This window comes from Yinghuangia sp. YIM S09857, assembly GCF_051388915.1.
GTDB lineage: Bacteria > Actinomycetota > Actinomycetes > Streptomycetales > Streptomycetaceae > Yinghuangia.
This window is the reverse complement of the sequence record NZ_JBPKBH010000001.1, coordinates 1-40,499: the sequence shown is the minus strand read 5'-3', so window position 1 is coordinate 40,499 and position 40,499 is coordinate 1. Positions and strand designations below refer to the sequence as shown.

37 protein-coding genes and 2 pseudogenes are annotated in these 40,499 nt (G+C 71.8%); 16 read left to right on the top strand and 23 right to left on the bottom strand.

What is annotated here, in order from left to right; genetic code table 11:
* The coding region (locus ACRX5S_RS00195; protein WP_436770589.1) for a hypothetical protein at positions 1–924 on the top strand (924 nt) is incomplete at its 5' end.
* A gap of 6 nt (positions 925–930) precedes the next feature.
* On the opposite strand, the gene ACRX5S_RS00190 is transcribed toward ACRX5S_RS00195, so the two are convergent.
* Positions 931–2,328 carry a cryptochrome/photolyase family protein gene (locus tag ACRX5S_RS00190; protein ID WP_436770588.1) on the bottom strand — a complete coding sequence of 466 codons (1,398 nt, stop codon included), beginning with the start codon at positions 2,326–2,328 and terminating at the stop codon, positions 931–933.
* A gap of 82 nt (positions 2,329–2,410) precedes the next feature.
* Between ACRX5S_RS00190 and ACRX5S_RS00185 the strand changes: the two genes are divergently transcribed.
* Complete coding sequence (locus ACRX5S_RS00185; protein ID WP_436770587.1) at positions 2,411–2,938, top strand: MarR family winged helix-turn-helix transcriptional regulator; 528 nt, start codon at positions 2,411–2,413, stop codon at positions 2,936–2,938.
* A gap of 64 nt (positions 2,939–3,002) precedes the next feature.
* Here ACRX5S_RS00185 and ACRX5S_RS00180 read toward each other — a convergent pair whose 3' ends face one another.
* Together ACRX5S_RS00180 and ACRX5S_RS00175 are read right to left on the bottom strand one after the other, a co-directional pair.
* Positions 3,003–3,449: an LppU/SCO3897 family protein gene (locus tag ACRX5S_RS00180; RefSeq protein ID WP_436770586.1), complete on the bottom strand. Its 447-nt coding sequence runs from the start codon at positions 3,447–3,449 to the stop codon at positions 3,003–3,005.
* Between the two features lie 201 nt (positions 3,450–3,650).
* Positions 3,651–4,259, bottom strand: a complete 609-nt coding sequence (locus ACRX5S_RS00175) for a TetR/AcrR family transcriptional regulator (protein ID WP_436770585.1) — start codon at positions 4,257–4,259, stop codon at positions 3,651–3,653.
* A 76-nt stretch (positions 4,260–4,335) separates the two neighbouring features.
* Here ACRX5S_RS00175 and ACRX5S_RS00170 point away from each other — a divergent pair, with 76 nt between their 5' ends.
* Positions 4,336–5,175 carry a class I SAM-dependent methyltransferase gene (locus tag ACRX5S_RS00170; RefSeq protein WP_436770584.1) on the top strand — a complete coding sequence of 280 codons (840 nt, stop codon included), beginning with the start codon at positions 4,336–4,338 and terminating at the stop codon, positions 5,173–5,175.
* A 109-nt stretch (positions 5,176–5,284) separates the two neighbouring features.
* Here ACRX5S_RS00170 and ACRX5S_RS00165 read toward each other — a convergent pair whose 3' ends face one another.
* Positions 5,285–5,803 (bottom strand): GNAT family N-acetyltransferase, encoded by a 519-nt coding sequence (locus tag ACRX5S_RS00165; RefSeq protein ID WP_436770583.1) that lies wholly within the window; start codon positions 5,801–5,803, stop codon positions 5,285–5,287.
* Positions 5,804–6,323: 520 nt separating this feature from the next.
* On the opposite strand from ACRX5S_RS00165, the gene ACRX5S_RS00160 reads away from it, so the two are divergent.
* Positions 6,324–6,515: a hypothetical protein gene (locus ACRX5S_RS00160; RefSeq protein WP_436770582.1), complete on the top strand. Its 192-nt coding sequence runs from the start codon at positions 6,324–6,326 to the stop codon at positions 6,513–6,515.
* Between the two features lie 373 nt (positions 6,516–6,888).
* Here ACRX5S_RS00160 and ACRX5S_RS00155 read toward each other — a convergent pair whose 3' ends face one another.
* A complete protein-coding gene (locus ACRX5S_RS00155) occupies positions 6,889–7,920 on the bottom strand; it encodes a rod shape-determining protein (protein ID WP_436770581.1) in 1,032 nt (343 codons plus the stop codon).
* A 503-nt stretch (positions 7,921–8,423) separates the two neighbouring features.
* Here ACRX5S_RS00155 and ACRX5S_RS00150 point away from each other — a divergent pair.
* Positions 8,424–9,995, top strand: a complete 1,572-nt coding sequence (locus ACRX5S_RS00150; protein ID WP_436770580.1) for a PP2C family protein-serine/threonine phosphatase — start codon at positions 8,424–8,426, stop codon at positions 9,993–9,995.
* A gap of 131 nt (positions 9,996–10,126) precedes the next feature.
* On the opposite strand, the gene ACRX5S_RS00145 is transcribed toward ACRX5S_RS00150, so the two are convergent.
* On the bottom strand, positions 10,127–11,590 hold the full coding sequence (locus ACRX5S_RS00145) for a DNA-binding protein NsdB (RefSeq protein WP_436770579.1): 1,464 nt from the start codon (positions 11,588–11,590) through the stop codon (positions 10,127–10,129).
* A gap of 791 nt (positions 11,591–12,381) precedes the next feature.
* Between ACRX5S_RS00145 and ACRX5S_RS00140 the strand changes: the two genes are divergently transcribed.
* A complete protein-coding gene (locus ACRX5S_RS00140) occupies positions 12,382–13,383 on the top strand; it encodes an aminoglycoside phosphotransferase family protein (protein ID WP_436771122.1) in 1,002 nt (333 codons plus the stop codon).
* Between the two features lie 240 nt (positions 13,384–13,623).
* Here ACRX5S_RS00140 and ACRX5S_RS00135 read toward each other — a convergent pair whose 3' ends face one another.
* Both ACRX5S_RS00135 and ACRX5S_RS00130 read right to left on the bottom strand, forming a co-directional pair.
* Positions 13,624–14,346, bottom strand: a complete 723-nt coding sequence (locus ACRX5S_RS00135; RefSeq protein WP_436770578.1) for a PspA/IM30 family protein — start codon at positions 14,344–14,346, stop codon at positions 13,624–13,626.
* Between the two features lie 130 nt (positions 14,347–14,476).
* The gene (locus ACRX5S_RS00130) at positions 14,477–16,564 is read right to left on the bottom strand and encodes a TPM domain-containing protein (RefSeq protein WP_436771121.1); all 2,088 of its coding nucleotides are present in this window, start codon (positions 16,562–16,564) and stop codon (positions 14,477–14,479) included.
* A gap of 206 nt (positions 16,565–16,770) precedes the next feature.
* Between ACRX5S_RS00130 and ACRX5S_RS00125 the strand changes: the two genes are divergently transcribed.
* Entirely contained in the window at positions 16,771–17,016 is a 246-nt protein-coding gene (locus ACRX5S_RS00125) for a hypothetical protein (protein WP_436770577.1), read from the top strand.
* Positions 17,017–17,251: 235 nt separating this feature from the next.
* On the opposite strand, the gene ACRX5S_RS00120 is transcribed toward ACRX5S_RS00125, so the two are convergent.
* Positions 17,252–17,734, bottom strand: a complete 483-nt coding sequence (locus tag ACRX5S_RS00120) for a hypothetical protein (protein ID WP_436770576.1) — start codon at positions 17,732–17,734, stop codon at positions 17,252–17,254.
* A 152-nt stretch (positions 17,735–17,886) separates the two neighbouring features.
* On the opposite strand from ACRX5S_RS00120, the gene ACRX5S_RS00115 reads away from it, so the two are divergent.
* Together ACRX5S_RS00115 and ACRX5S_RS00110 are read left to right on the top strand one after the other, a co-directional pair.
* Complete coding sequence (locus ACRX5S_RS00115; protein ID WP_436770575.1) at positions 17,887–18,996, top strand: NAD-dependent epimerase/dehydratase family protein; 1,110 nt, start codon at positions 17,887–17,889, stop codon at positions 18,994–18,996.
* A 38-nt stretch (positions 18,997–19,034) separates the two neighbouring features.
* Positions 19,035–20,240, top strand: coding sequence for a CaiB/BaiF CoA transferase family protein (locus tag ACRX5S_RS00110; protein WP_436770574.1), 1,206 nt, complete (start codon positions 19,035–19,037; stop codon positions 20,238–20,240).
* A 323-nt stretch (positions 20,241–20,563) separates the two neighbouring features.
* Here the strand turns inward: ACRX5S_RS00110 and ACRX5S_RS00105 are convergent, their stop codons facing one another.
* Together ACRX5S_RS00105 and ACRX5S_RS00100 are read right to left on the bottom strand one after the other, a co-directional pair.
* Complete coding sequence (locus tag ACRX5S_RS00105; protein ID WP_358360953.1) at positions 20,564–20,767, bottom strand: cold-shock protein; 204 nt, start codon at positions 20,765–20,767, stop codon at positions 20,564–20,566.
* Between the two features lie 324 nt (positions 20,768–21,091).
* Entirely contained in the window at positions 21,092–22,132 is a 1,041-nt protein-coding gene (locus tag ACRX5S_RS00100; protein ID WP_436770573.1) for a carboxymuconolactone decarboxylase family protein, read from the bottom strand.
* Between the two features lie 378 nt (positions 22,133–22,510).
* On the opposite strand from ACRX5S_RS00100, the gene ACRX5S_RS00095 reads away from it, so the two are divergent.
* Positions 22,511–23,008: a hypothetical protein gene (locus ACRX5S_RS00095; RefSeq protein WP_436770572.1), complete on the top strand. Its 498-nt coding sequence runs from the start codon at positions 22,511–22,513 to the stop codon at positions 23,006–23,008.
* Positions 23,009–23,107: 99 nt separating this feature from the next.
* Entirely contained in the window at positions 23,108–24,478 is a 1,371-nt protein-coding gene (locus tag ACRX5S_RS00090; RefSeq protein ID WP_436770571.1) for a hypothetical protein, read from the top strand.
* Positions 24,479–24,482: 4 nt separating this feature from the next.
* Here the strand turns inward: ACRX5S_RS00090 and ACRX5S_RS00085 are convergent, their stop codons facing one another.
* Positions 24,483–25,313 (bottom strand): helix-turn-helix domain-containing protein, encoded by an 831-nt coding sequence (locus ACRX5S_RS00085; RefSeq protein WP_436770570.1) that lies wholly within the window; start codon positions 25,311–25,313, stop codon positions 24,483–24,485.
* A 147-nt stretch (positions 25,314–25,460) separates the two neighbouring features.
* Between ACRX5S_RS00085 and ACRX5S_RS00080 the strand changes: the two genes are divergently transcribed.
* Positions 25,461–27,023, top strand: a complete 1,563-nt coding sequence (locus ACRX5S_RS00080) for an MFS transporter (protein ID WP_436771120.1) — start codon at positions 25,461–25,463, stop codon at positions 27,021–27,023.
* Between the two features lie 12 nt (positions 27,024–27,035).
* Here ACRX5S_RS00080 and ACRX5S_RS00075 read toward each other — a convergent pair whose 3' ends face one another.
* Positions 27,036–27,230: a hypothetical protein gene (locus ACRX5S_RS00075; RefSeq protein ID WP_436770569.1), complete on the bottom strand. Its 195-nt coding sequence runs from the start codon at positions 27,228–27,230 to the stop codon at positions 27,036–27,038.
* Between the two features lie 175 nt (positions 27,231–27,405).
* Positions 27,406–28,215, bottom strand: coding sequence for a crotonase/enoyl-CoA hydratase family protein (locus tag ACRX5S_RS00070; RefSeq protein ID WP_436770568.1), 810 nt, complete (start codon positions 28,213–28,215; stop codon positions 27,406–27,408).
* A 157-nt stretch (positions 28,216–28,372) separates the two neighbouring features.
* Between ACRX5S_RS00070 and ACRX5S_RS00065 the strand changes: the two genes are divergently transcribed.
* Positions 28,373–29,983: an acyl-CoA synthetase gene (locus tag ACRX5S_RS00065; protein ID WP_436770567.1), complete on the top strand. Its 1,611-nt coding sequence runs from the start codon at positions 28,373–28,375 to the stop codon at positions 29,981–29,983.
* Between the two features lie 319 nt (positions 29,984–30,302).
* Here the strand turns inward: ACRX5S_RS00065 and ACRX5S_RS00060 are convergent, their stop codons facing one another.
* Complete coding sequence (locus ACRX5S_RS00060) at positions 30,303–31,844, bottom strand: acyl-CoA synthetase (protein ID WP_436770566.1); 1,542 nt, start codon at positions 31,842–31,844, stop codon at positions 30,303–30,305.
* 163 nt (positions 31,845–32,007) lie between these two features.
* Here ACRX5S_RS00060 and ACRX5S_RS00055 point away from each other — a divergent pair, with 163 nt between their 5' ends.
* Complete coding sequence (locus ACRX5S_RS00055; protein WP_436770565.1) at positions 32,008–32,877, top strand: TetR/AcrR family transcriptional regulator; 870 nt, start codon at positions 32,008–32,010, stop codon at positions 32,875–32,877.
* A gap of 317 nt (positions 32,878–33,194) precedes the next feature.
* On the opposite strand, the gene ACRX5S_RS00050 is transcribed toward ACRX5S_RS00055, so the two are convergent.
* The gene (locus ACRX5S_RS00050; RefSeq protein ID WP_436770564.1) at positions 33,195–34,286 is read right to left on the bottom strand and encodes a DUF5937 family protein; all 1,092 of its coding nucleotides are present in this window, start codon (positions 34,284–34,286) and stop codon (positions 33,195–33,197) included.
* Positions 34,287–34,345: 59 nt separating this feature from the next.
* Between ACRX5S_RS00050 and ACRX5S_RS00045 the strand changes: the two genes are divergently transcribed.
* A complete protein-coding gene (locus ACRX5S_RS00045) occupies positions 34,346–35,563 on the top strand; it encodes an MFS transporter (protein ID WP_436770563.1) in 1,218 nt (405 codons plus the stop codon).
* Positions 35,564–35,634: 71 nt separating this feature from the next.
* Here the strand turns inward: ACRX5S_RS00045 and ACRX5S_RS00040 are convergent, their stop codons facing one another.
* The 6 genes and pseudogenes from ACRX5S_RS00040 to ACRX5S_RS00015 form a co-directional block, all read right to left on the bottom strand.
* Positions 35,635–36,381, bottom strand: a complete 747-nt coding sequence (locus ACRX5S_RS00040) for a glycosyltransferase (protein WP_436770562.1) — start codon at positions 36,379–36,381, stop codon at positions 35,635–35,637.
* A gap of 249 nt (positions 36,382–36,630) precedes the next feature.
* On the bottom strand, positions 36,631–37,005 hold the full coding sequence (locus ACRX5S_RS00035) for an oxygenase MpaB family protein (RefSeq protein ID WP_436771119.1): 375 nt from the start codon (positions 37,003–37,005) through the stop codon (positions 36,631–36,633).
* A 50-nt stretch (positions 37,006–37,055) separates the two neighbouring features.
* Positions 37,056–37,538 (bottom strand): annotated as a pseudogene (locus ACRX5S_RS00030) (oxygenase MpaB family protein); the annotation flags it as partial.
* A 198-nt stretch (positions 37,539–37,736) separates the two neighbouring features.
* Positions 37,737–37,943 carry a DUF397 domain-containing protein gene (locus ACRX5S_RS00025; protein ID WP_436770561.1) on the bottom strand — a complete coding sequence of 69 codons (207 nt, stop codon included), beginning with the start codon at positions 37,941–37,943 and terminating at the stop codon, positions 37,737–37,739.
* Positions 37,944–38,064: 121 nt separating this feature from the next.
* Positions 38,065–38,175, bottom strand: a pseudogene (locus ACRX5S_RS00020) (DUF397 domain-containing protein); the annotation flags it as partial.
* The gene (locus tag ACRX5S_RS00015) at positions 38,147–39,055 is read right to left on the bottom strand and encodes a helix-turn-helix domain-containing protein (RefSeq protein WP_436771118.1); all 909 of its coding nucleotides are present in this window, start codon (positions 39,053–39,055) and stop codon (positions 38,147–38,149) included. The gene ACRX5S_RS00015 and the pseudogene ACRX5S_RS00020, both read right to left, overlap by 29 nt.
* A gap of 171 nt (positions 39,056–39,226) precedes the next feature.
* On the opposite strand from ACRX5S_RS00015, the gene ACRX5S_RS00010 reads away from it, so the two are divergent.
* Positions 39,227–39,607 carry a hypothetical protein gene (locus ACRX5S_RS00010; RefSeq protein WP_436770560.1) on the top strand — a complete coding sequence of 127 codons (381 nt, stop codon included), beginning with the start codon at positions 39,227–39,229 and terminating at the stop codon, positions 39,605–39,607.
* Positions 39,608–39,621: 14 nt separating this feature from the next.
* On the opposite strand, the gene ACRX5S_RS00005 is transcribed toward ACRX5S_RS00010, so the two are convergent.
* A complete protein-coding gene (locus ACRX5S_RS00005) occupies positions 39,622–40,239 on the bottom strand; it encodes a hypothetical protein (RefSeq protein ID WP_436770559.1) in 618 nt (205 codons plus the stop codon).
* Between the last annotated feature and the right edge of the window lie 260 nt (positions 40,240–40,499).

Genomic DNA, 40,499 nt, shown 5'->3' with positions numbered 1-40,499 from the left:
CCCCCCCCCGGGCCCGTACTGCGGGCCGTCCCGCTTCCGTACCCGATCACCGACCCGGGCGACCTGCGGGCACGCATCTTCACCGACATGCAGGAGATGTTCTACCGGCTGAGTCGGACGGCCGAGAAGTGCGCGGACCCGGAGGTCGCCACGCCGCCCTTGACCGTGCGACTGGCGAACGCCCGTCGCTGGGAGAGTTCGCTGGGCCGCCTGGGGTGCCGCGCCCTGCGCGCCGCGCTCTCCCCCTCGGAGCCGGATCGGCGCAGCACCGACCTGGGGGCGGACCACGTACGCTCCTGGGGCGGTCCGCCGCTGTGCGACCCGGGCGGCCGCTGGCGGACGTTGACGCTGCGCACGGACGGGGGCGCCGTTCCCCAGGAAGGCCAGGTGTGCCGGACCGCCCGCGGCTGCCTGATCGTGCTTCAGGGGTCACTGGGCAACTCGCCCGACATCGCGGCGATCGAGTACGCGGCGGACGGCGTCTTCGGCGAACCGCCTTTCGGTGTCGTCGAGTCGGAGCGCGTGTGCGCGGGCTGGGGTGGCGCGGCGCGCGTCGCGGCGTTCCTGCGACTGTTGGAGACGCGGGGGCCCGCGCCGTGGCCCGAGGCGTCGATCCGGGCGTTCGGCGAGGCCGCCGGGCTGTCCGTGGAGGAGGCGTCGCTGCTGGCCGTCGGGTTCGACCCCTACGACGCGTACCTGATCGGCCGCGGCGCACACGGCATGCCGAAGACCCTGGTCGAACTCAGCCGCCTGGACGAGGTGCGCCTCCAGGAGGCGGGCCGCTACCTCGCGCGCGTCGCCACGGTCGACCAGCGCCTGGAAATCCCGGAGTTGCTGATGCCGGACGACCCGGCCGGCCTGTGGGACGACCGCCTGGGCGTCGAGCGGGCGGCGGCGTGGTGGAAGGCGAACGTAGCCGGCTGACGGACGTCACCTGCCCTCGCGCATCGCCGCGTAGCGTGCCAAGGCGACTTCGCGCTCCTCGGCGTGGTCGACGATCCGCTCCGGATACCCCTTCGGCAGGCCGTCCTTGAGCTTCCACGGCTCATGGACGGCCGCCCCGGCGATGCCGCGCAGCTCGGGGACGTACTTGCGCACGTAATCCCCGTCAGGGTCGAACTTGCGTCCCTGCGTCACGGGGTTGAACACGCGGAAGTACGGTGCGGCGTCCGTACCGCAGCCCGCGACCCACTGCCATCCGTGGCTGTTGGACGCGAGGTCGCCGTCCGCGAGCCGGTGCATGAAGTGCGCGGCGCCGCGCGTCCATTCCTGGTGCAGGTCCTTCACCAGGAACGATGCGACGACCATGCGCACCCGGTTGTGCATCCAACCCTCGGCCAGGAGCTGCCGCATGCCCGCATCGACAAACGGAAAGCCGGTGCGTCCCTCCTGCCACGCCTCGAACTCCTCTTCCGCGCCGAGTCCTTCGTCGTACGGCATCGCCTTGAAGCGCGCGTCGAGGTAGTCCCGCCCGCTTTCCGGCCGATGCCACAGCACATCCGCGTAGAACTCGCGCCAGGCAAGCTCGGCCCGGAACTTGGCGGCCCCGGTCGCCTGTGCGTCGATCTCGGCGAGGATCGTCCGCGGGTGGATCTCGCCGAACTTGAGGTGCACGGACAGGCGCGAGGAGCCCGGCAGATCGGGTCGGTCCCGGCGTTCGGCGTAGTCCGCCAACCCGTCGCCGTCGCGGAAATCCGCCCATTGCCCGTACGCGGCCCTCTCACCCGCCGCGGGCAAATGCGGTACGCCCGAAGCCGGTTCGTCCGGCAGCGCCGCTCCCCTTCCGCCAGTCCATTCGACGCCGTCGGGCGCGGGCAGTGGCCGCCGCCAGCCGTGGTCCGCCCAGGCGCCGAGGAAGGGGGTGAAGACCCGGTAGGGCGTACCGTCGCCCTTGACAACGCCCCCGGGCGCGACCGCGTACGGCGATCCGGTGCGCACGAACGGCACTCTGCCCAGGGCCTGTTCCACCGCGTCATCGCGCTTCCGGCCGTACGGCCCGAAGTCTGCTGCCACGTGCACCTGTTCGACGCCGACCTCAGCCGCAAGCCGGGGGATCTCGGCAGCCGGATCCCCGTACCGCACCACAAGTCCCTGCTTCCCCCCGCCCTTCCGCACGTCGGCGTCGAGCGCGCGCAGCGACCGCGCCAGATGGGCCCGCCGAGCCGGTCCCGCCGCTCCCCACAGCACCGGATCGACGACGAAGACCGGCAGAACCGTGCCGGCCTCCCCGCCTCCTATCCCGGGCGCCCCCGTCCCCGCCGCGGCGTGGAGGGCCGGGTTGTCCCCGAGCCGGAGGTCACGACGGAACCACAGCAGACGTACACCCATGCCGCGACGCTAGCTTGACTTAAACTTGACTTCAACTTCTATGTTGATCAGGTCATCCGGATCAGCCGAAGGAGGCATCGCGATGACCGTCAAGGACTATCCGGCCGAGCAACTGGCCCACCAGCCGATCGGCTATTGGGCGGGCGTCGCCCACCAGGCGATTGTCGCGTACACGGTGGCGACCCTGCGCAAGGAACAACTCACCCAGCCGCAGTGGTGGGTCGTCAACCTGATCGGCGAATCCCCCGGCACCTGGACGCGCGCGTCCGTCGCCGACCAACTCGGCATGTTCGCCGAGCCCGGACTGTCCTTCGACCCCATCTACGCGCAACTCTTCTCGCGCGGCTGGATCGACGAGTCCCCCGACGGCATGCTGCACCTGACACCCGCCGGTCAGCTCGGTCTCGCGCGCACCCACGCGCGCGTCGTACGGGCGAACGCGCGCATCCACGAGGGCATCTCGGAGCAGGACTTCCTCGGCGCGCTGGCGGTGCTCCGCCGCATGATCGACAACACCGGCGGAGACAGCGACGTCCCGTGGTGGGCATCGGCGCTGGACCTGGTCGGTCAGGCGTCCCCGTACACCATGGGCGAGCCCGAAGACGGCTGAAGGCCCGCCGGGTGACCCGCCGCGCACACTCTCGCGGTCGCACCCACCCGGCCGGCCCCGCCTTTCACCCAGCTTCCCCCGCCGGGTCCGGTTGCCCGCCGGTGGCGGCCAGCAGGCGTGTCTTCATCTCCTCGAAGTCGGCGTGATTGAAGTTGAACGGCATCGTGCCGATCGCCTCGTAGTCCTTGAACGTCGTGAACGGCGTCACCGTCAGGCACAGCACCTCACCGTCCGACGACCGCCACTCCATCCCCGTCTCGTACCCCTTGTCGGCCGGGAGATCACGGCACGGCGCCGGACCGGCGGGAGCGTCGAACCGCTCCGTGACCCGCCAACGCGCCTCGGGCGAGAGGCAGTCCACCGAACTCGGCAGCCGCCCGCCCACCATCGACCCCTCGAACGCCATCAGGCACAACCCACCCTGCTCGCTCTGGGCGTCCACCTCGTCGAGCGGCATCGCGAACCGGTACACCGGGTAGGCGGCGACGGCGGCAACCGCAACGGCCCACACGGCGACCCACCCCAGCCCGGACCGCTTCCGCGGCCCCGACCGACGGCCGTGCCCACGCGAGGAATCGGGCGGCTGGGGGCTTTCGGCGTACGGACTTCCCTGAACCGGAATCGCCATGCGCGGCACCATATACACGGCACCCCACCCAAGGGAATGGTCCAGACCAAATTGGTATGGACCTCTTTGGCCGGACGCCGCCGCCTACGCCGATCGACGCTGCACGACGTCCGCAACGACCGCTGCCACAAGCCTGTGCACCACTGCCGCGTCCGGCGGAGTGGAGTCGCGGTCCCGGTCCGCGAACAGCAGGTGCCCGCCGCCGACCAGGGAAAGAGTCAGTGAGTCGATGTCGGCATCGGCGGCGATACGCCCCACGTCGCGTTCGTCGGCGAGATAGGCCGAGATCTCGCTCGTGGCCTGCCCGAGGATCGCGATGCCACCCCCGGGCGCGGCCTGGCGCAGGCGCGCCCGGAGCTCGTCCCGAAACGTGATGAGCGGGATGATCGCCACCGCAACCGGGCCGAAGAGCGCGGTCAGCGCGGCGGTGAGGTTGTCGGCCACCGTCCCGGTGCCGACCGACCCGCGCAACGCGCGCGCCCGCGCCTCCAGTTGCGCGGCCCGGTCGAGCACGAGCTCGGCGAGGAACCCGTCGAAGTCGCTGAAGTGCCGGTGCAGAACACCCTTGGCGCAGCCCGCCTCGTCGGTGACCGCCCGGCTGGTCAGCGCGTTCGGCCCGTCCCGCAGCAGCACGCGTTCGGCGGCGTCGAAGAGCTGCTGCCGCGCGTCGCGAAGGTGCACTCCGGTGGGCAAGTCAGGGGTCCTCTCGTATGTCGGCCGCCTCATCCTCCCCCATTGACGGTGGGCACGCGCCCACTAAAGTGGGCACATGCCCACTCAGTCGCGCGACCAACCCGATCAACCCCCCGCCCGACCGCACAACGCCCGGCACATGGCCGAGTCGTTCGGCGCGGACGCGCAACGCTACGACGCGGCCCGCCCCCGCTACCCTGACGCGCTCGTGGCCCGCATCGTCTCCTCGGCTCCCGGCGCCACACCCCACCTGCTCGACATCGGATGCGGCACCGGCATCGCCTCCCGCCAGTTCCAGGCAGCCGGCTGCACCGTGCTCGGGGTCGAGCCCGACCCGCGGATGGCCGACTTCGCCCGCGGCCTCGGCCTGGACGTCGAGGTCGCGACCTTCGAGGACTGGCGACATGACGGCCGTACGTTCGACATCGTCACCGCCGCGCAGTCGTGGCACTGGGTCGACCCGTCCGTCGGCGCCGCGAAGGCGGCACGCGTACTACGCCCGGGCGGACGACTGGCGATCTTCGGGCACGTGTACGAACCGCCCGCCGAGGTAGCCGAAGCCTTCGCCGAGGCCCACCGGCAAGCGGCGCCCGACTCCCCGCTCAACGCACTACCGGCCCGCCGCCCACTCGGCCTGTACCAGGCCGGGTACGCCGAATTCGCCGAACGCATCCGCGAAACCGGCCAGTTCGACGAACCCGAGCAGTGGCAGTTCGACTGGCGGCGAACCTACACACGCGACCAATGGCTGAACCTGCTGCCGACAACCGGCGGCCTGACCCAACTCCCTCCCGCCCCACGAGCCAAGGTCCTGAACGCGGTAGGCGACACCATCGACTCCCTGGGCGGCCACTTCACGATGCTCCACACCACCCTCGCCACCATCGCCACGCGCCGCCGCGACACGCAGCGGTAGAAGTGCGTCGCCATCCGTCCAGATCCCGCCTCTCCGATCGCGCCGTGGCTCGGGAACACGGGGATCGCGGTGGGGTCCTGGAGGGGGGTGCCTCCAGGACCCCTTGCGATCAGCGCGGGTCGCGGGTCGGGGTCGTGGTTCTGAACTTGGCCACGGTCTCGTCGGTCTCCCAAAGGCGGAAGCCCGCCTTTTCGAGGACTCTGGCCGAGGCCGGGTTCGAGAGTTCGACGTCGGCGCTCACGGTGTGGACTTCCGGCGCGGCGAGGGCGAATTCGGTGAGGGCGCGGGTGGCCTCGGGGGCGTACCCTCGGCCGCGCCGGGAGGCCACGATGCCGTAGCCGATTTCGAGGACCCCGTCGGTGGGCGGCCAGAAAAGGCCGATGGAGCCGACCACCAGGCCGCTGTCGCGCTCGACGACAAGACGGTGGCCATGGGCGCCGAGCCAGTCGGGGCACCGGTCGAGAAGGCCCGCGATGACGCAATCCCCTTCGGCGGGAAAGTCGTCCGCCCATTGCGGGGACCGGGTGCCGTCGAGGACCGCGGTGGCCTCGCCCACGGTCCACGACCGCAGGACGAGGCGTTCGGTGACCAGGTCGGCGTGACCGGGTGAAGAGGTAGGGGAAGACATGTGTCTCTCCTGGTCGTTGCAACGACCGGCCGTGCGCTGTCAGCGCACGGGCCGGATGAGGGCACGCTGATGACGGCTGACGGCAGCCATACTCATCAACCTCCTCATCCCGAGAGCACGCGTCTGTCGCGCTCGCGTGAGCGTAGTGACCCCGCCCGGCCGAGACAACCCACCTCCGCGGGCAGCAGGTTCAGTCCGGCACGGAGCGCCCGAGCGCGACGCGGCATCGGAGCGGTGGTCGTCGGGGACCGGGGCGCTCCGATGCCGCGCGATCTGCCCGCACCCCCGTGGCGGGCCGATTGTGCAGGGCTACAATAGAACAGGTTCTACCGTAGTGAAAACCATCCGGTTATTGTGCCATCAACGGCCGCTGACTGTGTGTCAGCTGAACTCGACCGGGTGACGGTGGTGTTCGGACACCGCACGGGGCAGGGCGGGCGGCCTGTCGGGTGGTTGCTCGAACGGGCCCGGATCCGCGCGCCGTCCGGGTCTGCGGATGAGCCGGTGCGATCATCGGGCCATGAGCGAGGACCAGTACTACTACTGCATCAAGCACGGCGCCGTCGAGCAGGGTGCCGGGTGCCGGGCGAACGACCGGCTCGGTCCGTACCCGACGCGCGAAGCGGCCGCCCACGCCTTGGAGTCGGCGGCCGAGCGGACACGCGAGGAGGACCGGAAGGACGAGGACTGGGACGACCCCGGCGCGCGCTGACAACCCGAGGCGCCGACAACTCAAGGCGCTGACGGCCCGGGCCCGTCGCGACCCGCGTCGCGGGCGGCCCGCCCCTGCCGTCGGAGACCGACGACACGACCGCGCAAAAGCGGTCGTCGGGCGGGCCGCCCCATCCCGGCCGCCTGTTCCGGGGCGGATGCCACGGGGCCGCACGCTGCCGTGGCGCACCCCGGAGGGCAGCCGTTCGAGGGACGTCCGGCACCGGGGAGGTCCGGTGCCGGCGGCGTCCGGTCGAGGGGCCGAACCGAGCGCGGGAACGTCCGGTCCGGAGGGCGGAACGTCCGGTCGAAATGCGGGAGTGCTCGCCGGTGCGGGATCCGGCAGCCCCCGTCACCCTGGCAGGGCCAAGGCGTCAGGCGACCGGGACGAACGCCTCCGCGTCCGTGGCCGGCTCTTCCTCGGCCGGGGTCTCGGCGTGCACCGGTTGGCGCGGCGGCTTCGTCGAGCGGCCGTCGATGAGCCGGGCCAGGCCGTCGATCACCTTGCTCTGCGGGTCGGAGGCCACATGCACGGGCATGCCCGTCGCGGCGCGGATCATGGCGTCCAGGCCCGGGATGTGGGCCCCTCCCCCGGCGACCGTGATGCCGCGGTCGGCAAGGTCGACCACGAGGTCCGGCGGGGAGCGGCGCAGGACGCAGGTGATGCCGTCCAGAAGCGAAGCCAGCGGCGCGCAGATGATGTCGCGTACGCCGGCCGCCTCGACGGCGAGCGTGCGGGCCAGCCCGGTGGCGACGTCCTTGCCGACCACGGTGATGACCTCGTCGGTGTCGAGCCGGTGGTAGATCTCGCGGATCGCGCCGGTCGGCGTGACGACGCCGTGCCGCGCGCGCAGGTGTTCGGAGATGGCGTGGTCGATCGCGTCGCCGCCCACCGGGAGGATCGACGCGGCGACCACCGCCCCCAGCGACAGCACCGCGATCTGCGTGGTGGCCGCGCCGCAGACGACGACCATGGCCGCCTCGGGCAGGTCCACCGGAAGGCCGCAGCCGACGGCCGCCGCCACCGGGATGTCGACCAGTTCGACGCGCCGCACCCCGAGCCCGGCCAGCGACGAGACGGCCGCCTTGCGGATCAGCGGGCCGCTGTCGTGCGGTACGCCGACCAACGCCCGCACGCCAGCCGGTCTACGCCACAGCGGCGCGACGCGGCGGTCCACCATCTGGCGGAGCATCGACTGCGCGAGTTCCTCGTCGACCACGGTGCCGTTCAGGATGGGTCGCCCGACGCGGATGTGGTCGGGGGACCGACCGACCATCCGGGCTGCGACCGAACCGACGGCGACCAGCCCGCCGTTGCGGGTGTCCACCGCGGCGAGACTGGGCTCGTCGACGACCAGACCGTGGTTCTTGAGGTAGACGCGGGTCCGGGACGCCCCCAGGTCCACGGCCACATAACAACGCCGCAAGGCGGCAGGATCGACTCCCACTACATCCTCCGATTCGTCCGGGCGTGTTCGACGGAGCCGAAACCTCGCTTGGACTGCGGAACGGGCTCCATCGTGTGCCGATCGGGCGGCGGTCCGCGCGCCTACTGGGCCGGTCGGGTGACGACACGCCGTGCGCGGGGCATTCGACCGACGGTGGGCGCGGGGTCGCCGGGCAACCGGCCGACCATCGGTGAGCAGGGTCGGAACCGCGCCGCACAGCGGCCGCGACGACCCGGCGGGACGACGCCACTGCGACCGCCCGGACGGGACGTGATCGCAAGTGATCGTCCGGACGCGGCATCCCGGGACCGCGGCGATCGGCTCCGGTCATCGGGAGCCCCGATTCGGTGCGGAACCGTCAACCCGTCATCACCCTCCACCAATGTGGTGAAATCACCCCCACCGGGAACGCCGTTGTGCGAGAGTCGGTGGGGCCACACGGAAGCGGCGTAGGCGGGTGGATGCACGAGCGGCCGGAGTTCGACGCGGCGGATCTGTCGGCGATGATGACGAGGGTGGCCCGGCTGAGGTCCGAGGTCGACGACCTGCTCACGACGTATACCGCGCAGGAGTCCTCGCGCCGGGCGCACGTGTGCGAGCTGCTGTCGTCCAGCCTCGAACAGTCGCTGAACCACCTCGCGCAACTGTGCGCACCGGTACGCGAGGACGCGGCCCCGCGCGACCACGACGCACGCCGGTCCGAGCCGTACCGCCACGGCGCGCACGCGCTCCCGGCGGTGCCCGAGATGTTCCGGTCGCAGCGCTACCTGCGGCCCCGCCTGGTGGACACGGTCGTCGGCGACACACTGGTGCCGTCGCGCCCGGCGGCCCCGCGCGATCTGCTGCTGCCGCCCGACGAGCCGGTGCGCGGACGCGGGCACGAGGACCTGGTGCCGCCGGCCCTCCCCGGACCGCGGGCGCACGCCGGGCTCATCGCGAGTGCGGAATGGCATCTGGACACGGATGAGATCCGCTGGTCCGACGAGATGTACCTGCTCTTCGACCGCGATCCGGTGGCCGGCCCGGTGCGGCTGGACGACCTGCCGCACCACGTACTGCCCGGCGATCTCCCCGAGGTCGAGACGCTGGTCGCCGGGCTCCTCCACGAACTCGTCCCGGCCGAGGCCGAGTTCCGTGTCCTGCGGACGGACGGAACGACGCGTTCCGTCCACCTCGTCGGCGAGCCGGTGCTGGACGCCGACGGAACCCCCCGCAGCGTATGGGCCATTCTCCGCGACGTCAGCGAACTGCGCTGGACCCAGGCCGCGTTGAGCGAGGCCCGCGAACAACTCCTCGTACAGCGCCAACTCGCCCGCGCCGAGCACCGCATCGCCGCCGAGTTGCAGCGCGCCGTCATGCCGCGCTGGACCCGCGCCATCGCCCTGCCCGGACTGGACGTCGCCACACGCTACTTCCCCGCCGAGGCGGTCTCCCGCGTGGGCGGCGACTGGTACGACGGCATGGCGCTCCCGGACCGCACTGTGCTGGTCAGCCTGGGCGACATGGCCGGGCACGGGCTGGCGGCCGCGGCCGGGATGACGACGCTGCGCAGCGCGCTCGAAGGGTACGCGATCACCGGCGCCCGGCCCGGCGAAATGCTGTACTGGCTCAACCGCCTGGTCCTGCACACCATGCCCACCGAGGCGATCGCGACCGCGGTCTGTGGGCGGTACGACCCGGACCGCCGCGTCCTGACCCTGGCCCGGGCCGGGCATCCGCCGCTGCTGCTGTTCCGCAACGGCAGCGGCTCGATCCCGGACATGCCGGGCGGCATCCTGCTCGGTGTGCACGACGAACCGTGCTACGAGGAACTGCGCCTCGAACTACGGGCCGGGGACCTGCTGTTGCTGTTCACCGACGGGCTCGTGGAGCGCCGCGGGCTGGACATCGACGAGTCGATCGGGGCGCTGCTGTCCCTGGGACCGCTGCTCGCCGGCGCCGACGCACGTGCGTGCGTGGACCTCGTGGTGAGTCGGCTGGGGCACACGGACTATGAGGACGACGCGTGTGTCATGGCACTGCGGGTGACGTGAGCCGACCGTGATCCGAGACGTCACCTGACGCGGCGTTGCGCGGTACGGGACGGGACCACGGCCGGGAGTTCGCCGCCACGCGGCGGGCCGCCACCAGGCGTCCGGGAACCGAACCGGGGCCGACTCCGGCGTCACGCCGTCGTCGGCCCCGTCGGCCCCCCACCGTCGGAGATCTCCTCATGGAGGCTCTTGATCTCCGCCACGTCCTTGTAGCGTCCCGTCAGCTTCTGCATCTCCCCGAGCCGGTCCCACGTGCGGTGCGAGGAGACGTCGCGCGTGGAGCTGATCGCGAGGCGCGCGTATTGCGCACCCGCGTCCGGCTGGCCGTCGAGGAGGTACGCGGACGCCAGCGAGATCAGGTCGAACGTCTGCGACCGCTGGTGCCCCTGTGCCCGCAACTCCATGGCCTTTTGGGCGTGTTCCTGGGCGGGGCGGACCGCCGAGGGGTCGGTGTCGGCCAGCGTCCGGTACACCAGCGCCTGCATGCCGTGCAGGTCCGCGCTGTCGAAGAAGCCGATCCAGTCCGGGTCTTCCTGCGGCTGGGCACGTGTGAACTCGCGTTCGGCGAGCCCGAGCGTACGCCTGCACTCGACGGACTGCCCGAGTGCCGCCTGCGCCCACGCCTCGACCGTGTGGAACATCGCCCGAGTGGTCGGCGTCGCGCGCTCCCCCGCCGTCCGCTGGGCCAGGTCGATGAGCGAAAGCGCGTCGCGGGCCCGCCCGAGGTGCACCATCTGCCGGGCCGCGCGCGACAACGCCTCGGCGGCGCGCGGGAGATCGCCCGCCTCGCGGGCCGCGTGGGCGCCGATGACGAAGTAGTTCTGCGCGGTGGGGTTGAGACCGACGTCGTGCGACATCCAGCCGGCCAGGACCGACAGGTTCGCGGCGACCGCCCACAGGCGCTGCCGGACGGGCCCGGGGTTGTCCGCGGTCAACAGGTTGCCGACCTCGTTGAGTTGGCCGACGACGGCCTTGCGCTGGAGGCCGCCGCCGCGGTTCGCGTCCCAGGCGCGGAAGACGGTGACCGCGTGTTCGAGCGCGGCGACCTCCTCCGAACCCACGGGGCCGGCGTCGATCGGGGCGTACGCCGCACGTGTGCCGAACGTACTGGCGCGCGGGGCCGAGGAGTTGGCGGTGCCCGGCGCGGACTTGCCCGTGCCGAGCCAGCGGTCGAAATTGGTGACGAGGACGGGGCCCGCGACCAGCGCGAATCCCGTTCCGACGAAGCCACGCCGATTGAGCATGAGGTCCATTCCCGTGAACTCGGTCAAGGCGTCCACGGTGCGCTTGGTGCTCCACGGCAGTTCCTCGGGAACGGCTGGTACGTGGTGCCTGGGGCGCCCGGTGAGGCCAAGATCCTCGGAGGTGACAACACGTCCGAGTCGCTCGGTGAACAGCGCCGCGAGCACCCGCGGGACGGGGTCGCGCGGGCATTCGCCGTCCTCCAGCCAACGCCGCACCCGCGAGGTGTCGGTGGCCAGTTGCGGGTGCCCCATGCCGGCCGCACGCCGGTTGACCAGCCGGGCCAGTTCGCCCTTCGACCAACCGGTCAGCGCGAAGAGGTCCACCAGTTTGGTGTTGCGCCCGCGCCGCATCTCGGCCCGCCCTTCGTTTCGCCGTTCACGTTCGAGCCCCCAGGTTGCTCGGTGCTTCGAGGCTAGTGCGGAGTGGGGCACCTGCCGCCGATTCGCCACAGTTCGCCAGGGTCCGCCACGTGGATCACCACCCGCACGAGGGAGTCTCGTGGATGGTGGATACGGAACGCGGGGCTCCCACCCGCCGCGCGGCCGGATCCGCCGGCCCCGGGTCCGCGATCGGATCCGGCCGGACTCGGCCGAACCCGGCCGGTGGCGACAGGACGTGACCGGAGGCGATCGACGACAGTCGGCCGCCCCCGGGACGTCGGCAAGTGCATCGGTCTCAGTACATCGATCAGTACGTCGGTCGGTACGCCCGTCAGTACGTCGGCAAGCGCATCGGTAAGTGCATCGGTAAGTGCAGTCGAAATCCCGTCGAAGTCCCGCCGAAGTCCGGTCGGCTGACCGGAGACCCGCCGGGGGTGGCCCCCAGGACGCCCCCGGTTCGGCCCCAGGGCGAGGACGACCGCCCCCCGGTCGGCCCCGCGGCCCCCGGCGGCACCGCCCGGATCCCCGGAGCAGGAAGGCCCTCGATGTCACCCTCCCCGTCACCCCTGGCCCGCGGTTCGTCGGGCCCCGCGGCGCGCGGCAGCTCGCCGCGGCCCGCGGCGTACGGCCCTGCTACCTCGCCCCCCACGCGCCGCCCCGCCCCGCCTGGTCCCGCCGGCGGCCGGGCGAACAGCCAGAGCGGGCCGCGTCCGCCGGGGTCGCCGGGGGCCGACCCGGGGCGGCAGCGCTCCGGCGGCGGCGTGCCGGGGACGTACGGTCCGGCCGGACGCGAGACGGACTCGGCGGGACGGCGCATTCCGGCGCCGGGTCAGGGCGGTCCGCGTGACCGCACGGGGCGGGGGCCGGAGGGCGGACCGCAACAGCCGCCCGTGACACCGTCGGTGGTGGCCGCGGCGGCGGCGAAGGTGTGCCCGGGCTTCGTCGCGGGCGCGGTGATGCGGCGCACGCAGAAGTCGGTGCTGATGTCCGGCTCGGTGGGGCGAAATCCCGTGGTGGTGAAGTACCTTGCCGACGACTCGTCGCACTGGATGCAGCGGTTCCGGCACGAGATATCGGCGTACCGCACCTTCACGCGGCAGCGGCCGCCGGTGCGTGTGCCGCGCCTGTTCGGCGCCGATCCGGACCGGCGCGTGCTGGTCCTGGAACACGTGCCGGGACGGCCGGTCGCAGTGGAACGGCATCCGGGAACGGCCCTGGCCCGCGGTGACATCCGCTCGGTGATCCAGGCGTTCGGCGCGTTGAACACCTGGAAGCCGCCGACGGGTTCGTTCCAGGCGGCGTTCGACTACCTGCCGCGCGTGCAGCGGTACCACGCGCTGGGGCTGCTGACCGACCGCGACGCGGGCGACCTGGCACAGCTCATGCGCGGCCTGTCTCGGCTGCCGCTGCAACTGTGCCACGGGGACGCGATGTTCTCGAACGTCCTGCTCACGTCGCACGGACCGGCCCTGGTGGACTGGGAGTTCGTCGGCTACCACCTGCCGGGATACGACCTGGCCGTGCTGTGGTCGCTGCTCGCCCGGGACCCGTTGACGCGACGTCAGATCGTCCAAGTTGCCCAGCAGAGCGGCTCCTTCGCGCGCGATGCCTTCCTCGTCAACCTCATGCTCGTGCTGGTCCGGGAGATCCGGATCCACGACCAGGCTTCGGCGGGCGAGGACGAACGCCGTCTGCTCCGCCGCCTGCACGACGACTGCACCACAGTGCGCCGGGCGGTGCGCGCCGCGGTCGGAACGCACTGACGCTCCAACCGACGTAGGCGGGCACCGGCCCGGAGGACCGCATCGGCTCCGCGGGACACGGAAGGGAGGTCGAGGCCCCTGGGGCGGACGCACTCGGGACGAACGGCACAGGAGGCCGGCGGGAGTCCTCCGCTCCCGCCGGCCTCGTGTGCCGCCTCGTGTCCGGGCTCGTGTCGGGTCGGACCCGGATCTGACCTGGGTCGGGCAAGTGTGGTGACTGCGCAGTCCCGCGGTCCCCGGTCAGGCGGGCGCCTTCGACTTCAGCGCGGCGAGGCGCGCGGCAACCTCGGCGTCGTCGGCGACGTCGTCCAGCGACTCGAACTGCGCGTCCAGGGAGGATGCCGCCAGCTCCTCGGCGCCGCGCACACGGGCCTCCTCGCGCCGGACCTTCTCCTCGAAGCGGGACACCTCGCTGGTCGGGTCCATCACGTCGATGCTCTTGAGCGCGTCGTGCACCTGGGTCTGCGCCTGAGCGGCTTTTGCTCGGGCCACCAACTCGTCGCGCTTCCTGCGGAGTTCGTCGAGCTTGTCGCGCATCTTCGCAAGGCCGTCCTTGAGCTTGTCGACCGACTGCTGCTGCGCCGCAATGGTCGGCTCGGCGGTCTCGGCCTCCTTCTCGTAGTCCAGTTGCCGCCCGAGAGCGACCTTGGCGAGGTTGTCGAACTTGTCGGCGTCGGCGGTGTCCCCCGCCGCGCGCAGGGCGTCTGCCTTCTGGCTGGCCGCGAGGGCCTTGCGGCCCCACTCGGCGGCGGACTCGACGTCCTCGCGGTGGTCGTCCTCCATGAGCCGCAAATTGCCGATGGTCTGGGCGATCGCGGCCTCGGCCTCGCCGATGTTCTCGGTGTAGTCGCGGACCAGTTGGTCCAGCATCTTCTGCGGGTCCTCGGCCTGGTCGAGGAGGGCGTGGATGTTGGCCTTGGCCAGTTGGGTGACGCGGCCGAGGATCGTCTGTTTGCTGCTCATGGTGCGCCTTGCCTTCCCTGCGATGGTTCGTGCGTCGTAGCCGGTCTTGCGCCGTCGAGGGCGAACTGTGCCGTCGGTGCGGTCCGGTGGTGCGGTGACTTGCGTTGCGTGCGCGGGTGGTCAGGATGCGTCAGAACCGGCCGCCGCCTCCTCTGCGCCCGCGCGTCCCGCTGCCGCCGAAGCTGCCGGGCCCCGGGCCGCCGCCGCGCGAACCGCCGCCCCAGCCGCCGCCCCTCCCGCCGCTCCGCCCACCGCCCAGTCCGCCATTGATGAGGATGCCGCCGAGCACGACCCCGGCCAGGTTGCCGAACCCTCCCCCGCCGCCCCCGAATCCGCCGCCTCCGTATCCCTGGCCCGGGCCGCCGCCGTAGCCGCCGCGGAAGCGCCGTACGTCCTCCTGTGCGAGCCCGATCGCCTCGCCCGCCAGCGCGGCGGAGCGCTGCGCGGCGGCGAGGGCGGCCACGGGTTCGGCCGACGCGTCGGCGTGGGCCAGGTCCAAGTGCCGCTGCGCCTCGCCGAGTCGGGTACGTGCGGTGCCGCCGACCGCGCCGCGGTTGGTGGTGACGAAGTCGGACGCCGCCGCCACCTCGGCCCGCGCCGCCGCGAGGGCCTGGTCCAGCCCGGCACGGGCCCGCCTGACCCGCTCCTGTTCGTCGCGTACGTCGGCAAGTGCCTTGTCCAGCGCGGCATCCGCCTCCTCGACGCGCCGCGCCGCGGCGATCGGATCGGGACGCCGGTCCGTACCGGACTCGGCCGCCACGGCCGCGAGTTCACCGCGTGCCCGGGCGACGAGCCCCGCGAGGGCCGGATCGTCGTGGCCCGCCGCGACGAGGGCGTCCGCCTCGGCCACGTCTGCTTGGGTCTCCGCGACCAGGCCGTGCAACGACGCTGCGGCCGCGTCGAGTTCAGCGGCGCGGTGGTGCACGGCGTCGAGGAGTTGCCGGGCCTGTCCGACCGCCGCCTCGGCCGCCTGCACGGAAACCGCGGCGGGTCCGATACGCCCGGCGGTGTGCTCCCGGTCCGCGTCGGTCAGGGCCTCCTGCACGAACGTAAGGCGCTCGGCGGCCTGGTCGGCGTTCTCGGCGACCGGGACGAGCGCGGAGTCCGCGTAGCGTTCGGCCAGTTGGACGAGCGTGGTCCGGGCCGGGTCGACCGCCTGGGACAGCATCGCCGCGTCGCGGGCGACCTGCGCGGCCACCTGCGGGGCGTTGGCCTCCAGGTCGCGGAGCCGGTCGAACGCGTCCGACTGCTCGTCCAGGCGCCGGTTGGCCTCGGCGCAGCGGGCGGTGATCTCGGCGAGCATGGCGCGCTTGGCGGCGTCGTCCTCGGGGACGTCGTCGTCGAGGCGCTGCCGGATCCGGAACGCGGCGCTGAGCTCGGAGCGGGCGAAGTCGAGTGCGGCAGCGAAGGGGACGACCGCCTGCTCCCCGAACTCGGCCGTGGCGAAGCCGAGTTCCTGTTCACTCGTGCGCACGGCGTCGTCGGTCTCGACCAACAGGCGGCTCGCGGACTTGTCCAGGTCCGCGAGCGGGACGCCTCCGGCGGAGGACGCCGCATCGGGCACGTCCCGTCCGGCGGCTCGGCGGTGCCGGACGAACAAGTAGCCGCCGGCCACCGCGACACCGCCGATCGCGACGGCGGGGATCCAGCCGGGTACGCCTCCGCCTCCGCCGTCCCCGCCCGGGTCGGCGTCGCCGGGGACGACGGGGCCGGTCACGACGGGGGCACCGGACAACGCGGCGGAGTAGCCGTCGGCTGCGCCGATCGCGGCTCCGGCCCAGTCGTTCCGCCGCAGGTGGGGTTCGATCGCGACGCGCGAGACCTCGTCAATCTGCGGGTCGGTGAGGCGGGCGGCGCTGTCGACGGAGACGTAGTACTGCCGGGCGCCGGTGGCGACCGCGAGCAGGATGTCGTCGCGGCCGAGCCCGTTGCGGGCTGCGGTGGCGTCGGCCCATGCGGCGGGACTCTGGCCGGAGAAGTCGCGCACGTACACGACGAAGAGTTGCAGCCGCTGCGACTGGTCCAACCGGGCGAGCGCGGTCTCGACCTCGCCCTTGCGGCTGCCGAGCGCGCCGACCTTGTCGGTGACCTGCCCGGCGGAGAGCGTCACGGGGCTCTCGGCGCGGGCGGCGGGTGTGCCGGGGTGCCCGGGAACGGCAGGCAGCACCGCGATTGCGACAACAGCGGCGGCCACCGACACCCGTCCCAGCCGCCGCATGCGCTCCCAGCCCTCCGCCGATCCCCGACGGTGCGCCGGGGGTGTCCTGTGCACGCACGCTAACCCGACATTTCGGGCATGGCGAGCGGAGGTGGGACGGGTACGGAGGCGAAAGGAAGGTGGCGGCGCCGGGGTGTGCGGTGGGGCGGCGCAGCGGTGCCGGTGGGGGCAGAGGGGAGCGCCGGGGCTCGCGTAGATTGTCGGGCATGCCGGAAGACGCCCGCGGACGCCTCGTCAGCGACCCCTTCGACTACCGCGTGACCAAGGACCGCAAGGTGCTGGTGTCGCGCGGCGGACGCCTCGTCGTGACGGTGTCGGGCGCGGCCGCCGAACGCCTCGTCGCCGGCCTTGAGGCGGCCGAGGCCGCGGACGACGCGACGGCCGTACAGCACCTCCTGGCCCGCGCGACCGGCAACTACCGCCGCGGCAACGAAAAGCGCCCCACGCGCTGAGGCCGACGGGCCCGACGGACACGCCTGGCCGCGACCGGTCGGCCCCCTGCCACCCACCGCGCCGGAGTGAGCGCGGTCGGCCCGAGGGTGCGGCCGTTCGCGAAGGCGGCGCGTGCGGACCTTGGCTGCATGCCTCGTCCGTCAAGGGTGATTGACCGTGCCGGGGTGAGCGCGGTCGGGGCGAGGGTGTGGGGCAGGGCGGACACGCGTGAGGGCCGCTCGTCCGGCCCCGGCGTCATGCTTTGAAGGACTCCGCCGGGATCGGCTTCAGCAGGGCGAAGATGTCGTCGGTGATGGGGCGGTCCCAGGAGACGACCCGAACCTGCACGTCGTCGCTGCGGTCGAATTCGACGCAGGCCAGGCGGCCCTCGGCGTACTTGACGCGGCGGACGACCAAGAGGCCGTCGTCCTGCATCACCGGGTGCTCCTCGACGCCCAGCTCCTCCGGCATCTCCTCGTGGCCCAGGGCCGCGACCAACTGCTGGGCCTCGATGCGGCCGACGCCCTCCTCCCGGGCGGGGGAACCAGCCGGGAGGTTGCCGATCAGCATGGCGGGGCCGCGGCCCGCGAGCAGGTCGTAGCGGACGAAGATCCCCTGGCAGGTGCCGTCCGCCCCGGGCAGGATGTGCACCACCACCGACCCCGGCCAGTCGGTGAAGGGGATGGCGAGAACGTCGAAGTCCGGCCCGGCGGGCGGGCGGCGGCGCAGGAAACCCATGGGTCCATGCTACGGCGTGCACCGGCGCGTGATTGCCGCGAGGGCCGCCGCGGGATCGCCCTTGTACCCGTGCCGACCTGCGGATACGGTCGCCCCGTCGTGGTAGCTGACTACGTCAAGCATCTGACGGTCCCGCGGGAGGGCGGCAGCACATGGGCGAACGGATCCTCGTAGTCGGCGGCACCGGCCCGACCGGCGTCCCGCTCGTGCGCGGGCTGGTGGCCCGCGGCCACGAGGTGAGCATCCTGCACCGCGGGACCCACGAGACGCCCGAGACCCCCGGCGAGGTGCGCCACGTGCACCTCGACCCGTACGACGAGGACGCGTTGCGGGAGGCCGCGGCGGGTCCGGCGTATGACACGGTGATCGCGATGTACGGGCGGCTGCGCCGCATCGCCGAGGCGTTCGCGGGCCGCACCGGGCGGTTCCTGTCGGTCGGCGGTGTCCCCGCGTACCGCGGCTGGATGAACCCGGACGTCGCGGGCCCCGCCGGGCTGCCGGTGCCGGTCGGCGAGGACGCGCCGCTGGTGCGCGACGTGGCGGAGGATGCCAAGGGATACCGCATCGTGCGCACCGAGGAAGCGGTCTTCGCCCACCACCCGCAGGCGACGCACGTGCGCTACCCGTACGTGTACGGACCGCGCCAGCTCGCGCCGCGCGAATGGTGCGTCGTACGCCGGGTGTTGGACGGGCGGCGGCGCATCGTGCTGGCCGACGACGGCCTGACGCTGCACCACCACGGCTACACCGAAAACCTCGCGCACGCCCTGCTGTTGGCCGTCGACCACCCCGACCGCAGCGCCGGGCGCATCTACAACGCCGCCGACGACGAGATCCTGACGGTCCGCCAGGTCGTCGAGATCGTCGCCGCGGCACTCGACCACACCTTCGAGATCGTCTCGATGCCCTTCGAACTCGCCGTTCCTGCCAGGCCGTTGCTGATGCAACCGTCACCTGCGCACCGCGTGCTCGACCTGTCCCGGCTGCGCGCCGACCTCGGCTACCGCGACGCGGTGGCGCCGCGCACCGCACTGGAGCACACCGCACGCTGGCTCGCCGAGAACCGCCCGGCGCCCGGTGGCACCGAAGAGCAGGTGCTGACCGACCCGTTCGACTACGCCGCGGAGGACCGGCTCATGGAGGCGTGGTCCGACCTCCGTGACAGCCTTCCCGATCCGGGCTTCGCGACGGTGCCCGGGTACGGGCTGGCGTACAGCGGTCCCGGCGGACGCCCGCGCAGCAAGCCGGAGTTCATCGCCTGAAGCACGCACGGCACGACCCGCCACACAAGGGAGAGCTCATGAGTGAGACCGGCCCGCTTCGGGGCATCCGCATCCTCGACCTGTCGATCGCGGCCACCGGGCCGTACGCCGTGGCCCTCCTGGCCGACCAGGGCGCCGAGGTCATCAAGGTGGAGCGCCCCGGGATCGGCGACATCGCGCGCTGGGTCGGCGTCGCGGTCGGCGGCACCAGCGCGCTGTTCGCGTCCTGCAACCGGGGCAAGCGGTCGATCGTGGTGGACGTACACACCACGGAGGGCCGCGACGTGGTGCGGGCGATCGCCGCGACGTGCGACGTCGTGGTGCAGAACTTCCGCCCCGGCGTGGTGGACCGGCTCGGCATCGGCTACGCGGACCTGTCGGCGGGGCGCGACGACCTCGTCTACGTGTCGCTGTCCGGATTCGGCCCGGAGGGGCCGTACGCGGGCAAGTCGGCGTACGACCCGGTCATCCAGGCGTACGCCGGACTCGCCGTCAACCAGGCCGACGTGCCCGCCCCCGGGGAGCCCGAACAGCCGGTGTTCCTGCGGCAGTCCGCCGCCGACAAGGTGACCGCGCTGACCGCGTCGCAGGCCGTCACGGCGGCGCTGTTCGCGCGCGAGCGCGGCCAGGGCGGGCAGCACGTCGAACTGTCCATGCTGGACGCCGTCACGTCGTTCCTGTGGGTCGACGCGACCGGCAACGAGGTGCTGTTGGACAGCGACGGGACGCAGAACTCCAGCTTCAACAAGACGCTCAAGCCGATCCGCTTCAAGGACGGCTGGGCGGTGGTCGCGCCGACGTCCGACGCCGATTTCGCCGGCATGTGCCGGGCGTTCGGGGTCGAGGGGCACGACGACCCGCGGGTGGCGACCATCGGCGAGCGCGTGAGGAACCGCGAGCTCACCTCGGAGTTCGTGCAGCGCTGCTACACCGCCGCGCTGTCGATGGAGGTCGGCGCCGGGATGGCACTGCTTGAGGAACAGCGGGTGCCCTGCGGGCGCGTGCTGGCACCGGCCGAACTCCCCGACGATCCGCACGCGTTGGCCATCGGGCTGTTCGAGGAGAGCACGCACGCGAAGGCGGGGCGCGTCCGTCTGCCGCGGCACCCCGCGCAGTTCGCCGGCACACCTGCGGCACTCGGCGCGCCGTCGCCCGTGCTCGGCGAGCACACCGACGAGGTGCTGGCCGAAATCGGGCTGGCGGACCGGGTGACCGCTCTGCGGGAGGCCGGCGTGGTGGCCTGACGCGGCGTCAACCGCCGTACGGCATCGCATGGTTCGCGGTGCCGGACGGCGACCGCCGGGTGCCGGGCAAGCGCCCGGCGCCCGCACGCGGACTGCGCGGCGAAGTGGTGCCGCGCCCCGAATGCCACCAAACTCCCGCACGCGCACACGTGGATGACGCGCGTCCGCGCGTACGGAAGTCCCCGTCCACGCAACGTTTATGGAACGAGAGGGCCCGCCTCGGGCAGGAGGCGGACCCTCTCGTCGAAAAATCAGCTCGCGCTACACCGAGTCGCGCAAAACCGAAGTCACAGCCGACCGGCCGAGGGCCGGGGCGCGGGCCGTCAGAGCGGGCGGACCTGCTCGGCCTGCGGGCCCTTCTGACCCTGCGTGACCTCGAACTCGACGCGCTGGTTCTCCTCCAGCGTGCGGTAGCCGCTCGTCTGGATCGCCGAGAAGTGCACGAAAACGTCGGCCTGGCCGTCATCCTGCTGAATGAAGCCGTAGCCCTTGTCCGCGTTGAACCACTTGACCGTACCGGTGGCCATGTCTTCTTCCTTCATGAAAACCTCAGCCGCCGCACTGCGCGACGTCCGGGTCGCTTACGTCGAGTGGTCCCACTCCCCGCGAAGTACTCCGGGATGGAAAAACGCCTACGGCAGTCGAGTCCGCAGGCGTCGGTCTTGCGAGGGAACTACTTCTACTGCTTGCAACCGCGGGCAACGTTACACAAGAAGATCGGGGCGCAACAGACCTTCGCGCACCGAATCGTACGGTTCGTCGGCGGCGGGTCCGCGGGGATTTCGCGGGCCCGCCGCCGTTCACGCGCGTGTCATCCGAGGGTCACCACGACGACGCGCCCGCCTGCGGATTCACCCGCCGGGGGTGGGTATCACCATGGTCGGAAAATCGGCCGGCACACTGCCGAGGGTCACCGCGATCTTGGCGAATCCCATGAACAGCGCGAGGGCCGCGGCCAGCTCCACGGTGCCGTCCGGACCGAACGCGGCGAGCAGGTCGGCGCGCAGGTCCGCGGCCCGGTCGGTGGCCATGCCGTGCGGGTCGCCGAGGAAGAAGTCGGTGAACCTGATGACCACCTTGTGCCGCTCCTCCAGGGCGCTTTCCTCGAACCCGTCCGCGATGAGCTCGACCAGGTCCTCGCTCAGGCCGTCCTCGCGCGCCTGCGCGAACCGGACGTTGCGGCAGTAGCGGCAGCCGGTGACGCGGGCGTTGCGCAGCCGGGCGACCTCCTTGGTGGGGTGGTCGACGACGCCGTCCCACCACAGCGTCCCGTACATGCGCAGGAAGGACGCCAGCAGGTCGGGCTGGAGGGCGAGGGGGCTCCCGGCGATGGCGTCGTCCGGCTCGGACACGCGCAGTTCGGCCGGCGCGTCGGGATCCAGGCCCGGCGGGTGCACCAGGACCGGGTACGGCAGGTCCGGGTCGGTGTCCTGGGTGCCCAGCACGACCTGGAAGCGGTCGAAGCCGTCGTACACCGCGCAGGCCATCGCGAGGCCGACAAGGCCCTTCTCGCCGATCAGCCCGATGAGCACCTTGCGGTCGTCGTCGGTGACCGACTCGGGGGCCAGCACGAACTGCTCCGCGAAGAGGAGGCAGGCCGACTCGACGGGCGAGAAGGCGGGGTCCCCCGAGCCGAAGGCGAGGCGGGCGATGCGCGACTCGTCGAGTCCGGCGTGCACCGCGGCGCGGGTGCGGGCTGCCTCCTCGACGGAGCACTCGTGCAGTCCGGCGATGCGCAAGCGGACGAGTTCGGTGAGTACGGGGTCGAGCACATCGGGCGACCACAGGCGGGCCACGTAGTCCCGATAGCGGATGTGAAGCGCAGGGCACAGGCCGAACGCACCGTCGAGCTCGGTCGCACCCTCGGCGCTCTCCGGGAGCCAACTGGGCACAGCGGCACCCCTCCTTCCGACACGTCGTCTCCGCGCGTCTCCGCAGGTTGCGGACGCGCCTACAGGCGATCCGGGGGCATAAGTAACAGATGTTCCGTGCAGCCGGAAGAGGCGCGACACCCCCGACGTCACCGGGCCAAAAAACGCCCGGTTTGCCCCTTACGCCGGGCAGCGCAAACCTCCAATCCCGGGCATTTTTGTATTTTTAGGTGTGACATAGGTCATCTTTCTTCGCGTTTGACGCCAAGATGGCCGCATCCTGTCAGTGCTGTGGATGAGATGGTTTGCCGGTTCCCGGCGAAGCTGCTCGGTCGCAGCACATGGCGGATTCGTCCCAAGGCCGCCACACCGTCCGTCCGAGGAGCCAGGGAGCCGGACATGGATCTCGACCGCAAGGATCTGACCCCCGAATGCGCCGCCGCCGCGCGCAAGCTGGCCGGCACCGTCATCGCGCAGCGTTCGGGGTCCGCAGTACGCCACCCCGCCTTCCCCGGCTGGGCCGGCATCGTGGCAGGCCAGGCCGACGACCTCGCCGCCGCGGCTCCTCCCTTCCCGCGGGCCAGCCTGTGCTACCTGGCCCGGTCCCTGCGGGAGGCCGCGGACGCGCACGGCGCCCGCGACCACGAGGCCGCCTCGGCCTCGTTCGCCACCGCCCTGCGCTTCGCCCGCAGCCTGCTGCGCACGCTGGACCGCTACGCGCCGATCGCCGCCCCCGTGCTGTGCGACGCGTGCGGTGAGCCGTACGTCGCCTCGCTGGCCCGCGTACCGCGCCAACTCCCGGCCGCCGGTGCCGAGGAGGGCCCCACGCACCTGGTCACCAGCCACGGCGCGCCGTACCGCGCCGAGCCGCACACCCCCTGCGCAGCCGCGGCCTGACCCTCCGGCGGGACCGGCGCGCCGCACGTTCACCCGTGCTTCGCCTCGGCGCAATCTCGCCTTGAGTTGCGTGTCCAGGCGGCCACCTAGCGTGCGTTCATGACAGCACCCGTGGCCGCCCCGGCGGCCCCGAGCACCCGGGCCATATCCCGGCCCACGCGCCCGGCGCCCGGATCGGCCCCCCGCCCGGCGGTACGTCCCGACGCACCCGCACCCCGGCGCCGCGCGTCGGTCCCGACCCGGCTCCGCGCCGCCACCGCCGTCGTCCTGGTCCTCGTCGCGGGCCTCCTCGCGGCGCTCGTCGCCGGCGTCTCCGCGGCCCGCGACAACCTCCACACCATCGGCAGCGGAACCGCCCCGCGGGCGGCCACCGCCACCGACCTCTACTACGCGCTCGCCGACATGGACGCGCAGGTCGCGAACGTCCTGCTGATCGGCCACGACGAGCAGATCGGCAACAAGCAGTCGGCGCTGCGGCAACTGCGCCGGGACCGCGCCGCGGTCAGCGCGGCACTCCAGACACTCCTCGACCGGGGCCTGGACGCGGCCGGCGAGGAGACCGCGCGCCGGATGCTCGCCGACCTCGCCGCGTACGACGCCCTCACCGCACAGGCCCGCCTCGCCGACGACCAGGTGCTGGAACGCCCCGTCGCGCGCCCGCCCGCGAACGCCACGGGCTTCTACCTGTCGGCCACCGCGCTGATGCACCAGGACCTGCTGCCGGCCGCGGACCTGCTCGGCCGCACCGCCGAACACGGGCTCGCCGACTCGACGGACGACGGCCGGAGCACCGCGCGCACGGCGGCACTGGCGGTGCTGGGTCTCGGGATCGCGGCGGTGCTGGCGCTGCTGCTCCTGCAAATCCGGCTCACGCGGCGCTTCCGACGCGTGTTCAACCCGTTCCTGGTCGCCGCCACCGTGCTCATCACGGTGCTCACCGGGCTCGGGGCGAGCCTGCTGTTCGAGCACGGCGACCGGGTGCGCGACGCGAAGGCCGAGGCGTTCGACCCGTTCAGCGCGCTGGCCCGCACACGGGCGGTGGCGTCGGACGCGAACGCCGACGAGAGCCGTTACCTGATGCTGCCGGAGCGGGCGGAGTACTACCGGGGGCAGTTCGCCGACAAGGCGGCGCTGCTCGGGCCCATGTCGGCCGATCCGGGGCTGGCCGAACGGCTCGCGGCCTTCCGGCGCGACGACGAGGCGTTGGTCGCCGCCGTCAACAGCGGGCGCCGGGACACGGCCGTCGGCATGGCGACGAATGTCGGGCGCGGCAACCTGGCCTTCGAGTTCTACGACTACCAGAGCGTGCTGGACTCGACCGCGCAGACCCACCACGACGACTTCACCGACCGCATCCGCCAGGGCCGCGACGCGCTCGCGGGCTGGGGCTGGGCGCCGCCGCTGGTGCTCGGCGCGGGCGTGCTGCTGGTGCTGGCGGGCGTGCGGCCGAGGCTGCGCGAGTACCGCTGACCGGTCAGGCCGCCGCCGCGAGGCGGCGCAGCGCGCACTCGGACGCGGACCCCGCCTCGGCGGCGAACAGGTCGAGACCGCTGTACTCGGGGTCTCCCGGCAGCGTCACCAGCTCGCCGTACAGCTCCAGTTCGCCGGCCACGGGGTGCGTCAGCCGGTAGACCCGGTGGCCTGCCCGGGCCACCGGATGCGCCGCCCACATGCGCGCGAAGTCGGTGCTGTCCGCGCGCAGGCGCTCGATGTGCGCGGTCAGGAGCCGGTCGCCGCGGTAGCACGCCGACAACACCCGCAGGTGCGCGACGTGTTCGAGGGCGGTGCGCTCCCAGCCCTCGCCGTGCAGGTCGCGGATGTGCGCGCGGCGGAAGATCAGGTCGGAGATGCTGCGCTCGCCGTCCGGCATCGCCGCGAAGTCGCCGAACAGCGCGGCCGCGACGGGGTTCCAGGCGACGATCTCGGTGTGCCGCCCGACCAGGATCGCCGGAGTGCCGCCGAACGACGCCACCAGGTGCCGCAGCCCCGGGCGCGGCGGGACGGCCGTCACCGGGCACGTGCGGGCGTCCGGCCGGGCGAGCTGGCCCAGGTACGTCCGCTCGTCGTCGTCCAGGCGCAGCGCGGTGGCGATGGCCGCCAGCACCTCCGCCGAGACGCTGTCCGACCGACCCTGCTCCAGCCGCGTGTAGTGCGCGACGCTGACCCCGGCGAGGCCCGCCAGCTCCTCGCGCCGCAGGCCCGCGACGCGGCGGCGGTTGCCGTACGGCTTCAGCCCGACGTCCTCCGGGGTGAGACGGGCCCGGCGGGACTTCAGGAACTCGCTCAGTTCGACGCGTGCGTCCACACCGCGACGATAACCGGAGCGGACGCGAGGGTGATCACGCGGTGCGTAGGCAAAACCCGGGCCTGGGTGCGGGGCGGCCGCCCGCGGAGGCTGGTGGGCGTCCGAACCGACCGCCTCTCCGGAGGCGTCCTTCCGCCGGAGGCCGCCGTGCCGTCCCAGCCCTCGCCCTCCTCGCCGCCGCGCGTCGCGCGGCCCGCGTGGACGCTCGCCCTGCTCGCGCTCGCGGGCCTGATCACCGCCCTGGACTTCACGATCGTGTACGTCGCGCTGCCCGAGATCGCCGCGGACGTCGGCTTCTCCGACCACTCGCTGCAATGGGTCGTCAGCTCGTACGCCGTCGTCTACGGCGGGCTCCTGCTCCTCGGTGGCCGCCTCGCCGATCTGCTGGGCAGGCGCCGGATGTTCGTGTTCGGCATGGTGCTGTACGGCGCCGGCTCGCTGCTCGGCGGCCTCGCGACCGCGCCCGGCACCCTGATCGGTGCGCGCGCCGTGCAGGGTGTCGGCGGGGCGGTGCTCTTCCCGGCGACCCTTTCGCTCGTCAACACGGCGTTCGCGGAGGGACGTTCGCGCACCCGGGCGCTGACGGTGTGGGCGGTTTCGGGGGCCGGCGGGCTCAGCCTGGGGGCGCTGCTCGGCGGCGTGCTGACCAGCGCGCTGGGGTGGCAGGCGGTGTTCTACGTGAACGTCCCGCTGGTGGTGGTCGCGGGCGTCGCGGCGTTCGGGCTGCTGCCGCGGGACGCGGGGGCCTCGGTGCCGACGGCTGCCTCGGTGCCGGCGGCCGCTGCCTCGGTGCCAGTTGCCGCCTCGGTGCCGACGGCTGCCTCGGTTTCCGGGCCGGCCAGGCGCAAGGGCTTCGACTTCCCCGGAGCGCTGACCGGCACGGTCGGCCTGACCCTGCTGGTGTTCGCGATCGCGCAGGGCCCGGAGTGGGGCTGGGGCGACGTCCGGGTGCTGGGCTCCGCGGCCGTCGCGGTGCTGCTGCTCGCCGGATTCGCGGCGGTCGAGGCGCGCACGCCCGATCCGCTGCTGCCGCTGCGCCTGTTCCGGCAGCGGAGCCTGACCGCGGCGGCCGCCGTGATTCTGGTGTTCGGGCTGACGCTGCAAGCGGTGCCGTTCTTCCTGACGCTGTGGTTCCAGCAGGAGATGGGCTACTCGGCACTGCGCACAGGCGTCGCTTTCCTCGGGCCGACGCTCTCGATCACCGTCGGCAACCTGGTCGGCGAGCGCCTGGCCGGAGGGCTCGGGGTGCGCCGCACGCTGATGGCGGGCTTCGGCGTCGCCGCGGGCGGGGCCGCGCTGCTGGCGGCGGGGATGACGGACGCCGCGTCGTACCCGCGGCTGCTGCCCGGCATCGTGGCCTTCGGGCTCGGCACGGGCATCGTGTTCACCACGATGTGGGTGGCCGCGTCGTCCGGGGTGGCCGACGCGGAGCAGGGGGCGGCGTCCGGACTGGCTTCCACCGCCTTGCAGTTCGGCTCGGGTGCGGGACTGGCGGTGCTGGTGTCGGTGGGCGGGATCCGGACCGCGGTGGCCGTGGTCGCGGTGGGCGCCCTGATCGGCCCGGCGGCCGCGCTGCTGCTGCCGGGGGCGGCGCGTACCCCTGGAGAAGGGCGGGCCCGGGACGGCGCGTTCGAGGACGGCGCTTTCAAGGCGGGCGCGCTCGGGGACGAAGGCGGCCCGGTCACCGGCACCGAGTCCGTGCGGCCGTGACGCTCAGTCGTCTCAGTCGTCGTCGGTGCGGTCCCCTTCGGCCTGCGACGTCTTGTACGCGTGCGCGGTCTGCTCGGACGTGAGATCCGCGTCCGAGGTGTGGACGTCGCTCCCCTTCACCACCACGCGCGGTGGCGAGTGCACTTCGTGGTGCCCGTGCGGAACGTCGGAACCGACCGCGGCGCCACGTGCCTCGGTGTCAGGCATGGAAACCTCCAGCGGCCCCACCGCACCCGGGCCGCCGGACGCGGCGCCGCTGCTTCCAGTGTCCCGCAACGCGGCGGGGGGTGCCTCCGGCGTTGCGGAGGCGGCGGGCGCCGTAAGGGTCCGCTTCCGTGGCGACGGCGGGGTTCGGGTCGGGGGCCGAACCCCGCCGTTCGTGTCAGGCGCGGCGGAAGACCGGCTTGCGCTTCTGGGCGAAGGCGGTCGGACCCTCCTTCGCGTCGGCGGTCGCGAAGATCGGCTGGCCGATCTCCAGTTCGCGCTTGAGCGCGTCGGCCTCGGACAGGTCGGCCGTCTCGATGATCGAGCGCTTGACCGCCTCGACCGCGAGCGGGCCGTTGCCGTTGATGATCGCGGCGATCTCCAGGGCCGCGTCGACCGCCGTCCCGGCCGGGACCACACGGCCGATGAGGCCGATCTCGCGGGCCTCCTCGGCGCTGTAGCGGCGGCCGGTCAGGAGCATCTCCATGGCATTGGTGTAGCCGATCTGGCGCTGGAGGCGGACTGTCGAGCCACCCAGCGGGAACAGGCCACGCTGCACCTCCGCGATGGCGAAGACCGCGGTGTCCCCGGCGACGCGGATGTCGGTGCCCTGGAGGATCTCGGTGCCGCCCGCGACGCAGAAGCCCTCGACCGCGGCGATCAACGGCTTGCGGGGGCGGTGATGGCGGAGCATCGCCTTCCAGTGCAGGTCCTTGTCGGCGGCCATGCGCTCGCGGTAGACGGCGGTGTCGCCGTCGGCCATGTCCGCGCCCGCGAGGGCCTTGAGGTCCATGCCGGCGCAGAAGACGCCGCCCGCGCCGGTGAGCACGATCGAGTGGATGTCGTCGTCGGCGTCGGCCTCCAGCCACGCGTCGTACAGGCCGACCAGCATCGGCAGGGAGAACGCGTTCTTCGCCTCCGGGCGGTTCAGCGTGACCAGGAGCGTGCCGTCACGGCGTTCGACCAGAAGATGAGGATTGGCGGCCAAGGCCCCTCCTTGTACGACCCCGTCCCGATTTGGCACGGGAAACACGATCATTGTCTCGGTCAAGGGTGCAGGGCGGTCGAGAGAGTCACAAGACCCGGCGCACAGTAAATCGGTCACACTATGGAATTCACGCGCCCTCGCACCTTACGCTCCGGCCATGGAATTCAACCTTGCCGACCTCTTCGAGCACGCGGTTGAGCAATACCCCGACCGCGAGGCAGTCGTAGCGAACGGCGAGCGGCGCACATACTCCGAATTGGAAGAGCGTGCGAATCGCCTCGCCCACCATCTCGCGGACGCCGGCGTCGCGCCGGGCGACCATGTCGCGGTTTACGCCTACAACATCGTGGAGTGGGCGGAGGCGATGCTCGCGATCTACAAGATCCGCGGCGTCTGCATCAACGTGAACTTCCGGTACGTCGCCGAGGAACTGGCGTACCTGCTCGACCAGGCGAAGCCGGTCGCCATGGTCTTCCAGCGCCAGTTCGCCGACCGGGTCGGCGAGGTCGCGCCCAAGGTCCCCTCGCTGCGCCACCTGGTCGTGGTCGAGGACGGCACCGATCTCGACACCGGGCCGCTCGGCGCGGTCCCGTACGAGGAGGCCGTCGCCTCGGGCACCCCGGAGCGCGACTTCGGGCCGCGCTCGGGCGACGACATCTACCTGCTGTTCACCGGCGGCACGACGGGCATGCCCAAGGGCGTGATGTGGCGTCAGGAGGACGTCATCTTCGCCCTCGGCGGCGGCATCGACCCGACCAACGGCGAGCGCGTCGAACGCCCCGAGGAGCTGGCCGAGAAGGGTCGGGGCGGCAGCGGGACGTTCTTCCCGATCGCGCCGCTGATGCACGGGGCCACCCAGTGGGGCGTGCTGAACAACCTGTCGAAGGGCCAACGCATCGTCCTGATCGACAAGTTCGACGCGCACGGCGTGTGGAAGGCGGTCGAGGAGGAGAAGGTCAACGTCATCATGATCACCGGGGACGCCATGGCGCGCCCGCTGATCGAGGCGGTCGACGAGCCGCGCGCGGACGGGGCGGAGGGGTCGTACGACCTGTCCTCGCTGTTCGCGGTGGCGTCGAGCGCGGCGCTGTTCTCGCCCAGCCTGAAGGACGCGTTCATGGAACGCCTCGGCGTCGTGGTCTCGGACGCGGTGGGCGCCTCCGAGTCCGGCGCGAACGGCGTGGGCGTCGCGGTGAAGGGCCAGACCGCGCCCGACGGCGGCGGCATCACCATCAAGGCGATCTCCGACTCGGTGGTGCTGGACGACGACCTCAACCCCCTGCCGGTGGGCGTGATCGGCCGCCTGGGCCGCAAGGGCAACATCCCGCTGGGGTACCTCGGCGACCCGGTCAAGAGCGCCGAGGTCTTCCGCACCGCACCCGACGGCACGCGCTACGTCGTGCCCGGCGACTACGCGCGCCTGGAGGGCGACGGCCTCATCACGCTGCTCGGCCGGGGCTCGGCGACCATCAACTCCGGTGGCGAGAAGATCTTCACGGAGGAGGTCGAGGGCGCGGTCAAGGACCACCCGGACGTGTACGACGCGATCGTGGTGGGCGTCCCGCACGAGCGCTGGGGGCAGACCGTCGCGGTGGTCGTGCAGCCGCGCGTGGGCCGGGAGCCGACGCTGGAGGCGATCCAGGAGCACTGCCGGACGAAGATCGCGGGGTACAAGGTGCCCCGCGTGCTGCGGCTGGTCGAGGAGACGCGGCGCACTCCCACGGGCAAGCCGGACCTGCCCTGGGCGCTGTCGGTCTGCACGGAGTAGCAGCGGGCGTGGGGGCGGGTCGGCGTGCGTGTGCCGTCGGCACGCCGACCCGGCTCCGCCGCACGTGAGTGCGAAAGGCCGGGCCCGTTTCCGGGTCCGGCCTTTTCGGTACGCCCGGCGGGGTTTTTGTCGGCATAATCCCCGGTGCCCGGCGCGGATAATCGGGCACGCTGCGCCAATGATTCGGGAGCGGCTGGGAAATAGCTTTCCGGGGAACGCCGAATAAACCACCCGGGCCTTCCCGGGCGGTGTATCGCTTTCCGGTCGGCGCCCCCGGAATACGCGTTTGTGCGGTCCGGGGGCGCCTCCGGGCAATGCGTCAGACGGCGCGTTCGCGGCCCTCCCAGTACGGGTCGCGCAGGCGGCGCTTCTGGAGTTTCCCGTTCGGGTCGCGCGGCATCGTCGCGACGAAGTCCACACTGCGCGGGCGCTTGTAGCTCGCCAGTTGCTCCGCGCACCAGGTGGTCAGCTCGTCGGCGAGCGCGTCGCCCGCCTCACGTCCCTCGACCGGCTCGACGACGGCCTTGACCGACTCGCCCCAGTTGTCGTCGGGTACGCCGAACACCGCCACGTCCCCCACGGCCGGGTGGCGCAGCAGCGCGGCCTCGATCTCGGCGGGGTAGATGTTCTGCCCGCCCGAGATGATCATGTCGATCTTGCGGTCCCGCAGGAACAGGTAGCCGTCCTCGTCCATCACACCGACGTCGCCGACCGTGAACCAGTCGCCGATCCGGCCCTTGCGGGTCTTCTCCTCGTCCTTGTGGTACTTGAACGCCCCGGTCTTCATGAGCATGTAGACCGTGCCGACCTCGCCGGGCGGCAGCTTCTCGTTGTCGTCGCCGAAGACCGCGACCTCGCTGATCGGCCACGCCTTGCCGACGGTGCCGGGGCGCTCCAGCCACTCCTGCGAGGTGCAGAAGGTGCCGCCGCCCTCGCTGGCGGCGTAGTACTCCTCGATGACCGGGCCCCACCAGTCGATCATTCCGCGCTTGAGGTGGTCGGGGCACGGGGCCGCGCTGTGCACGACATGGGCGAGGGAGGAGACGTCGTACTTCGCCTTGACGTCGTCCGGCAGTTGCAGGAGGCGGTGGAACTGCGTGGGCACCATGTGCGTGTGGGTGACCTTGTGCCGCTCGATGACGCGCAGCATCTCCTCGGGGAGCCACTTGTCCATCAGGACGACCGAGTGCCCGATGTGCAGCGACTGCGAGGCGTGTTGCAGGACGGCGGTGTGGTAGAGCGGCGAACCGACGAGGTGGACGTTGTCACCGCCGGGGCGCAGGCCGTAGATGAGCAGCGTGCCGCCGTACCGTGCGTCCTCGGGCGAGCCGGAGGGCAACGGGCGGCGCACACCGCGCGGGCGGCCGGTGGTGCCGGAGGTGTAGTTCATCGGCATGCCGACGCCGCGGTCCTCGGGGAGGGTGTCGGGCTGCCCGTCGGTCAACTCGGCGATCGGCCGGAAGCCCGGTACCTCGCCGATCGCGAAGCGGGCCTCGGGAGGCAGCTTGGCCTCCTCGGCGGCCGTGGACACGACGTCCGCGAAACGCTCGTGGCCGATGACCACCTTCGAGCCGCTGTCCTCCAGGATGAACGCCAGCTCGGCGCCCACAAGGTGGTTGTTGACCGGCACGATGTAGAAGCCGGCCTGCGCGGCGGCGAGGTAGGCCACGATGTAGTCGGCCCCGTTGGGCAGGACGACGCTGAACACGTCCCCCGCCGCCATCCCGGCCGAACGCAGCCCGTGCACCAGGCGGTTCGACGCCGCGAGCAGCTCGCCCGCCGACCACTCCCGGCCTCCGGGGTCGACCAGCGCGAGTTTTCCGGGGTTCTCCTGCGCGTGCGCCCAGAAGCCGTTCGCCACGGGCCGTTCCCTTCGCCGGCGGCCGGCCTGCGGCCGCGGAGTTCAGATCGCTGACTGCAAGATCGCTGACTGCACGATCACCGAATACGAGATCACCGAGCACAGGATCACGCAGTACAAGATCCTTGACGTTGCCCAGCAGTATGGCCCCAACGAACGTTTGATGGAAGGGTGGCACCTGATGAAACGTCAACCCGCCAACCCGGTCTCCGCAGGCGCGTCCGCGGGTGCGCCTGTGGGTGCGCCTGTGGGTGCATCTCTTGGTGCGGCCGCGGGTGCGTCGTCGACTGCGTCGGCCGATGGGAGCGTGGCTGCGGGCGCGAATGCGCCGGTTGCCACGCAGGTGGACGCGGGCGCGGTGGCGGGGGTGGCAGTGGGCGCGGCGGGGGTGGGGGCGTCGGTGGGCGCGCAGGTCGGTACGAGCGCGGGCACGCCTGCGGGTACCGGCGCGAGCCCAGCCGGTCAGCAGCGCGCCCGGATACTTCGGACCGCACTCACCCTCATGAGCGCGCAGGGTTTCGCCGGCACCTCGATGCGCAACCTCGCGACCGCCTGCGACCTCAACGTCGCGACGCTCTACCACTACTTCCCGTCGAAGGCCGACCTGCTGCGCGAGCTGGTCAAGGAGCGCTCGTACCCGGACCGCTTCACCGGGGTACCCCCGGTGGACGTCCAACTCCCGCCCCGCGAACGGCTCGTGGAGCTCATGACCCGCCTATGGCAGGCCGGGCTGGCGGAACGCGAGGTGCTGCGCCTGCTGCTCACCGAGGGCATGCGCGGGGACGAACTCTCGCGCGGCGTGACCGGCGGTCTCACCATCGCCCTCGACGCGAGCATCGCGCGGTGGCTGGCCGAGATGTTCCCCGAACTCCCGTACGGCCGCACCCGCGTGGCCCGCATCCTGCGCGCACTGCTGGAGACCGCCATCGTCGACCACCTGGCCATGTCCCGGCAGGGTGCCCGGCAACGCCTGCGCGACCAGGTCGCGGATGTCGCGGCGATGCTGTTCCCGGACGGGGCGGACAAGGCGTAGGGCGGTGCCGCTCTGGCGAGCACCGGTCCCGGACCGACCCGCTCCTCGCGCGCTTCGCGCACCGCGCGGGTCTCGCTCACGTCGCGCACGTCGGGTGCGTCGGGTGCGTCGGGTGCGTCGGGTGCGTCGCGTGCCTCGCGCACCTCGCGCACCTCGCGCACCTCGCGCACCTCGCGTGCCTCGCGCACCTCGCGTGCCTCGCGTGCCTCGCGTGCCTCGCGTGCGTCGCGTGCCTCGCGTGCGTCGCGTGCGTCGCGTGCTGGCGCCTGCCCACGTCCCGTCAACCCGACCGGTCCCGCATCACGGACAGTAGCCAATTACTCCGCAAGGGGCGGAGTTGCAACGGGCAGGTTGGCAGGGGGCCGGGTTGCGGCGGGCGGGGTTGCAGGAGGCGGGGTTGAAGCGGCCGTTGAAGCGGCCGTTGAAGCGGGCGGGGTTGCAACCGACGGAGCCGCAACCACCGCATTCCCCACATCGGTTCGGTAGTAGAGCACCGAACGGCCGCTCCGGCGGCGGTGGATGAGCCCGGCCTCGCGCAGCACCTTGAGGTGGCCGCCGACCGAGCCGAGGCGCTGGCCGCTGAGCGCGACAATCTGCGTCGTACTCTTCGGAGTGTCGAGCAACAGGAGCACCGCCGCCCGGGCTTCGCCGAGCAGGCGTCCCAGAGCTCCGCGGGCGGCGGGCCCTGAGGAGGTGTCAGCGAGTGCCCCCGTGCCGGGGTAGACGATCGCGTACCGCCGAGGAGCCTCCCACGTCACCCATCCGCGGCGCGGGGTAACCGGCACGAACAGCAGTTGCGCACCCGCCACTTCGCGCGGCGGGTAGTCGTGCGTGTTGATCTGGAGCCGCCCGTCCCCGAGCCACCGCATGCCCGGACGCAGGTTGTCGAGCGCGGCCGCCCAGCCCCCACGGCTCAACTCGCCCATCCGCGCGATGACATCCGCCTCCAGGACGCGCCGCCGGGCGTCCCAGTGCGGCAGCACCGCCGACTGCCAGACCCAGCCCAGGAGTTCGGCGGCCGTGGCGCCCAGGTCCACGCCGTCGAGCTCCGGCGGGAGCGGGCGGCCGTACGCCACCTCCGCGTCCGCACGGGCCTGCTCGGGCGCCGTCTCCCGGACCGGGCACACCTCCTGATCAAACGTCAGCCCCGGCTCCCCGGTCGGACACGGCGTCAGAAAGTCCGCGATCCACGAGCGCCCGAACGCCACCTCGCACAGGCGCTCGGCCGCCGGATCCGCCGCCATCCGCTCCCGGAACCCCGGCAGATACGCGTCCAGCCACGCGCGCTCGCCCGGATGGGCAGCCGTACCCTCCGCGAGCGTCTTGAGACACGCGGTCGTCTCCGCAAGCGGCGACACCACGAATCGGCCCGCCGCCAGCGTGTCCGTATCGACCAGCCACAACCCCATGTTTCGCCTCCAGGCGAAACATTACGCCCGGCCGCGCGACCCCGGTCATGCTCCGGCCCATGCACACCTACCGCGAACTCTTCCGCACCCCGGAGTTCACCCCGCTGTTCGCGACGTCCTGCGCCCAGGTCGCCGCGACGACCATCGGCTCATTGGCGCTGGCCACGCTCGTCTATGACGCGACCGGCTCACCACTCCTGTCCGCACTCAGCATGTTCGGCGCGTCCTTCGCCCAGGTCATCGGGGCCATGGCCCTGCTCTCGGCCGCGGACCGGCTGCCGCCGCGCGCCGCCATGGCCGGGATCGCCGCGACGTTCGCCGTCGGCACCGCCGTGATCGCGATCCCGGGCCTGCCGATCTGGGCGGCGTTCGCGGTCCTGCTCGTCCTCGGCCTCGCCGCATCGGTCGGCGGCGGCGTACGCCTCGGACTGCTCACCGAGATCCTCCCGGACGACGCCTACCTGCTCGGGCGCTCGGTCCTCAACATCTGCGTCGGCAGCCTCCAGATCGTCGGCTTCGCGGTCGGCGCCCTGCTGGTCGGCCTGCTGTCCGCCCGCGGAACGCTGCTCACCGCGGCGGCCCTCGACGTCCTCGCTGCCGCGATCGCACTCCTCGGCCTCGCCCGCCGGGCACCCCGCACCGCCGGACGACCGTCCGTGCGCGAGACCTGGCGTACCAACACGATCCTCTGGAGCTCGGTCCCCCGCCGCTACGTCTACATCGCCATGTGGGTGCCCAACGGGCTCATCGTCGGCTGCGAGGCGGTCTTCGTCGCCTACGACCCCGACCACGCCGGACTCCTCCTCGCCGCCGCGGCCGCCGGCATGCTCGTCGGCGACCTCACGGCCGGCCGCCTGCTCACCCCCGACTGGCGCCGCCGCCTCGGCCCCTCCGCACGCCTCCTCCTGGCCGTCCCCTACCTCACCTTCGCCTTCCGGCCCGCGCTCCCGCTCGCCGTGGCCGCAATCGCCATCGCCTCCGTCGGCTACGCCGCCACCCTCCTCCTCCAAGAGCGCCTCATCGCCCTGACCCCCAAACCCATCCTCGGCCAGGCACTGGGCCTCCACTCCTCAGGCATGCTCACCATGCAAGCACTCGGCGCCACCCTCGCCGGAACCCTCGCCCAACACACCACCCCCGCCACAGCCATGACCACCATGGCGGCAGCCTCCATCGCCGTAACCCTCGCAATCGCCCCCGGCCTCCGAACCCCCCTCCCCACCAAGGAACTTCCGGAGACGACTCACGCAATGAAGCCCGCAACCCCAACACCGTGACCAGCCGACGGGCAACGCCGGGTCAGGCACCTGCGAGTGCCGCAAGGCCGTTCGCACGACTTACCTTGGCGCTACCGGCATGCCCCGCACCTCGTGCCCGTGCCGCGAAGGGCCGATATCCACGCATGATTGTGGTCGGTCGCGATGGCCTCCCGGTCCGCGTACCGCAGGGCGGCGGTCGTCTGACCGGGGTGCTTGCGATACCCGTAGACCGGCGATTCGCCCTGATAGACGCCGTCGAAGCGCTCGGTCGCCGCGAGCACGAGCCCGCTGTCCTCGTTGGAGGGCAACGCGGGCCAGCCGCCCATCTCCCACAGCACAGGCGTCGCCCAGACCACCGCGCAGCCGTGGAACGGCAGGAACCCCAGCCGCTGGTAGACGTCGAACACCGTGCCGGCAGCCACCGTGCCGGTCGGCAGATAGTCCGGGAACTCCTGACGAGAACCCTCCTCGTGCAGGTCGACCGTCAGTCCCGCGCACCACGCGCTGTTGGTGGCCCGAGCCGTCGCCACCAACCGGTCGAGGCCGCCGGGCAGCCAGACGTCGTCCGCGTCGAGCACGGCGGTCCACGGCGCGCGGACGCGGGACAGGGCGACCGTACGTGCCGTCGACGGCCCGGCGCTGCGGCCGCTGGCCACCAACAAAAGGTCGGGCAAGAACTCTCTGCAGTGCCGCGTCATCTCCACGAGGGCGGCGGGGAGGCGTTCTCCGTCGTAACAGACGATCCAGTCGATCGGCACATCCTGCTGGGCAAGCGACGCGGCCGCCTGGGGAAGGAACGGGATGGCCTGGTCGTGCACAGCGGTGATGACAGACACGGAATCCAGGGGCGGTTGGGTCTCAAGACGGGAAGCCGCCTTCGACATGCGCGATGGGTCCTTCCGGAGGTCCGAAGTACACACAGAGTCTCCGGCGCCACCGAAGCGACCACGCGAACGAGGCGGGTGATCGCGCGAATGCGGTCACCCGCCGCCGAATATGGACAGCGCAAGGCCACACCTGGGACAGTGCCGCCCCCGAGGAGCCGGTCTGCGCGGCCGGTCTGCGCGGCCGGGCGCACCGATCGGCTACGACGCAGTAAGGCCTGACAGGAGGCTCGGCCTTGTGGGGGCCGCTTCCGGGCCGAGGCGGTCCACGGCGGCCTTGATGTGGGGTGACTGGAAGCCCGCGAGGCGGACTGCCGGTAGTACGGCGAGCGAGGTTGTGCGGATCAGTCTCAGGCCGGTGGTCACGGCGATGGACGGCAACGGGCGGCGTCCGTACATCTCGTGCGCCCACGCGGGCAGCGAACCATAGGCCAGCTCCGACACCTGGCGCCACAACAGCTCACGGCCGAGCCACAGCACCGGGTGCACGGGCGGGCGCCGGAGGAAGTCCCAGACGTCGTCGGACTCCGGCGACCGCCCGAGGGCGGGACGTACGTCCTCGAAGTACTCGCGCATCGCCGCCGCGGACACNGGGGAAGGGGGGGACACAGGAGAACCCCCCACCCGTCTTCCCCCCCCCCCCCCCCCCCGAGGGCGGGACGTACGTCCTCGAAGTACTCGCGCATCGCCGCCGCGGACACGGGCACATCCTCCGGCGCCAACCCCACCAGCACCGCCGAGGCGCGCTGCTCGGCGAGGTAGGTGTCGACCTCGGCATCGGTCAGCGCCAAGCCCGACCGCCGCACCACCTCGGCGTACGACACCACCTCAGCGCAATGCACCCACCGCAACAGCGCCGTCTCGTCTATCCGGTACGACTCCCCCGTCTCGGGGTCGGTCGCCCGCAGGAACTGGTGGATCCGCCGCACCCGCGCCCCGGCCCGCTCGGCCTCGGCGCGCGACCCGTACGTCGTGACACCCACAAAGTCCGCGGTACGGAACAACCGCCCCCACGGATCCTTCCGGAACGCCGAGTTCTGGACGACACCCCGCACCGCACGCGGATGCAACGCCTGCAAGTACAGCGCCCGCACCCCGGCCACCCACATCGCCGGATCCGCATGCAACTGCCACGTCACGGACCCGGGCCCGAACAACCCCGGGTCCCCGGCGGTCGTTGGGCCCTCGCCGTCCTCCCCTTGCGACTGCGCACGCGCGTCCTGCAACGGAACCGACCTCCTGAGTTCCCCTCAACTGTAGGACCTCATCAGCCGAACCAACCGCCCAGGGCACCCGGCGCGCCCCCACTAGACCCGCTTAAGGGCCTCCGTCAACACCACCCACGAGTCACCCGAAACGACGATCGCCCCCCGCCCGACATCCTTGCTGTCACGCACCGGGACGACGCCGAAACCGCGCCCGGCGACTTCGAGGCAGTTGCCGCCTTCCTGATTGCTGTAGCTGGACTTCCGCCAAACGAGAGCGAGCAGTTCGAGACGAGCGGCGTTCTGCACGGGTGGTCTCCTCAATCACCGTTTCGATCATGGACACAGACGACTTGTGTTGTCGGTTCGTGCTCCATCACCAACACATGCGTATGCCATTCGCACACAACAACGGACCGATGCGCCACCGCTACGGAAGTTTGAGGGCCTCGGTCAGCGACCCCCACGCGGCAGCCGAGACAGCAAGCTCGCCACGTCCGACATCCTTGCTGTCACGCACGGGGACGACGCCGAAACCGCGCCCGGCGACTTCGAGGCAGTTGCCGCCTTCCGCGTTGCTGTGGCTGGACTTGCGCCAGTGGATCCGGGACGAACGTCGCTCGCTGGGCATGCGGGGAGTCCTCCATTGCGGATTCGATCGCACGTAGGGACAAGTGCGGTGGTAGGGCCTGCGCTCGCAAGAGATCGTAGATCATTGCGTACCCCTTGAGGACCTGCGGATCCTCGACCAACCTCCCGTAGTCCGCACCTTCGCTATAGGCGACCTCAGTTGTGTCGGGAAGCGTGAGCAGAGTCAACGAACCGCCCATGGCCGCGTGTTCCCCCGAACCGAACGGCAGCACCTGGATCGTGATCCGGGGCTCGTGCGCCGCGGCCAACAGTCTCTCCAATTGATCCCGCATGATCTTCGCCCCGCCTACCGGCCGACGCAGTACCGACTCGTCCAGAACCACCCACAACGACGGGCCGTCAGCGTCTGCAAGACGTTCCTGCCTGCCCATGCGTGCCGCGAGCCGTTCGTCAAGTTGCTGCTCACTCCGCAGCGACCGCGCCGTACGCAACAGGGCACGGGCGTACGCCTCCGTCTGCAACAAGCCCGGAACTGCGTGCGCCGCGTACTCGCGGATCATCGTCGCCTGCGCCGCGAAGCTCATGAACTCCTGGGACCAGTCCGGAAACGACTGCTTGTAGAGGTGCGTCCACAGCTCCACCAGCAGCTTGTCCGCAGCGAGCACACCGTCCAACCTGCGGGCCAGGTCCAGCGTCGGGCGGTGGCCCGTCGCGCGCTCGATCTGGTTGATGCGCGTGCTGTGCGTGCGCACCTGGTCCCCAAGCTCCTCCTGCGTCCATCCGCGCGCCTCGCGGAGTCGCTTCACGCGCGCCCCGAACAGCGCGGCAATCGAGTCCGCCGGGTCCAACACCCTTGGCATACATCCCCCTTCGCCAAGATCCACCAGCCTGAAAGGTGCACGTTTCAGGCCACCGCACCTTACGAGCCTAACCGCGATGAGCAACCGTTTGGATACGGAAAGTCATTCTCGGTCCGGCACACGACGAAGGGCGCGCCCAGCATGGCATCACCCGTAGCGGCGACCGGACGGCGGATCATCCGCCTCCACGCGGCAGAGGCCGTCACCATCAATCCGGCACGGCTTCATCAGGTCGTCATGGGGAGCGACGTGTCTCGTTCCCCGACCCCATTCCTCGTTGTCGCCTGGGGCTCGGAGGCCGATCACGCGTTGGCCGCGCGTCGACGTGCCGAGGACTTCGCGTACGACAACCGACTTCACGTCGTGAACCGCATCGTCAGCCACTGCCCCCGGGTTCGCGATGCCACGCTGTACGACGTTGCATCGGCGGAGGCGGTTTACCGATCGGCGGCGTACGACATGGTCTGGTGGCTGCTCACGGCGACGAGCCGCGGACCGGCAGGCGGCCCGCGGCTCGGGTGACGTGTCCGCCCTGACTACTTGTCGGGGCGGTAGTCGCTCGACGCCCCATCCTCGTCGGTGAGCCGGAGCACGGGGCCGTTCGTGTCCTGGGTCAGCTCGAAGGTGTCCACCTTCGTGTTCTTCGTTCCGTCGCGGTTGTAGAAGTTGCTGCTCTCGCTACAGGTGTTCTGCATCGACGTCTTCACCTTGCTGGGCTTGAAGGTGGCCTTATCCCCGGAGACCGTGACCTTGCCCTCCTCCATGACAAACAGCGACGTCGTGCAGTTGTACATCGTGGTCTGCAACAAGCCGTTGTCGGTGTACGACCCGTCCGCCTTGATGATCAACTCGCCCGTACTGCCACTCGGCGGCGCGTACTTCCCGGTGATCGCGTCCTGGTACTCGACCGTCGCCCCGGACCCCGTCCGCCAGGCGCCGACCAGTTCCTTGGGGACCGAACCGCCTTTGCCACCATCGCCCTTGGCGTCGTCACCGGTGTCGGCGGTGTCGTCGCCCGTGCCGACCTTGTCGCCGAACGAGAATCCTTCGTTGCCGGTGCCGCCTTCTTCGTCGTCCTGACACGCGGTCAGCAACCCCACGGCGAGGACGCCGCCGGCCATGACGATGAAGCCCTTACGCATACTCCTGCGCATGTTGATGAAACCCCCCAGACGCACGCCGCACCCAAGGTCCCCCCAGACAGTCGGCGGTGCTCACTGCTCCCTGCCGACCGGTGCGTGCGTGATGCGTACACGATAGCGGCATCGGTACGACGAACTCAGCCCCCGGCACAGGCTCGTGACAGAACACGGATCGCCCGCCGACACATGTGACAATGCCCGGAAACGCGTGAAGGCCCCCTCCGGAACGGAGGGGGCCTTCACACAAATCAATTCCGGCGGCGTCCTACTCT

Coding starts and splice junctions, on each gene's coding strand:
- ACRX5S_RS00120 (WP_436770576.1), bottom strand. CDS start 17,734: ATGGGTTTCCTGCGCCGCCGCCCGCCCGCCGGGCCGGACTTCGACGTT.
- ACRX5S_RS00055 (WP_436770565.1), top strand. CDS start 32,008: ATGGAAGGGTGGCACCTGATGAAACGTCAACCCGCCAACCCGGTCTCC.
- ACRX5S_RS00145 (WP_436770579.1), bottom strand. CDS start 11,590: ATGCGGCGCGGGCGCAACACCAAACTGGTGGACCTCTTCGCGCTGACC.
- ACRX5S_RS00160 (WP_436770582.1), top strand. CDS start 6,324: ATGAGCGAGGACCAGTACTACTACTGCATCAAGCACGGCGCCGTCGAG.
- ACRX5S_RS00005 (WP_436770559.1), bottom strand. CDS start 40,239: ATGCGCAGGAGTATGCGTAAGGGCTTCATCGTCATGGCCGGCGGCGTC.
- ACRX5S_RS00065 (WP_436770567.1), top strand. CDS start 28,373: ATGGAATTCAACCTTGCCGACCTCTTCGAGCACGCGGTTGAGCAATAC.
- ACRX5S_RS00075 (WP_436770569.1), bottom strand. CDS start 27,230: ATGCCTGACACCGAGGCACGTGGCGCCGCGGTCGGTTCCGACGTTCCG.
- ACRX5S_RS00010 (WP_436770560.1), top strand. CDS start 39,227: ATGGCATCACCCGTAGCGGCGACCGGACGGCGGATCATCCGCCTCCAC.
- ACRX5S_RS00125 (WP_436770577.1), top strand. CDS start 16,771: ATGCCGGAAGACGCCCGCGGACGCCTCGTCAGCGACCCCTTCGACTAC.
- ACRX5S_RS00105 (WP_358360953.1), bottom strand. CDS start 20,767: ATGGCCACCGGTACGGTCAAGTGGTTCAACGCGGACAAGGGCTACGGC.
- ACRX5S_RS00135 (WP_436770578.1), bottom strand. CDS start 14,346: ATGAGCAGCAAACAGACGATCCTCGGCCGCGTCACCCAACTGGCCAAG.
- ACRX5S_RS00050 (WP_436770564.1), bottom strand. CDS start 34,286: ATGGGGTTGTGGCTGGTCGATACGGACACGCTGGCGGCGGGCCGATTC.
- ACRX5S_RS00095 (WP_436770572.1), top strand. CDS start 22,511: ATGGATCTCGACCGCAAGGATCTGACCCCCGAATGCGCCGCCGCCGCG.
- ACRX5S_RS00045 (WP_436770563.1), top strand. CDS start 34,346: ATGCACACCTACCGCGAACTCTTCCGCACCCCGGAGTTCACCCCGCTG.
- ACRX5S_RS00110 (WP_436770574.1), top strand. CDS start 19,035: ATGAGTGAGACCGGCCCGCTTCGGGGCATCCGCATCCTCGACCTGTCG.
- ACRX5S_RS00150 (WP_436770580.1), top strand. CDS start 8,424: ATGCACGAGCGGCCGGAGTTCGACGCGGCGGATCTGTCGGCGATGATG.
- ACRX5S_RS00090 (WP_436770571.1), top strand. CDS start 23,108: ATGACAGCACCCGTGGCCGCCCCGGCGGCCCCGAGCACCCGGGCCATA.
- ACRX5S_RS00185 (WP_436770587.1), top strand. CDS start 2,411: ATGACCGTCAAGGACTATCCGGCCGAGCAACTGGCCCACCAGCCGATC.
- ACRX5S_RS00165 (WP_436770583.1), bottom strand. CDS start 5,803: ATGTCTTCCCCTACCTCTTCACCCGGTCACGCCGACCTGGTCACCGAA.
- ACRX5S_RS00115 (WP_436770575.1), top strand. CDS start 17,887: ATGGGCGAACGGATCCTCGTAGTCGGCGGCACCGGCCCGACCGGCGTC.
- ACRX5S_RS00170 (WP_436770584.1), top strand. CDS start 4,336: ATGCCCACTCAGTCGCGCGACCAACCCGATCAACCCCCCGCCCGACCG.
- ACRX5S_RS00130 (WP_436771121.1), bottom strand. CDS start 16,564: ATGCGGCGGCTGGGACGGGTGTCGGTGGCCGCCGCTGTTGTCGCAATC.
- ACRX5S_RS00035 (WP_436771119.1), bottom strand. CDS start 37,005: ATGCGCGAGTACTTCGAGGACGTACGTCCCGCCCTCGGGCGGTCGCCG.
- ACRX5S_RS00190 (WP_436770588.1), bottom strand. CDS start 2,328: ATGGGTGTACGTCTGCTGTGGTTCCGTCGTGACCTCCGGCTCGGGGAC.